This is a genomic window from Micromonospora sp. NPDC005710 (assembly GCF_040630995.1).
In the GTDB taxonomy this organism is placed as follows: Bacteria; Actinomycetota; Actinomycetes; order Mycobacteriales; family Micromonosporaceae; genus Micromonospora.
On sequence record NZ_JBEXYP010000036.1, the window covers coordinates 1 to 42143 of the forward strand.

At 70.6% G+C, this 42143-nt stretch carries 33 protein-coding genes and 2 pseudogenes; 15 read left to right on the forward strand and 20 right to left on the reverse strand.

Annotation, left to right across the window (positions count from 1 at the left end):
- Both ABZ406_RS29640 and ABZ406_RS29645 read right to left on the reverse strand, forming a co-directional pair.
- Positions 1–445: FAD-dependent oxidoreductase (locus ABZ406_RS29640; protein WP_357768636.1), on the reverse strand; the 445-nt coding region annotated here is incomplete at its 3' end.
- A gap of 37 nt (positions 446–482) precedes the next feature.
- Positions 483–1625, reverse strand: coding sequence for a polyprenyl synthetase family protein (locus ABZ406_RS29645; RefSeq protein ID WP_357768638.1), 1143 nt, complete (start codon positions 1623–1625; stop codon positions 483–485).
- 64 nt (positions 1626–1689) lie between these two features.
- On the opposite strand from ABZ406_RS29645, the gene ABZ406_RS29650 reads away from it, so the two are divergent.
- Both ABZ406_RS29650 and ABZ406_RS29655 read left to right on the forward strand, forming a co-directional pair.
- A complete protein-coding gene (locus tag ABZ406_RS29650; protein WP_357768640.1) occupies positions 1690–2613 on the forward strand; it encodes a phytoene/squalene synthase family protein in 924 nt (307 codons plus the stop codon).
- Positions 2610–3935, forward strand: coding sequence for a deoxyribodipyrimidine photo-lyase (locus tag ABZ406_RS29655; protein ID WP_357768642.1), 1326 nt, complete (start codon positions 2610–2612; stop codon positions 3933–3935). Before ABZ406_RS29650 ends, ABZ406_RS29655 begins: the two co-directional genes overlap by 4 nt.
- Here the strand turns inward: ABZ406_RS29655 and ABZ406_RS29660 are convergent, their stop codons facing one another.
- A complete protein-coding gene (locus ABZ406_RS29660; protein WP_357768644.1) occupies positions 3936–5012 on the reverse strand; it encodes a serine hydrolase domain-containing protein in 1077 nt (358 codons plus the stop codon).
- An 81-nt stretch (positions 5013–5093) separates the two neighbouring features.
- Here ABZ406_RS29660 and ABZ406_RS29665 point away from each other — a divergent pair, with 81 nt between their 5' ends.
- The 8 genes from ABZ406_RS29665 (at position 5094) to ABZ406_RS29700 (ending at position 20215) form a co-directional block, all read left to right on the forward strand.
- Positions 5094–6581: an FAD-dependent oxidoreductase gene (locus tag ABZ406_RS29665; RefSeq protein WP_357768646.1), complete on the forward strand. Its 1488-nt coding sequence runs from the start codon at positions 5094–5096 to the stop codon at positions 6579–6581.
- A 245-nt stretch (positions 6582–6826) separates the two neighbouring features.
- Entirely contained in the window at positions 6827–7831 is a 1005-nt protein-coding gene (locus ABZ406_RS29670; RefSeq protein WP_357768648.1) for a LacI family DNA-binding transcriptional regulator, read from the forward strand.
- Between the two features lie 388 nt (positions 7832–8219).
- Positions 8220–9599: a sugar ABC transporter substrate-binding protein gene (locus ABZ406_RS29675; protein ID WP_357768650.1), complete on the forward strand. Its 1380-nt coding sequence runs from the start codon at positions 8220–8222 to the stop codon at positions 9597–9599.
- A gap of 85 nt (positions 9600–9684) precedes the next feature.
- On the forward strand, positions 9685–10641 hold the full coding sequence (locus tag ABZ406_RS29680; protein WP_357768652.1) for a sugar ABC transporter permease: 957 nt from the start codon (positions 9685–9687) through the stop codon (positions 10639–10641).
- Between the two features lie 11 nt (positions 10642–10652).
- Positions 10653–11540, forward strand: coding sequence for a carbohydrate ABC transporter permease (locus ABZ406_RS29685; protein WP_357768653.1), 888 nt, complete (start codon positions 10653–10655; stop codon positions 11538–11540).
- Between the two features lie 101 nt (positions 11541–11641).
- Positions 11642–13300 carry a glycoside hydrolase family 13 protein gene (locus ABZ406_RS29690; RefSeq protein WP_357768655.1) on the forward strand — a complete coding sequence of 553 codons (1659 nt, stop codon included), beginning with the start codon at positions 11642–11644 and terminating at the stop codon, positions 13298–13300.
- Positions 13301–13444: 144 nt separating this feature from the next.
- The gene (locus tag ABZ406_RS29695) at positions 13445–16330 is read left to right on the forward strand and encodes a discoidin domain-containing protein (RefSeq protein ID WP_357768657.1); all 2886 of its coding nucleotides are present in this window, start codon (positions 13445–13447) and stop codon (positions 16328–16330) included.
- 189 nt (positions 16331–16519) lie between these two features.
- Positions 16520–20215: a discoidin domain-containing protein gene (locus ABZ406_RS29700; RefSeq protein WP_357768659.1), complete on the forward strand. Its 3696-nt coding sequence runs from the start codon at positions 16520–16522 to the stop codon at positions 20213–20215.
- A gap of 1 nt (position 20216) precedes the next feature.
- Here the strand turns inward: ABZ406_RS29700 and ABZ406_RS29705 are convergent, their stop codons facing one another.
- Complete coding sequence (locus ABZ406_RS29705) at positions 20217–21017, reverse strand: crotonase/enoyl-CoA hydratase family protein (RefSeq protein WP_357768661.1); 801 nt, start codon at positions 21015–21017, stop codon at positions 20217–20219.
- A 243-nt stretch (positions 21018–21260) separates the two neighbouring features.
- Here ABZ406_RS29705 and ABZ406_RS29710 point away from each other — a divergent pair, with 243 nt between their 5' ends.
- Entirely contained in the window at positions 21261–22115 is an 855-nt protein-coding gene (locus ABZ406_RS29710; RefSeq protein ID WP_357768663.1) for a Rieske 2Fe-2S domain-containing protein, read from the forward strand.
- A 1127-nt stretch (positions 22116–23242) separates the two neighbouring features.
- On the opposite strand, the pseudogene ABZ406_RS29715 reads toward ABZ406_RS29710, so the two are convergent.
- The 12 genes and pseudogenes from ABZ406_RS29715 to ABZ406_RS29770 all read right to left on the reverse strand — a co-directional run.
- Positions 23243–24277: pseudogene (locus tag ABZ406_RS29715) on the reverse strand (LysM domain-containing protein); the annotation flags it as partial.
- Between the two features lie 14 nt (positions 24278–24291).
- The gene (locus ABZ406_RS29720; RefSeq protein ID WP_357768665.1) at positions 24292–24741 is read right to left on the reverse strand and encodes a pilus assembly protein TadG-related protein; all 450 of its coding nucleotides are present in this window, start codon (positions 24739–24741) and stop codon (positions 24292–24294) included.
- Positions 24738–25205, reverse strand: coding sequence for a TadE/TadG family type IV pilus assembly protein (locus ABZ406_RS29725; protein WP_357768667.1), 468 nt, complete (start codon positions 25203–25205; stop codon positions 24738–24740). Before ABZ406_RS29725 ends, ABZ406_RS29720 begins: the two co-directional genes overlap by 4 nt.
- A complete protein-coding gene (locus tag ABZ406_RS29730; RefSeq protein WP_357768669.1) occupies positions 25202–25645 on the reverse strand; it encodes a TadE/TadG family type IV pilus assembly protein in 444 nt (147 codons plus the stop codon). The genes ABZ406_RS29725 and ABZ406_RS29730 overlap by 4 nt, the downstream gene beginning before the upstream one ends.
- Before the next feature lie 5 nt (positions 25646–25650).
- Positions 25651–25854 carry a hypothetical protein gene (locus ABZ406_RS29735; protein WP_357768671.1) on the reverse strand — a complete coding sequence of 68 codons (204 nt, stop codon included), beginning with the start codon at positions 25852–25854 and terminating at the stop codon, positions 25651–25653.
- Between the two features lie 24 nt (positions 25855–25878).
- Positions 25879–26745, reverse strand: coding sequence for a type II secretion system F family protein (locus ABZ406_RS29740; RefSeq protein WP_357768697.1), 867 nt, complete (start codon positions 26743–26745; stop codon positions 25879–25881).
- A gap of 52 nt (positions 26746–26797) precedes the next feature.
- Positions 26798–27700 carry a type II secretion system F family protein gene (locus ABZ406_RS29745; protein WP_357768673.1) on the reverse strand — a complete coding sequence of 301 codons (903 nt, stop codon included), beginning with the start codon at positions 27698–27700 and terminating at the stop codon, positions 26798–26800.
- A gap of 4 nt (positions 27701–27704) precedes the next feature.
- On the reverse strand, positions 27705–29240 hold the full coding sequence (locus ABZ406_RS29750) for a CpaF/VirB11 family protein (protein WP_357768675.1): 1536 nt from the start codon (positions 29238–29240) through the stop codon (positions 27705–27707).
- Positions 29230–30030: a ParA family protein gene (locus tag ABZ406_RS29755; protein ID WP_357768677.1), complete on the reverse strand. Its 801-nt coding sequence runs from the start codon at positions 30028–30030 to the stop codon at positions 29230–29232. Before ABZ406_RS29755 ends, ABZ406_RS29750 begins: the two co-directional genes overlap by 11 nt.
- 2 nt (positions 30031–30032) lie before the next feature.
- Complete coding sequence (locus ABZ406_RS29760; protein ID WP_357768679.1) at positions 30033–30692, reverse strand: SAF domain-containing protein; 660 nt, start codon at positions 30690–30692, stop codon at positions 30033–30035.
- Positions 30689–31555: a hypothetical protein gene (locus ABZ406_RS29765; protein WP_357768699.1), complete on the reverse strand. Its 867-nt coding sequence runs from the start codon at positions 31553–31555 to the stop codon at positions 30689–30691. The genes ABZ406_RS29760 and ABZ406_RS29765 overlap by 4 nt, the downstream gene beginning before the upstream one ends.
- A 53-nt stretch (positions 31556–31608) precedes the next feature.
- Complete coding sequence (locus ABZ406_RS29770; protein WP_357768681.1) at positions 31609–32175, reverse strand: hypothetical protein; 567 nt, start codon at positions 32173–32175, stop codon at positions 31609–31611.
- A 479-nt stretch (positions 32176–32654) separates the two neighbouring features.
- On the opposite strand from ABZ406_RS29770, the gene ABZ406_RS29775 reads away from it, so the two are divergent.
- Positions 32655–33524 (forward strand): A24 family peptidase, encoded by an 870-nt coding sequence (locus tag ABZ406_RS29775; RefSeq protein WP_357768683.1) that lies wholly within the window; start codon positions 32655–32657, stop codon positions 33522–33524.
- Positions 33525–33544: 20 nt separating this feature from the next.
- Here the strand turns inward: ABZ406_RS29775 and ABZ406_RS29780 are convergent, their stop codons facing one another.
- Entirely contained in the window at positions 33545–34174 is a 630-nt protein-coding gene (locus tag ABZ406_RS29780) for a phosphatase PAP2 family protein (RefSeq protein ID WP_357768685.1), read from the reverse strand.
- A gap of 169 nt (positions 34175–34343) precedes the next feature.
- Between ABZ406_RS29780 and ABZ406_RS29785 the strand changes: the two genes are divergently transcribed.
- Positions 34344–36743, forward strand: coding sequence for a glycosyl hydrolase family 65 protein (locus tag ABZ406_RS29785; RefSeq protein ID WP_357768687.1), 2400 nt, complete (start codon positions 34344–34346; stop codon positions 36741–36743).
- Positions 36744–36757: 14 nt separating this feature from the next.
- Here ABZ406_RS29785 and ABZ406_RS29790 read toward each other — a convergent pair whose 3' ends face one another.
- Complete coding sequence (locus ABZ406_RS29790; RefSeq protein ID WP_357768689.1) at positions 36758–37222, reverse strand: hypothetical protein; 465 nt, start codon at positions 37220–37222, stop codon at positions 36758–36760.
- 183 nt (positions 37223–37405) lie between these two features.
- Between ABZ406_RS29790 and ABZ406_RS29795 the strand changes: the two genes are divergently transcribed.
- Together ABZ406_RS29795 and ABZ406_RS29800 are read left to right on the forward strand one after the other, a co-directional pair.
- Entirely contained in the window at positions 37406–38566 is a 1161-nt protein-coding gene (locus ABZ406_RS29795) for a low temperature requirement protein A (RefSeq protein ID WP_357768691.1), read from the forward strand.
- 27 nt (positions 38567–38593) lie between these two features.
- Entirely contained in the window at positions 38594–39517 is a 924-nt protein-coding gene (locus ABZ406_RS29800) for a helix-turn-helix domain-containing GNAT family N-acetyltransferase (RefSeq protein ID WP_357768693.1), read from the forward strand.
- Here the strand turns inward: ABZ406_RS29800 and ABZ406_RS29805 are convergent.
- A complete protein-coding gene (locus tag ABZ406_RS29805) occupies positions 39492–41528 on the reverse strand; it encodes an ABC transporter permease subunit (RefSeq protein WP_357768695.1) in 2037 nt (678 codons plus the stop codon). The two genes, ABZ406_RS29800 and ABZ406_RS29805, sit on opposite strands and share 26 nt — an antisense overlap.
- Positions 41525–42143 (reverse strand): annotated as a pseudogene (locus tag ABZ406_RS29810) (ABC transporter substrate-binding protein); the annotation flags it as partial. The pseudogene ABZ406_RS29810 and the gene ABZ406_RS29805, both read right to left, overlap by 4 nt.

Consider the following 42143-nt stretch of genomic DNA (forward strand, 5'->3'; position numbering starts at 1 on the left):
CGATGAAGTCGGTGCGTTCGAGCCGCCACAGCTCCCGCGCGTACTCGACGAAGCGCAGGTAGCCGTCGCCCTCCCGAGGGCCGCAGACCCGGGAGATCTCGGCCGCCATCCGGGTGGTGTCGGTGAGCACGTCGAGGGTGGAGCCGTCCGGGTAGTACGCCCGGTAGGCCGGGTCGAGCGGGGTCAGGTCCAGCCAGTCGTGCAGCTCCTCGCCGACCGCCCCGAGCGCCTCGGCGATCAGGTCGGGCATGGTGAGCACCGTCGGGCCGGTGTCGAACTCGTAGCCGTCCACGCCGAGGCGTCCGGCCCGCCCGCCGGGCACTGGCTCGCGCTCCAGCACCGTCACCTGTCGACCGCTGCCGGCCAGGTGCAGCGCACAGGCGAGCCCGCCCAGCCCGGCACCGACGACCACCACCCGGTCCGTCCGTCCTGTCACCGTCCGCACGTGACCATCTCCTCGCTCAAGTCGCTCAAGTCGCTCATCAGGCCCGCCGGTTGGCAGCGGCGGTGGCCAGCCCGGTCAGCGCGGTCCGCGCCGTCTGGTCCACCGGTGCCGCGTCGAGTGCGGCCAGCGCGTCGCTGACCCGCTCGGCGATCATCTGCTCCACCCGGGTCACCGCGCCGGTCTCGGCGACCAGCCCGGCGAGCGTGTCGACAGGCCCGTCGGCGGCCCGCTCCAACGCGGCGAGCTGAGCCGGCGTGGCCAGCTCCCGGGCCAGCATGAGCAGGGCGGTGGGCTTGCCGGTGCGGAGGTCGTCCCCGGCCGGCTTGCCGGTGGCCGCCGGGTCGCCGTAGACGCCGAGCAGGTCGTCGCGGAGCTGGAACGCCTCGCCGACCGCCAGGCCGTACCGGGTGTACGCGGAGACCAGCGGGTCGTCGGCGGGCACTCCGGCCAGGCAGGCCCCGAACAGCAGTGGGCGCTGGACGGTGTAGCTGGCGGTCTTGTAGCGGGCCACCCGCAGCGCCCGGTCGACCGACCAGTTGGCCGGATCGTTCTCGCCGAGCACGTCGAGATACTGCCCGGCGACCGTTTCCACCCGCATCTGGTCGTAGCAGCGGCGCACCTCGAACAGCCGGGTCGAGGGCACCGTCGCGTGGGCCAGCAACTGGTCGGCCCAGACCATGCAGAGGTCGCCGATGAGGACGGCGACTGCCTCACCGAAGCGGCCGGGGTCGCCCCGGTGGCCGGCGGTGACGTGTTGTTCGGCGAGCGCGATGTGGGCGGTGGGCCGGCCGCGTCGGGTGGTGGACGCGTCCATCACGTCGTCGTGCACGAGAGCGAAGGTGTGCAGCAGCTCCAGCGCGGCAAGCGCGGGCAGAACCGGTGGCAGCGCCGCGGTGCCGCCGACCGCGCCGCGCCAACCCCAGTAGGCGAACGTGGACCGGATCCGCTTGCCGCCGGTCAGGACTGCTTCCCGAGCGGTGGCGGCGAAGCTGCCCATCGATGCGTCGATGTCGTTGAGGGCGTCGACCTCGGCGGTGAGGAAGGTGTCCAGGGTCTCGTCGACCGCCGTGACCAGATCGTGGGTGTACGCGGCCAGAACGGCGCGGACCGGGTCGTCCCCGTCTCCCGGCCCTGCCGGCGCCACACGGGTCACATTGCCCGCAACTGCGTCGTTGGCCATGCGATTGAGCGTACCCTAGGCTACGAGTTGCGTCGATTGGTGCGTCGATAATGGAGGAGGGCCGGTGGAAACTGATCTCACCGCTGCCTATGACCGGTGCCGTGAGCTGCACAAACGCCATGGCCGCACCTACTATCTCGCCACCCGCCTGCTCCCCGCTTGGAAACGACGACATGTGCACGCCCTCTACGGGTTCACGCGGTACGCGGACGAGATCGTCGACCGCACCGAGGACCTTCCGCCGGCCGAGCGGGCCGCCCTGCTCGACCGCTGGGCCAGCCAGTTCGTGGCCGGTCTGCACGGTGCGCCGGTCGACGACCCACTGTTACCGGCCGTGCTGCACACCATCGCCGTCTTCGATCTCGACCGGGACGACTTTGCGTCGTTTCTGAAGAGCATGGCGATGGACCTCACCGTCACCGCGTACCCGACCTACGACCACCTGCTCGACTACATGGAGGGCTCGGCGGCGGTCATCGGCACCATGATGCTGCCGATCCTGGGCAGCTCCGACCCGGTGACGGCCCGGGAGCCGGCCCGGCAGCTCGGCTTCGCCTTCCAGCTCACCAACTTCATCCGGGACGTCGCGGAAGACCTCGACCGGGGCCGCACCTACCTGCCGGACGAGGACCTGGCGAAGTTCGGTGTCACCCGCGAGGAGCTGGCCGAGGCCCGCGCCCGAGGTCGCGGCACGCCCCGGATCCGCGAGCTGATCGAGTACGAGGTGACCCGCGCCCAGGCGCACTACGCCGCCGCCGCACCGGGCATCACCATGCTGGCGCCCGCCTCGCAGGCCTGCATGCGCACCGCGTACGCGCTCTACGGAGGCATCCTCGACGAGGTGGCCGCGCAGGACTACGACGTCTTCGTCCGGCGGGCCCTGGTGCCGCAGCGTCGACGGATGGCGGTGGCCGCGCGGGCCCTGCTCAGCACGACGGGTACGCCGGTCGTCATCCCCGGGCCGACGATCCACCCGGAGAGCCGGTGACCGCGAGCACGGCGATCGTCCTCCTCACCCGCGACCTGCGGGTGCACGACCACCCGGCGCTGGCCACCACCTGCTCGGCCTTCGACCGGGTGGTGCCGCTGTACGTGCTCGACCCGGCGCTGGCCGACCTGTCGTCCAACCGCACCCGCTTCCTGCACCAGGCCCTGGCCGACCTGCGCGCCCAGCTCCGTGAGCGCGGTGGCGACCTGGTGGTCCGGCACGGCGACCCGGTGGCCGAGACGATCCGGCTGGCCGACGAGGTCGGTGCCACGGCCGTCGCGCTCTCGGCGGACGTCAGTCACTACGCCGTCCGCCGGGAGCGGCGACTACGCGCCGAGTGCGAGCGGCACCGGCTGCACCTGCGACTGTTCCCCGGGCTGACAGTCGTCGAGCCGGGCGCGTTGCGGCCCGGTGGCGGCGGTGACCACTACCGGGTGTTCAGCCCGTACCACAGGGCCTGGGCGGCGAACCGGTGGCGCGACGAGTTGGCCGCGCCGCGCCGGATCACGCTGCCCGACCGGGTCAGCGTGGGTCGCCTGCCGGCACTGCCGGCCGGCGACTCACCCGACGCGGCCGCCGGCGGTGAGCGGATCGCCCAGGCGCGGCTCACCGACTGGCTGCCAGACCTGAACCGGTACGGCGACCAGCACGACGACATGGCCGGGGACGACACCTCCCGGCTCAGCCCGTACCTGCGTTTCGGCTGCGTGTCGCCGCTGGCGGTGGCGAACCGCGCCGGGGACCGGTCCGGCCCGTTCGTCCGGCAGATCTGCTGGCGGGACTTTTATTACCAGGTCACCGCCGCCTTCCCGGACATCTCGACGGCGGCGTACCGGCGAGGTGCCACCGAGCAGTGGCGGTACGACGACGACGCGTTGGCGGCCTGGGCCGAGGGACGCACCGGCATGCCGATCGTCGACGCCGGGATGCGGCAACTGCGGGCGCAGGGCTGGATGCACAACCGGGCCCGGCTCATCACCGCCGGCTACCTGACCAAGCACCTCGGGCAGGACTGGCGGTCCGGGGTCGGGGTGTTCTTCCGCTGGCTGCTCGACGGGGACGTGGCGAACAACTCCGGCAACTGGCAGTGGGTCGCCGGCACCGGCAACGACACGAAGCCCTACCGGGGGTTCAACCCGGTCCGGCAGGCCGAGCGGTACGACCCGGACGGCGACTACGTGCGCCGGTGGGTGCCGGAGTTGGCAGCGGTGCAGGGCAAGGCCATCCACCAACCATGGCGGCTGCCCGACGCGCTCCGCCAGCCGCTCGACTACCCACCACCGCTCTCCGTGCCGGGCACCGACCCGGTCTGGCTGCGCTGATCAGAGCACCGAGTGCAACGCCTCGACCAGCTCGTCCACCCGGTCGTGCTCGGCGAGGTGCGCCGTCGCGTACGCGAACGTGTAACCACGCTCCGGGTCGGCCCAGGCGCTGCTGCCACCGAGGCCGCCCATGCCCCAACTGCCGTCCGGTTCCCTCTGCATGCCGAGCGTCCACCGCGCCCGACGCTCCAGCACCAGGTCCGGCCCGTCGTACTGGACCCTCGTCGCCTCCGCGACCAGGTCCCGGCTGACCAGTCGGACGCCGTCCAGGACGCCGCCGGCCAGCAGACCGCTGTAGAGCCGGGCCAGGCCGGACGCTGTGGCGTGCAGGTTCACAGCGGGCACCTCGGCGCCCCGCCAGAGCGGGCTGTTCACCACGGCCAGGTCCAGCCCGCCGGCCAGGTTGCCGATCGACAGCGCCCGCAGTGAACCCGGCTCGCCGAGCATCCGGGCCGGCCACTGCGGGTCGTCGTACCGCAGGTCCGCGCAGCGCCGCTGGTCCGCCCCGGTCAGCCCGAAGCCGAGGTCGAGTCGCCACGGTCCGGCGATCTCCTCGCCCAGGAACCGGCCCACCGACCGTCCGTCGACGCGGCGGACCAGCTCACCCACCAGATGCCCGTACGTCCAGGCGTGTTCCCCGGCGACCGAGCCCGGCGACCATTCCGGGTCGGCGGCGGCCAGGTCGCCGGTGAGCAGCGCCCAGTCGGCGACAGCGGTGGCCGGTCGGGGCACCGGAAACGCCGGCAGCCCGGCGGTGTGCGACAAGACCTGGCGCACCGTGGCGGGAGTGCGGAACTCCGGCCAGTACCGGGCCACGGGCGCGTCGAGATCGACAGCCCCGCGGTCCACCAGCAGCAACAGGCAGAGCGCTGCCACCGGCTTGCCGACCGAGTAGACGTTCACGAGGGTGTCCGGCAGCCACGGCTCACCACCCGGCCCGTGGCCGCCGCGGGAGCCGCCGACCAGGTCCAGCACCGGCTGCCCGTCGTACCAGACGGTCAGGCCGGCGCCGGTCTCCCGGCCGGAGGCGAGTAGGTCGTGGAAGCAGTCCCGGACCGGAGCGAAGCGTGCGAGCATCGGGCCACCGTAAGCGCCCGGGCCGGTGAGAGTGTCGGCTTTTTCCGCCGACCCCGGTGGTCGGGGAGGTGTCGCTGGGGGATGCTGGTCGGTGTGGCGGAGCCGGAGCTGGTGGATGTGGTCGTGGTCGGGCTCGGAGTCGGCGGCGAGGAGGTGGCCGAACGGCTCGCCGAGGCCGGGCTGAGCGTCGTCGGCGTCGAACGGGATCTCGTCGGCGGGGAGTGCCCGTACTGGGGCTGCATCCCGAGCAAGATGATGATCAGGGCGGCCAACGCGCTCGCCGAGGCCCGCCGGGTCGACGGGCTCGCCGGAACGGCCCAAGTCCAGCCGGACTGGGCGCCGGTGGCCAAGCGCATCCGCGAGGAAGCCACCGACACCTGGGACGACACTGTCGCGGCGGAACGGTTCATCGGCAAGGGCGGCCGGCTCGTGCGGGGCAGCGGCCGGCTCGACGGTCCGCGCCGCGTCCGCGTCGGGGACCAGGTCTTCGAGGCCCGGCACGGGGTGGTGCTGGGCACCGGCACCCGTCCGTCGGTGCCGCCGATCGACGGCCTCGCCGACACGCCGTACTGGACCAACCACCAGGCGATCGAGGCCGAGGAGCTGCCGGAGTCGCTGCTCGTCCTCGGCGGTGGCGCGATCGGCCTCGAGTTGGCGCAGGTCTTCGCCCGCTTCGGAACCCGGGTCACAGTCGTCGAGGCACTCGACCGGGTGCTGGCCATCGAGGAACCCGAGGCGTCCGAGGTCGCCGCCGCCGCGCTGCGCGCCGACGGCGTGGAAATCCACACCGGGGTACGCGCCGAACGGGTCGCGCACGACGGCACCAGGTTCACAGTGCACGGTGGCGGTGGCACGCAGTTCACCGCCGAACGGCTGCTCGTGGTGACCGGGCGCAAAGCCCACCTGGCCGAACTGGGTCTGGACAGCATCGGCCTGGACGCCAGCCAGCGCTACCTCCCGGTCGACGACCGTCTGCACGTCACCGACCACGTCTGGGCGGTCGGCGACCTGACCGGCGAGGGCGCCTTCACCCACATCGCCATGTACCAGGCGGGAATCGTCATCGCCGACATCCTGGCCCGCGCCCGACAGGCGAGAGCCGGGGCGGACGCCAGCGGCACCTCGAGCGTCGTCGGCGGAGCGATGGGCGCGTCCAGCTCACTGGCCACCAGCGGGTCGAGCGGATCGGCCGGCACCGTCCCGCGCGCCGACTACCGGGCACTGCCCCGGGTGACCTTCACCGACCCCGAGATCGGCGCGGTCGGGCTCACCGAACAGCAGGCCCGCGAGCGCGGCATCAACGTGCAGGTCGGTTTCACCAAGCTCGGCACCTCGACCCGAGGCTGGATCCACCGGGTCGGCGACGACGGATTCATCAAGGTCGTCGCGGACGCCGACCAGGGCGTCCTGATCGGCGCCACCTCGGTCGGCCCCGCCGGCGGCGAGGTGCTGTCCGCGCTCGTGGTGGCAGTGCACGCGGCGGTGCCGCTGAGTCAGCTCCGGCACATGATCTACGCGTACCCGACCTTCCACCGGGCCATCGAAACCGCCCTGGCCGACCTGTCCTGACCCAGCCCCACGCCGACTCGCGTCGCCCGCGTGCGGTGGCCGCGTGATCCACTCGCGTTCAAGGAAGTCGCAGCATCCGCCGCACTGGGACAGCGCGACTCCCTGAAACGCGAGTCGATCATGGCCGTCGAGGCCGGGCCGGTAGGGTCGGAATGTCGGCGGTGGGAAGAATGCGGCAGCCGGCCGGCAAATGTTGGGCAATTTGCTGTTCTTTTCTTGCATCAACGTGACGTACGATTGCGGCCGTGACCAAGCGGTTGACGGAAGTTGCCAAGAAGGCGGGCGTCAGCGAGGCCACCGTCAGCCGGGTGCTCAACGGCCGCGACGGGGTTTCCGAGGCGACTCGGACGGCCGTGCTGACGGCGCTCGACGTGCTCGGTTACGAGCGGCCGACCAAGTTGCGCGGCGAACGTGCCCGGCTGGTCGGGTTGGTGCTGCCGGAGTTGCAGAACCCGATCTTCCCGGCGCTTGCCGAGGTGGTCACCGGCTCGCTGGCTCAGCGCGGTTACACGCCGGCGCTCTGTGCCCGGACCATCGGCGGGGTCTCCGAGATGGACTACGTGGAGATGCTTCTCGACCACCAGGTCTCCGGGGTGATCTTTGCTGGTGGTTCGTACGCGCTCACCGACGCCCGACACGACCACTACCGTCGGCTGACCGACCGAGGGCTTCCGGTCGTGCTGGTGAACGCCGGCGTGGACGAGTTGGGTTTTCCCCGGGTCTCCACTGACGACGCGGTAGCTGTGGAGCAGGCGTACGGGCATCTTCGCTCGCTCGGGCACGAACGGATCGGGTTGGTGCTCGGCCCGGAGGGGCATGTGCCGTCCCGGCGCAAGCTCGACGCGATGATCCAGGTAGCCGGCTGGGACGAGGGCGACGTCGAGTGCGTCGAGCGCTCCAACTTCTCGATGGAGGGGGCGCGGGTCGCCGCCACGAAGTTGCTGGAGCGGGGCGTGACCGGCATCATCTGCGCCAGCGACGTGCTCGCGCTGGGCACGATCCGTGCGGCCCGGCGGCTGGGTCGTTCGGTGCCGGCCGACGTGTCGGTGGTGGGTTTCGACGACTCCGCTTTCATGACGTGCACCGATCCGCCGCTGACGACGGTGCGGCAGCCGATCGAGACGATGGGGCAGGCCGCTGTGGATCTGTTGGTCACCCAGATCGAGGGTGCCGGCGTCCTGCAGGACGAGCTGCTGTTCGAGCCGGAGTTGGTGGTGCGGGGTTCCACCGCACCCGCCCCCCGCCGCTAGGCACCACCGCACCCGGCCCCGCACCCGGCCGTCAGGCACCACCGCCTCCGCCCGGCGCCACCCCGAACGACGCCTCGGCCGTCGACCGCTCTCGCGGTCGGCGGCCGATTTTTCGTCGTTGCTCGCCACGGTCGGCATCGACCACACCGAATGACCCGCCATAGCGGCCTAATAGCCATCAAATCGGGCCACTTTCAGGGTGTTGCCAACATCTGTCGTAATCACGTCGTGTCCTTTCGGAACAGGGTCGATACCTTGCCGAAATGAGTCGGCCTAGTTACAGTGACTCCACTCACACCTGGCTCCGACGCAGCTACTGGGCGTCAGGTCGTATCACCGCAGATCAGCGAAGGTCATTGGAGTCACCCGTTCCCGAAGGGATGGACAGATGTCCGTACCGCAATACCGAAAGGCTGCGGCGGTCGCGCTCGTGGCCGGCCTGGGGCTCAGCCTCGTGGCTTGCTCGACCAAGAGCGACGACAAGGGCTCGACCGCAGGTGGCAAGGTCACCATCACTGTCGACTGCCAGCCGGTCGGCGCTCAGAAAGAGCTGTTGAAGAACTGGAACGACGACGTCGCCGAGTTCCAGAAGCAGAACCCGGACATCACCGTCAAGAGCGTCAGCGTCGGCGAGCAGTGCAACAACCCGCCGGACTTCACCGCCCGCCTCGCCGGCGGCACCGTGACCGACGTCTTCTACGGGTACATGACCGATCTCCAGCAGGTGCTCGACTCCGGTCAGGCGATGGACATCAGCCAGGTGGTCGGCAAGGACTCGATTCCGACCTGGGACAGCGTCGACCCGGCGCTGAAGGAGGTCTTCACCGACGGCGGCAAGCTCTACGCCGTTCCGGTGAAGAACTACTCGATGGGTCTGGTCTACAACAAGGTCCTGTTCCAGCAGGCCGGGCTGGACGTGAACAACCCGCCGAAGACGTGGGCCGAGGTCCGCGCCGCCGCCAAGAAGATCTCCGCGCTCGGCAACGGCATCGCCGGCTACTCGGAGTACAGCGCTGGCAACACCGGCGGCTGGCACTTCACCTCCCTGCTCTACTCGCAGGGTGGCCGGGTGCTGTCCGAGGACGGCAAGAAGGCCGACTTCAACAACGCCCAGGGCAAGCAGGTCCTGCAGAACCTCAAGGACATGCGGTACGGCGACAACAGCATGGGCGCCCGTCAGCTGCTGCAGTGGGGCGACCTGCTGACGAACGCCGGTGCGGGCAAGGTCGGCATGTTCATCGGTGCGCCGGACGCCACCCAGGCGATCGTCAGCCAGTTCCAGGGCAAGTTCCAGGACTGGGCGATGGCGCCGCTGCCCGGCCAGGATGGCGCGGCGAAGGGGACGCTCGGTGGTGGCGAGGGCTACTTCTTCAAGAAGGACCTCACTCCCGAGCAGGTCAAGGCCGGTATGAAGTGGATCGCGTACCAGAAGCTCACCCCGGGCAAGGGTCAGTTCGACTACGTCCGGGCCAAGCCGCAGAACTACCCGGTGGGTCTGCCCCAGCCGCTGCTCTTCGCCAACGGCAGCGAAGCGCAGAAGCAGGAGCTGGAGCTGCGCAAGGCGAACGCGAACGTCGACACCACGAACTTCGCGCTCTTCGAGGCGACCCCGGTGGCGATCAAGGGTGAGCCGCGCAACGCACAGGCCATCTACGCGGTGCTCGACGCCGCGATGTCGGGTGTGCTGACCAACCCGAACTCGAACATCGACGCACTGCTCAAGACCGCCGAGGAGAAGGTCAACCAGCTCCTCGCCGCTCAGAGCTGACCGACGTGTGGGGGTCGGGACGCCGACCCGACCCCCACGCCACTCGCACCGCATCTTGACGTCACCGACTCAACCAGGAGTTGCCTTGGCGATCACCACCGTCCCGGAGACCTCCAGGAAACCGGGCCGCCCGCCGTCGCCGTACTCGGCGCGGCCACAGCGCACCAGCCTCGGCCGCAAGGTACGGGACAACCTCACCGGTCACTCGTTCCTGATCGGTGCGGTGCTCTGCTTCGTCGTCTTCTCCTGGTACCCGATGGTCCGCGGCATCATCATGAGCTTCCAGCGGACCCGGCGCGGCGAGACCACCTGGGTGGGGTGGGACAACTACTCCCGCATCATCGCCGACCCGAGTTTCTGGACGGCCTGGCAGAACACCTTCTACTTCACGGTCCTCGCGTTGGCCCTCGGTTACGTGGTGCCGTTCTTCGTGGCGATCCTGCTCAACGAGTTCCGGCACGCCAAGGGGTACCTGCGGATCCTGGTCTACCTGCCGGTGATGCTGCCGCCGGCCTCGGCGCTGTTCCTCTTCAAGTTCTACGCGTACGACCCCAGCGAGGCGGGGCTCTTCAACGCGGTCCTCAAGGCGCTGCACCTGCCCACGTCGCAGTGGATGCAGTCGCCGGAGATGACGATGCCGGCCATGGTGGTGGCGTCGACCTGGATGAACATGGGCGGCGCGGTGTTGATCTACCTGGCGTCGTTGCAGAACATCCCGGGCGAGCTGTACGAGGCGGCCGAGTTGGACGGTGCCGGGATCTGGCGGCGGATCGTGCACGTCACGATCCCGCAGACCCGCTTGATCCTCGCGCTCCTGGCGATGTTGCAGATCGTCGCCACGATGCAGCTCTTCATCGAGCCACTGATCCTCGCCAACGGCGCGGGCGCGGAGGACTCCGCGACCTCCGTGGCGTACCTCATCTATCAGCACGGGTTCTTCCAGAACGACCTCAACGGCGCCGCCGCGCTGGGCGTGATCATGCTCGTGGTGCTTGCCGGCTTCTCCGCCGTGTACGTGCGGCTGACTGCGAAACAGGACTAGGACGGCGAGGAATGGCACAGGATTCCGGAACCCGGACCCTCATCTCCCAATCCCAGCTCAGCCGGGGGCGCGGCCGGGTCATCTACTGGACGTTGCTGGTCGTCGTGGTGGCGGGGTTCACGCTCGTCTTCCTCGGACCGCTCTACTGGATGGTCACCGGCGCACTCAAGTCCGGCCAGGAGATCGCGCAGACCCCACCGTCGCTGTTCCCGAAGGACCCGCAGCCGCAGAACTACATCGACGCGTGGAACAACCTGGCCCTCGCCAAGCTGCTCTTCAACACGTTCTACTACGCGATCGGCGCGGTGGTCTTCCAGCTCGTCTTCGACAGTGCGGCGGCGTACTCGTTGTCCAAGCTTCGGCCGATCTTCGGTAACGCGATCCTCGGCCTGATGCTGGGGACGCTGATGATCCCGGCGATGGTCCTCATCGTTCCGCAGTACGTGACGGTGCTCGACCTGCCGATCCTGCACATCAACCTGCTCGACTCGCCGTTCGCCATCTGGCTCCCGATGGTCGCCAACGCGTTCAACATCTTCCTGTTGAAGCGGTTCTTCGACTCGATCCCCGAGGAGCTGATGGCGGCGGCCCTGATGGACGGGGCGTCCTCGCTGCGGACGCTCTGGTCGATCATCCTGCCGCTGTCGCGTCCCATCCTCGGTGTCGTCTCGATCTTCGCCGTGACGGCGGTGTGGAAGGACTTCCTCTGGCCGAAGCTGGTCATGCCCTCGCCGGAGACCCGGACGGTGAGCGTCGGCATCTACACCTTCGCCGGCGGCACACCGATGAACGTGGTGATCGCCGCGTCGGTGATCGCCGCGATTCCGACTGTCATCATCTTCCTGATCTTCCAGCGGAACATCATGTCCGGGCTGACCACGGGCAGCATCAAGGGATAGCCCCCACCGCGTTCCTCCGCGCGGCGAACAACGACCGTTCGCCCGACACACATCCAGGTCCGGCGAACCCGCCGACGTACTGACGCAGAAAGCAGGTGCTCGTGTCCACAGCTGACAGAAGTCCGTGGTGGCGGGGAGCCGTGATCTACCAGGTGTATCCACGGAGCTTCGCCGACGGCAACGGCGACGGCATCGGTGACATCGCCGGCATCCGGTCCCGGCTCAACCACCTGTCCGCGCTCGGCGTCGACGCGATCTGGTTCAGCCCCTGGTATCCCTCCCCGATGGCGGACGCCGGCTACGACGTCTCCGACTACCGCGACATCGACCCGGTCTTCGGCTCCCTGGCCGAGGTGGAGGCGCTGATCGCGGAGGGCCACGCGCTGGGCATCCGGACCATCGTCGACGTGGTGCCGAACCACTGCTCGGACGCGCACCCCTGGTTCCAGGCGGCGCTCGCCGGCGGGCCCGACGCGCCGGAGCGGGACCTGTTCTGGTTCCGGCCGGGCCGCGGTCCGAACGGTGACGAGCGGCCCACCGACTGGATCGGCGAGTTCGGCGGCGAGACGTGGACCCGCACCACCAACCCGGATGGCACCCCCGGTGACTGGTACCTGCACCTCTTCGCACCCCAGCAGCCGGACCTCAACTGGGACCACCCCCGGGTGCGGGAGGAGTTCGAGGACATCCTGCGGTTCTGGTTCGACCGGGGCGTGGACGGCATCCGGATCGACTCGGCCGGGCTCCTCGTCAAGGACGGGACGCTGCCCGAGGTCCGCGAGGACCAGCCGCACCCGTTCCACGACCTCGACGGGGTGCACGACATCTACCGGGGGTGGCGTCGGGTCGCCGACGAGTACACCGACCGGGCGCTGATCGGTGAGGTGTGGTTGCCGGACCGGCAGCGGTTCGCCAACTACCTGCGCCCGGACGAGCTGCACGCCGCCTTCAACTTCGACTTCCTCGGCTGCGCCTGGGACGCCGCGGCGCTGCGGGAGAGCATCGACGGGACGCTCAGCGCGCACGCGCCGGTGAACGCGCCGGCCACCTGGGTGCTCTCGAACCACGACGTCACCAGGCACGTCACCCGCTACGGTCGCGCGGACACCAGGTTCAGCTTCGCCGCCAAGCGGGAGGGCACGCCCACCGACTTGGAGCTGGGCACCCGCCGGGCCCGCGCCGCCGCGCTGCTGTCGCTGTCGCTGCCCGGCGCGGCCTACGTCTACCAGGGCGAGGAGCTGGGCCTCTACGAGGTCGAGGACATCCCGTACGCGATGCGGCAGGACCCGATGTGGGAGCGGTCCGGCCGGATCGACCCGGGTCGGGACGGCTGCCGCGTACCGCTGCCGTGGGGTGGGGACGAGCCGCCGTTCGAGTTCAGCCCCGCCGGTGCCGCGGCGCCGTGGCTGCCGCAGCCGGCCGACTGGAAGGACCGGACGGCCGACGCGCAGACCGGCGACTCGGCCTCGATGCTGGAGCTGTACCGGGCGGCGATCCAGACCCGGAAGGCCGAACCGGCGCTCGGTGACGGGGAGTTGACCTGGCTGCCCGCCCCGGACGGGGTGCTCGCGTTCAGCCGCGGCGGTGGCTTCAGCTGCCTGGTCAACCTTTCCGCCGAACCGGTGCCGATGCCAGCTCAGGGGGAGCTGCTGCTGGCCAGCGGGCCGCTCGACGACGGGTTGCTGCCGTCCGACACCGCGGTCTGGTTGCGTACCGACGAATCACCGACGGGCCGCTCGGGGGCGGACGGCCCGGTCTGACCTGACTCTGCCCGACCGTGGTGCCGGCGGCCCGTCCCGGCCGCCGGCACCACGACACCAGGAAAGGAGCAACGAGGGGGGACGCGCGACACCGCACCAACCACGGGGGATCTGGCCTGCCTGACGAAAGGGAGAGCGCAGCTCATGGCCAACCACACCACCGGCACCCCGCACCACCATCGACACCCGACCCGGGCAGGGTTGGCCGCCATCGCCGCCACCCTGCTCGCCGCCACATCGGTGACCGCGCTCGCGGTCACCGGCACCGCGATCCCGGCCTCGGCGGCGGGGTTGTCCCCCTTCGACATTCCCAACCGGGGCGCCACGGTTCCGTTCGTCGAGCAGGAGGCGGAGAAGTCCGCCCACAACGGCTCGAAGATCGGCCCGGACCGGCGCTACGGCACGTTGCCGTCCGAGGCGTCCGGCCGGGAGGCGGTCACCCTGGACGCCGTCGGCGAGTACGTCGAGTTCACCCTCACCGCCCCGGCCAACGCGGTGACCTTCCGCTACAGCCTGCCGGACAACTCGGCCGGCACCGGCCGGGACGCCGCGATCGACCTGCGGGCGAACGGCAACCTGCTGAAGTCTGTGCCGGTGACGTCGAAGTACGGCTGGTACTACGGCGGATACCCGTTCAACAACAACCCGGGTGACACCAACCCGCACCACTTCTACGACGAGACGCGGGCGCTGTTCGGCAGCACCCAGCCGGCCGGCACGAAGATCCGGTTGCAGGTCTCCTCGACCGCCCAGTCACCCTCGTTCACCATCGACCTGGCCGACTTCGAGGTGGTGTCGCCGATCGCCAAGCCGAGCGGCGTGCTCGACGTGGTCACCGACTTCGGCGCCGACCCGACCGGCGCGACCGACTCGACAGCGAAGTTCCAGGCGGCGGTGGACGCGGGCAAGGCCCAGGGCCGAGCGGTCTGGATTCCGGCCGGGAACTTCACCCTCTGGGACCACGTGGTGGTCGACGGGGTGACACTGCGCGGCGCCGGGCCCTGGTACTCGGTGCTCGGCGGCCGGCACCCCACCGAACGGAACCGGTCCGTCGGCATCTACGGCAAGTACGTCCCCGGTGGGGGTTACACCGGGCCGGTCCGGTCGCACGAGGCCAACGGGCCGAGCCGCAACGTCACCTTGCGGGACTTCGCCATCATCGGCGACATCCGGGAGCGGGTCGACGACGACCAGGTCAACGCGCTCGGTGGGGCGATGACCGACTCGGTGGTCGACAACCTCTGGTTGGAGAACACGAAGGTCGGGGCGTGGATGGACGGCCCGATGGACAACTTCACCATCCGCAACAGCCGGATCCTGGACCAGACCGCGGACGGGGTGAACTTCCACACCGGCGTGACCAACTCGACGGTGACGAACACGTTCGTCCGCAACACCGGCGACGACGCGTTGGCGATGTGGGCGCAGAGCGTCCCGAACGTCAACAACTCGTTCACCCACAACACCATCGGGGTGACCCTGCTGGCCAACCACCTGGTCAGCTACGGCGGTCGGGACATCAAGATCACCGACAACGTGACTGCCGACTCGCTCACCAACGGCGGCGGCATCCACGTCGCGAACCGCTACCCCGGCGTGCAGGGCGCCACCGGGGTCCAGGGCACCTGGACGATCGCCCGGAACACGTTGATCCGTAACGGCAACTCGGACTACAACTGGAACTTCGGCGTCGGCGCGATCTGGTTCTCCGCCCTCAACGAGGCGTTCCAGAACCCCACCATCAACATCACCGACACCGACATCCTGGACAGCTCGTACGCGGCGCTGCACTGGATCGAGGGCCAGACCAACGGGATCAACCTCAACAACGTCCGCATCGACGGCGCCGGCACGTACGCGCTCCAGGTGCAGGCGAACAGCCAGGTGTCCTTCACCAACGTGCGGGCCACCAACATCGCGCAGAGCAACCCGATGCACAACTGCGTCGGTGCCGGCTTCCAGATCACCCAGGGCTCCGGCAACTCCGGCTGGTACACACCCACCCCGTACTGCGGCCCGTGGCCGACCCCCCAGTGGGGTGGTGGACCCACCTCGCCGCCGCCCACCACGACCCCGCCGCCGACCACGACCCCGCCGCCGACCACGACCCCGACCACCCCGCCCCCGACCAACGGCAACCTGGCGCTGGGCCGGTCGACGACCACCACCAGCACCAACCAGAGCTACACCGGGGCGAACGTCGTGGACGGCAACGCCGCCACCTACTGGGAAAGCACCAACAACGCGTTCCCGCAGTCGGTCACCATCGACCTGGGCGCGTCCCGGTCGGTCGACCGGGTGGTGCTCAAGCTGCCCAGCGGTTGGGAGCAACGCACCCAGACGCTGTCGGTGCTCGGCTCCACCGACGGCTCGTCGTACACCACACTGGCGTCGTCGGCCGGTCGGGTCTTCGCCCCCGGCTCGGGCAACACCGTGTCGATCGGGCTGCCGTCCGGCGACCGCCGCTACGTCCGGGTCACCGTCACCGGTAACTCCGGCTGGCCGGCCGCGCAACTCTCCGAGGTCGAGGTGTACGGCGGCAGCCAGACCACCCCGCCGCCGACCACGACCCCGCCGACCACCCCGCCCCCGACGACAACGCCGCCGCCCAGCGGCAACCTGGCGGCCGGACGGTCGATCACCGAGACCAGCCACTCCGACGTGTACGCCGCCACCAACGCGGTGGACGGCAACGCGAACACCTACTGGGAGAGCGCCAACAACGCGTTCCCGCAGTCGGTGACGGTGGACCTCGGGGCCGACCGGTCGGTGTCCCGGGTCGTGCTGAAGCTTCCACCGTCGTCGGCCTGGCAGACGCGTACCCAGACGGTCGCGGTGCTCGGCTCCACGAACGGCTCGACGTTCAGCACGCTGAAGGGGGCCGCCGGCTACAGCTTCAACCCGGCCAGCGGCAACACGGTCACCGTGACCTTCACGGCGACCACCCAGCGGTACCTGCGGTTGACGGTCACCGGTAACAGCGGCTGGCCAGCCGGCCAGCTCAGCGAATTCGAGGTCTACTCCAGCTAGGTCCGGTGCCCCCGCCCGGACCGGGCGGGGGGCACCCGGTCCGGGCGGTTCGGCGCAACGCGGCGTCGGGCGTCCCACCCGTCCCCAACCCGCACCGTCCCCCACCTGTCGCGGCACGACGGGCGTACCCCTGCACCCGTCACCGGGCAACGCACCCACACCCACCCCCGAAAGAGGTGTAGCGACCCCATGTCCAGGACTGGCACCAGACGAGGCACGCCGCCATCCGGCGCGCCCATCACCGTCCCCCGCACCGCCCGCACGGGCCGCCGTCGGATCATCGCCGGCGCGCTCGCCGGGATGCTCCTCGCCACCGCCCCGGTCGTCACCCCCATGGCGAGCGCGGCACCGGCGGCCGACCCGTCCGCGGCAGCCGCCCGGGTGGCGCTGCTCGCCGGGCTCTCCGCCACGATGAGCGCCAGCAGCTACAACCAGAACTACGTGGCGGGCAACGCCAACGACGGCAACGCGTCGACCTACTGGGAGAGCAACAACAACGCGTTCCCGCAGTGGATCCAGGCGGACCTGGGCGCCACTGTCAGCGTGGACCGGGTGGTGCTGAAGCTGCCGCCCGCGTCGGACTGGTCGACCCGTACCCAGACGTTGTCGGTGCTGGGCTCCACGAACGGTTCGTCCTTCACCACCCTGAAGGCGTCCGCCGGCTACACCTTCAACCCGTCGAGCGGCAACACCGCGACGGTCAGCTTCACGGCCGCCAGCACCCGCTACGTACGGGTCCAGGTCACCGGCAACACCGGCTGGCCGGCAGCGCAGTTCTCTGAGGTCGAGGTGTACGGCGCCAGCGGCAGCACCGACACCCAGGCCCCCAGCGTCCCCGGGAGCCTGGCGTACACCCAGCCGGCCAGCGGGCAGATCCGGCTCACCTGGTCGGCGTCGAGCGACAACGTCGGCGTCACCGGCTACGACGTCTACGCCAACGGCGCGCTGCGCGGCAGCGTCAGCGGCTCGACGCTCACGTACACCGACAGCCAGGCGGACAGCGCCACCGTGTCGTACTACGTGCGGGCCAAGGACGCGGCCGGCAACCAGTCGGCGAACAGCAACACGGTGACCCGCACCGGCACCAGCACCCCGCCCACCGGGAACAACCTGGCGATCGGTAAGCCGATCACCGCGTCCGGGTACGTGCACACGTTCGTGGCCACCAACGCCAACGACAACAACGTGGCCACCTACTGGGAGGGCAACGGCAACCCGAGCACGCTCACCGTCCAGCTCGGCGCGAACGCCAGCCTCAGCCAGGTCGTGCTGAAGCTCAACCCGGACTCGGCGTGGGGTTCGCGTACCCAGAACATCACCGTTCTCGGCCGCGACCAGGGTTCGTCGAGCTTCACCACACTGGTCGGCGCGGCGAACTACACCTTCAACCCGGGCAGCGGCAACACGGTGACCATCCCGGTCTCCGGCGCGGCGGCCGACGTACGGCTCTCGATCGCCTCGAACACCGGCGCTCCGGCCGGGCAGGTGGCCGAGTTCCAGGTCTTCGGCACCCCGGCGCCGAACCCGGACCTGACCGTCACCGGCATGTCGTTCAGCCCGTCCGCCCCGATCGAGACCAGCACCATCACGCTCTCCGCGACAGTGCGGAACGCGGGCTCGGCGGCCTCCGGCGCGACGAACGTCAACTTCTACCTGGGCTCCACCCGGGTGGGCACCGCATCTGTCGGCGCTCTCGCGGCCGGCGCCTCGACCACCGTCAGCGCCAGCATCGGCACCCGGGACTCGGGCAGCTACCCGCTCAGTGCCAAGGTCGACGAGTCGAACACCGTCGTCGAGCAGGACGACACCAACAACAGCTACACGAGCCCCAGCCCGCTCGTCGTCGCCGCGGTCGCCAGTTCCGACCTGGTCGCCTCGACGGTCGCCTGGTCGCCGGGCAACCCGTCGGCGGGCAACACTGTCACCTTCTCGGTGTCCATCCGCAACGCCGGCAACCAGGCGTCCGCGTCCGGTGCGCACGGCATCACCCTGACCGTGCTCAACGAGTCCGGCACCGTGGTCCGTACCCTGACCGGCTCGTACTCCGGCGTGATCAACGCCGGCGCGACGGTCGGCCCGATCAGCCTGGGCACCTGGACCGCCGCCAACGGCAAGTACACCGTCCGGGTCGTGCTCGCCGTCGACGGCAACGAGTTGCCGGTGAAGCAGGCGAACAACACCAGTGACCGGCCGCTCTTCGTGGGGCGTGGCGCCAACATGCCGTACGACATGTACGAGGCCGAGGACGGCGTGATCGGCGGCGGCGCGGCAGTCGTCGGGCCGAACCGGGAGATCGGCGACGTGGCCGGTGAGGCGTCCGGTCGGCGCGCGGTGACCCTCAACTCGACCGGCAGCTACGTCGAGTTCACCACCCGGGCCAGCACCAACACGCTCGTCACCCGCTTCTCCATCCCGGACGCGGCGGGCGGCGGCGGGATCAACTCGACGATCAACGTCTACGTCAACGGCACGTTCCACAAGGCCATCGACCTGACGTCCCGGTACGCCTGGCTGTACGGCAGCGAGGCCAGCCCGGGCAACTCGCCGAGCGCGGGCGGCCCGCGGCACATCTACGACGAAGCGAACGTCATGCTCAACTCCACCGTCCCGGCCGGCAGCAAGATCCGCCTGCAGAAGGACCCGGCCAACACCACCACGTACGCCATCGACTTCATCAACACGGAGCAGGTGGCGCCCATCGCCAACCCGGACGCCTCCCGCTACACCACGCCCAACGGCTTCACCCACCAGGACGTGCAGGACGCCCTGGACCGGGTGCGGATGGACACCACCGGCAACCTGATCGGTGTGTACCTGCCGGCCGGTAACTACTCCACCTCGTCGAAGTTCCAGGTGTACGGCAAGGCGGTCCAGGTGACCGGCGCCGGCCCCTGGTACACCCGGTTCAACGCGCCGTCCGGCCAGGACAACACCGACATCGGCTTCCGGGCCGAGAACTCGGCGGCCAACTCGTCGTTCAAGAACTTCGCGTACTTCGGCAACTACACCTCGCGGATCGACGGTCCGGGCAAGGTGTTCGACTTCTCCAACGTGTCGAACATCGTGATCGACAACATCTGGAACGAGCACATGGTGTGCCTCTACTGGGGTGCGAACACCGACTACATGACGATCAAGAACTCCCGGATCCGGAACATGTTCGCCGACGGCATCAACATGACCAACGGGAGCACCAACAACCTGGTCAGCAACAACGACGCCCGGGCCACCGGCGACGACAGCTTCGCGCTGTTCTCGGCCATCGACGCGGGCGGCGCCGACATGAAGGACAACATCTACGAGAACCTGACCTCGACCCTGACCTGGCGGGCCGCCGGCGTCGCCGTGTACGGCGGCTACGGCAACACGTTCCGCAACATCTACATCGCGGACACGCTCGTCTACTCCGGCATCACGATCAGCTCGCTCGACTTCGGGTACCCGATGAACGGCTTCGGCGCCAACCCGCCGACGAAGTTCGAGAACATCTCGATCGTGCGGGCCGGTGGGCACTTCTGGGGCGGGCAGACCTTCCCAGCCATCTGGGTCTTCTCCGCCTCGAAGGTGTTCCAGGGCATCCGGGTCAGCGACGTCGACATCATCGACCCGACCTACAGCGGCATCATGTTCCAGACCAACTACGTCGGCGGGCAGCCGCAGAACCCGATCACCGACACCGTCTTCACGAACGTGTCGATCAGCGGTGCCCGCAAGAGCGGGGACGCCTACGACGCGAAGTCCGGCTTCGGCATCTGGGCGAACCCCATGCCGGAGTCCGGGCAGGGACCGGCCGTCGGGTCGGTCACCTTCAACAACCTCCGCCTGAGCAACAACGCGGTGGACATCCAGAACCCCACGTCGACCTTCACCATCATCCGCAACTGAGCTAGCCGGTAGCCGACGCCGTCGGGGGGTGCATCCCTCCCGGCGGCGTCGCGCCGTGTCGGCCCTCGCCCGCGGCGAACCGGGCCGCGCCGGCCGCCGCGTCGGTGGCCAGCGAATTCATCCCGTACGCCAACTCGGTCGCCATCGCCTCCGGCTCTCCTCGCCCCGCGCCGGCCAGCAGCGCCGCCCGGTCGTTGCGCAGGCAGGTCTGCGGATGCCGGGCGATCGCCGCCGCCAACTCCTCGGCCGCCGCCCGAGCCTGCCCCGGTGGCACCACCCGATTGACCAACCCCATCGTGTACGCCTCGTCGGCCGGCACTGGGCGGCCGGTGAGGATCAGGTCCATCGCCCGACTTTCCCCGATCAACCGGGGCAGCCGGACGGTGCCGCCGTCGATCAAGGGCACTCCCCAGCGGCGGCAGAACACCCCGAGTGTCGCGTCCGACTCGGCGACCCGCAGGTCACACCAGAGCGCCAGCTCAAGCCCGCCCGCCACCGCGTACCCGGCGATCGCCGCGATCACCGGTTTGCTGAGCGTCATCCGGGTCGGACCCATCGGGCCGTCTCCCTCCGGCTCGACCCGGTTGCCGCTCGGCGTACCGATCGCCTTGAGGTCGGCGCCGGCGCAGAACGTGCCTCCGGCACCCCAGAGCACTGCCACCGCAGCATCCGGGTCGGCCTCGAAGGCCCGAAACGCGTCGGCCAGCGCCCGCGCCGTCGGACCGTCGACGGCGTTCCGAACGTCCGCCCGATCCAGCACCACAGTGGTGACCGCCCCGACCCGCTCCACCCACACACCCATCCCCCCAGCATCCCCCCAGCATCCCCGCCCCACCCCACCCCACCCCGCCCCGCCCTCGCTCACCCCCCGGTCCCCGTCGATCTTGCACTTTCTGTTGTCGGTTCGCGGATTATGTCCGGATCGTCGCCGCAGGAAGTGCAAGATCGACGACCGGAGGGGCGCGGGGCGGGGGGAGAGAGGGCGGGTGGTTGATTTGTTCTCGGCGACCGGTTTGCGACGGCGATCGCCGGGAAGTCGGTACACGTGCGAGCACTTTTGACGAAAGTTGAGCAGGACTCCCGGCTGGACCGCGCGGGTGACCGGCTGCAGAAGGTCGTCCTCGGGACGTTGCGTCCGCGCCGGTTGCGTGACCTGCTGCATGGGGTGACCCTCGGGCATCCGCTGCACCCGGCGATGGTGCAGGTGCCGGTCGGCGCGTGGATCAGCGCCGCGGTGCTGGACCTCATGCCCGGGCAGCGCCGCCCGGCCACCGTACTGGTCGGTCTGGGCACCGTCAGCGCGCTCCCGGCGGCGATCGCCGGTCTGAACGACTGGGCGGCACTGTCCCGGGACCAGCGCCGGGTCGGCCTGGTGCACGCCGCCGCCAACACCGTCGGCGTGACTCTCTACGCCGGTTCGTTGGCCGCTCGGCTGTCCGGTCGGTACGGCGTGGGACGTGCCCTCGGCTTCCTCGGGCTCTCCACGGTGAGCCTCGGGGCGTACATCGGGGGTCACCTCGCGTACAAGCAGGGGGCGCAGGTCAACCAGAGCGTCTCCGAGCTGCACCGGATGACCGATGGCTGGCACTCGCTCGCCGACATGGCGACGTTGCCGCAACGCACCCTGATCACCCGTGAGGTGGACGACGACATTTCGGTGATCCTCTACCGGCACGGTGACGAGGTGACGGTGATGTTGGAGCGCTGCCCGCACCAGAGCGGGCCGCTCGGCGAGGGCGAGGTGCAGGAGATCGACGGCCACGCCTGTGTGGTCTGCCCATGGCACGGCAGCGCGTTCCGGCTCAACGGTGGCGAGGTCGTGCAGGGGCCGTCCGGCAACGACCAGCAGGTCCTACCCACCCGGGTGCAGAACGGTGTGCTCCAGACCCGCCTGCCCTAACCCGCGCCGACCGGCCCCACGCTGACCCGCCCCGCGCTGACCGGCCCCGCGCTGACCGGCCCCGCGCTGACCGGCCCCGCGCTGACCGGCCCCGCGCTGACCGGCCCCACGCTGACCGGCCGCGCGTCCTGCCCGTTCGACCAGGACCTGGCCCGGGTGCATCTGGCGTCGGGAGGATACTCGCGCCGATGCTCCGAGCCTCGAAGCAGTTGCGCCTTCGACGCTGATGCCGGTGAGTCATATTTATGACCCACAGTCATCTCGCTCTCCGAAAAATTACTCCCGCCAGGCTCCCGCTGGCCGGCGTGCCCCGACCGGCGCGCGCACCATCGGTGCGAAGTGGAGGAACCGGTCCGGGCTGCGCTGATCAGCCGAACCGCCGGCCCGGCCTGCGGATGGCCAACCGACATCGACCCGACCGCAGTTGGGAGAGCGGGCCCGGGGTCGCCGGTCCGGTGGCGGTGTTCAGCCGGGTCGCCGGCCTGGCACCCGGCACACCCCGGCCCGAGTCTTGCGGAGCCTCCAGAGGGCGGCGGAGACACCAGGCGGAGACGCGGGGTCGTTCGGGCCGCTCAGGGGCGTCGGTGTCGGCCGACCGGCGGACCGTCCGGTACGGAGTCCAGGCCGTGTCCGCCGTCGAACAGCCCACCCTCGCCGCCAGCAGCAGCCCAGCCGTCATCCGCACTCCAGCCCTCGGCATTGGCGCTCGTCATCCCGCCGCCGCGGGACGTCGGGCCGCCGGAGAGAGCCATCCCGCTACCCGGGAACGCCGTACTACCGGGGAAAGCCATCCCGCTGCCGGCGGGTGCGGCCCCACTGCCAACAGGTGCAATCCCGCTACCGGTGGGTGCCGCGCTGCCCGCAGGCGCCATCCCGCTTCCCATGGGCGTCATTCCGCCACCGCGGTGTCCAAAGTCGTTCCCGTTTGGCGCCGCGGTGCTGGTCGGCGCCGCGGGAGCTTCGATGGCTGCCGCCGCCCGGCTGGCAGCCCACGCGGCCCCGCTCCCGGCCGCCCCACCACTGGCCCGCAGGCCCGCGCCACTGCTCCGGCCCGCACCTCCAGCGCTTCGGCCTGCTCCGCCCCGGGATGTGCGGGAGGAAGCGGCCAGCCGGGGAGCCGCGCCGGCGGTGGCTGGACGGCGGCGCAGCCCCAGGACTGCGCCGATCTGGGCGCCGACGATGCTCGCGACAGCCAGTACGGCGGAGACCGCCAGCGGGCGGTTCACCCGATCGGCGGCGCTGGCTCGGGCTGCGCCGACCGTCATCGCTGGTGGTTGGCCCGCTGACTCCGTACCGCTGGATGGTGCCGGGGTGGCGCGCGGCGGTGCGGCCCGCTCGGGCGCCGGTCGGGGCGCGGGCGGCTTCGGCGCCGCCGGACGGTCGACGAGCCGGCCGGTGGCGTGCTGCCGGGTCCCCTGGTCGGTGGCCTCCGTGGGCAGTCGGAGTAGTTGGCCGGGGCGGATCCGGTCCGGGTCGTCGAGCTTGTTCAGCTTGGCGAGTTGTCGGTAGTCGCCGAACTCGTCCAGGTACCGCTCGGCCACCTCTCCGAGGTAGTCACCTCGCGCCACCCGGTACACGGGTGCGGCCTCGTCCTTCGCCGCCGAACCGGCGGGGGCGGCGCGCCCGGTCCCGGCCATGCCGAACGGCCCGCCCTGCGCCACCGGCGCGGCGGTGTCCGGTGTGGTCATCGCGCGGGTCGGCGCGGCCACTGTGGTGACGGCCGTCGCGCTCGGACTCGCGTACACCGGAGTGCCGTAGACCGCCGCGGCGCTGGCGGCGGCCGGGCTGGCGATCAGGATCAGCGCGACCGAGCCGACCAGCGCGGCGGCTGCCTTCTGCTGGCGACCCATCCCGGGCAGCTTCGGCGCCGGCCGGCGCAGGGTCTGCGCGCCCAACTCGACGAGGACGGAGAAGGCGAACGTGGCCCAGCCGAACCAACCGGCCACCGCCAGCGCCCGCAGGAAGAGTTGACCGTCGTCCCGGCTGGTCAGCGCGGTGCCCACCTCGGCGATTGTGGGCAGGTGGTCGGGTAGCGGGTTGCCGGCGAAGGCGAGCAGCGCGATCGGCGCGCCAACCAGCAGCACCAGGAGCACGGCGAGCGCGCCGATGCCGGTGAGGATCCGTCCGGTCCGCCGTACGACGGACCCACCCGATACGGGCATGGCTGCCTACCTTCCTACGGTGTTGCGGTGATGGCACGCGCTGTCGCCTCGCCGGTGACGGTGACCGCCTTGTCCTGAACGAACGGTCCGATCATCGAGCGCTGGTAGGTGATGGAGACGGTCACCCGGATCAGGAGTTCCCCGTCGACCTCCGGGAAGTCGACGGTGTGGCCGGAGGTCTTCACCGCCGCCAGGTAGTGGGCGACCGCCTTGCGTGCCTCCGGCTCGTCGATCCGCTTCGGCCCGCCCTCGATGGCGGTGGCCCGGTCGATGGCCTGGCCGCCGGCCCGGGCTGCCTCGGCGGCCAGGTTCTGGGCGCGTTGCAGCGTGCGGAGCTGCCCGGCGCCGTCGAAGGAGAGACCGATGATGGCCAGTACGCCGACCATCGTCACTGCGAGGAAGATGCTCACCCGGCCGTGCTCACCCGCCGGTGAGAACCTGACGGTCGACGTGGTGGCGGTCATTGCCGGCCCCGGTAACGGTCGAGTGGGGAGGTGAACTCCACTGTGATGAGCCGTTCACTCTTCATTCCGGGCAGGATGTCGAGCGTGATGTCCTTGTAGGACACCCGGCAGCTGATCGTCACGGTCACCGTGGCGTCCGTACCGACCGAGCTGCGGAAGGCGTCGGCGAAATCAGCGTCGTGGCTGCCCACCGTTGCGCTGAACGTGGGGTGCAGGGCGTTGGCGCAGACCAGGCCGTGCCAGTCCAACTGCTTCTGGGCGGCCTCCACCGCCTTCTTCTCAGCGGTGTCGGCATCCCGGGAGATCGAGGCGGCCCGCGCCGCGTCGTGCGCGGCCGCGTCCAGCGCCTCCGCGGCGATCGCGGTACGCCCCACCACACCGGCCAGCACCATCAACGCGATGAACGCGGGCGCGAGCACCGCCACCTCGATGGAGACCGAGCCACGCTCGGCGGTACGGGTCACGGCGGGGTCACCCTCTCCACAGTTCCGTGCGCGGTCTGCTGAATCGCGAAGTCCACGCCCGGCACCACGGACAGGGACCGGCCGCTCACCGTGCAGGTCACCTCGGTCGCGGTGGTCTCGCAGGTCGGGCCGCCCTTGTCCCAGCCCACCAGCCAACCGCCGGCGGCCTTCAGGAAACCGGAGGCGCTGGCCACTCCGGCACCCTTGCCCGCCTGGTACGTCCGCTGCGCGTTGACGCCACTCTGCGCGGCGTGCAACGCGGTGGAGCGGGCCAGGAAGACGGCTGCGACCTGGATCGAGGCGAAGAGCAGCACCAGGATCAGCGGCATCATCACGGCCAGTTCCACCGGGTTGGCACCCCGCTCGCGGTCGCCGGCCGCGAGGCGGCGCCGAGCGGCGTTCACCGCTCGGCTCCACCTCGGGTACGCGGCTCGGCGCATCCCGGCTACTTCGGGACCGTGTAATTCGGGATGCCGTTCATCCAGCCCCTGGCCTTGGTCAGGGCCAGGGCGGTGACGGCCATCGCGACGGCGACCAGGCCGGCGATGATCACCGTGGTGGGCACCGGGCTGTCGCCGCGCTCACCGTCGCGGCGTAGCTCGGCCAGGCGCGTCGTCACCACGACGTGCAGGTAGCTGAGGATGGACATGGCGTGCTCCTTCAGGGATGGGGGTCAGACACGGGCGATGAACGGATAGAGGACGAACCCGAGCAGCACGAAGACGAGCAGCGCGCCCGGGATGTCGAGCTTGCTGGTGATCCCCTCGGCGCGGGTGAGGTTGTCGGTACGGATCTGGTCGCGCAGCGAGTCGGCCCGGCTGCGCAGGGTCTCGTGCACCTGCGCGCCCTCGCTGCCGGAGGAGCGCATGATCGCGCCGACGTCGCCCAGCTCGGGAATCCCGATCTTGTCCGCGAGGTCGCGCAGCTCGTCCCAGGGCGCGTGCATCTGCATCTGGGCGATCCGCAGCGACTCCTGGAGCCTGTCGAACACCCACCCGTCGCAGACCGCAGCCGCCCGCTCCAGCGACTGCACCGGCCCGTGCGCCGCCGAGAGCTGCAATGCCACCAGGTCGAGGTAGGCGCAGACCGCCTGGCGGAACTCGTCGCGGGCGGCGGCGGCCTTGGTCAACACGGCGCGGTGCGCCAACAGGCCGGCGAGCAACGCCAGGCCGAGACTGACGAGCACTGGCACGACAAGCGGGAACGAGATGCCGAACGCCCACAGGACGACCCCGAGCAATGTCGGAGTGGCCAACCCGATGAGCGCGGACACCAGGACCGACAGGGCGTACTGCTCGGAAGTCTGACCGATCAGGGCGAGTTGCAGCTGCGGTGGCCGCAACCAGCGCGACATCCCGGTCAGCCAGTCGAGTCGCCGGGTTGCGGGCGTGGCCACCCGGCCGTTGCCCGGCGGCTGGTGAAGTCGGCGCAGCGCCGGCCCGAGCGCCGGTGTCGCCGGCACCAACTCCCGCACCACCAGGAACACACCCAGGCCGACCATTGCGCCACCGCAGACCGCGAAGGCCAACTGCCAGTTCATGATCACGGGAGCCGCCCTTCGTTGGCGACTGCCGGGCTTCGCCGCGCTGTGCTCACGCGATCACCTCGGCTGGGTCGGGCGCCGGCAGGAACCGGGCCGGCCGTTGCGGCTGACTCATCGACCGCACCCAGGCCAGCAGGCCGATGAAGGCGGCGCCGAGAGCCGCCATGATCACCTGGCCGACGGGTGTGCCGTACGGCTTGATGTACTCGGTGTTGATCAGCCCGTACGCCAGGGTCGCCAGGGTCATGCCGGTGAGAAAGCGGACCGCGAAGCGGGGCTGGGTGCGCTTGGCCTCGACCTCCCGGCGGGTGGCCACCTCGGAGGACGCCGCGCCCGCGATGGAACCGAGAACGTCACCGAGGCGTTCACCCCGGTCCGACAGGTGCAGGATCAGCGCCGCGACCACCTGGTCGCAGACCGGGTCGGCGATCTCGTCGGCGAACGCCAGCAACGCGGAGCGGGCCATCCAGCCGGCCTGCAGACGGGCGGCGAGCAGCCGTACCTCGTCCTCGATGCCGGGCGGGACGCTGCCGATCGTGCCGATGATCGACTGTTGGAGCCCCTGCCCGGTGCCGGAGACGTCCTTGAGCCGGCGGGTCCACTCGCCGACCGCCTCGATCCGGGCGATCGCCCGCTGTTCGGCCTTGCCCACCCCGAACAGCCACGGGGTGCCGGGCACCGCCACCGCCACCAGCAGACCTACCACCGGCAGCCCGGTCAGCAGAAACGCCAACGCACCAGCGGCCAGCGCGACGATCAGCAGGGCCTGGTAGCTGCGCTGCTCGGTGGGCGTGCTGCCCGGACCGCGCCACAGCCGGCCCAGCCCCGGCCCACTGCCGGGGCGTGGCCCGGGCGGCCGGCGGGTGCCGATCAACGCGACAACGGCCAGCAGGATCCCCGCCACACAGGCGGCGCCGGAAACAACCGCGATCAACTCCAGGCTGCCGAGCATCAGGTCACCGCCGGGCCAGTCGGGTCTGCCGTGGCCGCCGCCAGGCACCGGCACCGGCCTCGACCCACCTGGTCAGCAGCCGCGCGTCGTACCCGACCCGCAGCAACTGGTCGCGGACCCGCTCGGGCAGGTGCCGGGGGACAGCGCGACCGTCCGGGCCGGGCCCGAAGACCGTGGTGGTGGTGATCCGACCGGCTTCGCCGGCCCCGATCACCTCCTCCACCTGGGAGACGAACCGGTGCTTCCGCCCGCCGATCGCGGTCTCGTCCTCGACGGTGACGTAGACGATCAGGTCGAGCGCGTTGCCGGCCATCCGGCGAGCCTGGTCGACTGTCATCTCGCGGCCGTGTGCCAGGGCCAGCTCGACGATCCGTTCACCCACCCCGGCGGCGGTACGGGCGTGGATGGTGCACATCGACCCCCGGCTGGTGGTCATCGCCTGGAGCATGGGCACGATCTCCCGGGACCGCACCTCACCCACGATGATCCGCAGGACGCCCATCCGCAGCGACAGCGGGATCAGGTCGGCGATCGTCACCTCACCGGCCGGGCGGCCGTCGAAGCCGCGTTCGCCGTGGCCCTCCCGGGCCTCGAAGCTCATCACCGCGCGATGCCGCTCCCGGCGCTGGGCCGGGAGCAGTTCCCGACTCTCCTCCAGCAGCACGTACGGCTCGTCGGGTGGGATCTCGCTCATCAGCGCCCGGATGACGGTGGTCTTTCCGGCGCCGGCCAGCCCGGCGACCATGATGTTGAGACCGGCGCGCATCGCCGCGCGGAGGAAGTCGCGCAGCAGCGGGTCGATCATCTCGTCGAGGTCACCTCGGGCGCCCGCGAGGTCGTCGAGGCTGACGTCGAGGGTGTTGTGCTTGCGGATGACCGCGTACGGGCGATGGCTGACCAGGAACACCGCGGCCAGCCGGCTGCCGTCGGGGAGTTGCAGGTCGAGGGTGGGCTTCACTGTGGAGAGGGAACGCTCGGTGGCGCCCGCCCGGCGGGCCGCCGCCTGGAGGATCTCCACCAGTTCGGCGTCACTGTCGGCGATCGGCTCGGCCCAGTCGACCCCACCGCCGTGCCGGGTGATGCGTACCTGGTCACAGCCGAGGATGTGCACCTCCTCGATGGTGTCGTCGACGAGGAGGGTCTGTAGCCGGCCGAGCCCGACCAGTTCGGCGGTGACCTGGTCGAGCAGCAGACGTTCGTCGCCGGCGGCCATTGGAGTGCCGGCCCGGCGCACCGAGTCCGCGTAGGAGGCGACGACGGTGACGGCGAGTCGGGCCCGCTCGGTGTCCTCCTCGTCGACTGTGAACTCCCGGCCGCGCTGCCAGAGGGTGAGGCGTTCGGTGAGTTCCCGGCGCAGCTCCCGGACCACCTGGAAGTCCATCCGGGGTCGGGGCGGTGACTGCGGCGGCGGGGTGGCCGCGGGCTGCGGCTGCGGCCCGGGCTGCTGGTGCCGGCCGTTCGATGCGGCCAGGGGTGCCGCGGTGGAGGTCACGCCCGGTGGCTGTTGGCGGGGGTCGGCGGAGACCGGCTCAAACCGCATCCGGCACCCCCTGCTGCACTGGCCACGCCAACCGGGCCCGCCGCCGCTCCAGGAGGGCCCCGACCGGAACCTCCAGCGCGGCCGCCGCGCGCATCAGCGGCCGTCCGGCCCGGACGGTCCCACCCAGGGCGAGCACCCCGGCGGTACGCGGATCGTGCGGGAGCCGTGCGATGACTGGCAGTTTCAGGGCGCGACTGATCTCGGCCCGCCCGTGCCCGTCACCGACGAGCAGCAGCCGCAGGGTGCCCGGAGGCACCCGGTGTTCGGCGAAGTCCCTTTCGACAGCGGTGACCACCGCGCGGGTGCCGGAGAGATCCGGTAGGTGCGCCCGGGTCACCAGCAGCACCACCGAGGCGGCCCGCAGCACCGGCCACGGCGGCCCGGTCACGTGCAGCCGGCCACAGTCGACGAGGACGTCGTAGCCGGGGGTGCCACGGTCGAGGGCGTCGAAGTAGTCGGCGAAACGCTGCCAGAGCGGGGTGACGCTGCCACCCTGGGTCGGGTCGACGAGGCCGGGCAGCAGCAGGCGTTCCCGGCGGGGTGCGTCCAGGTCGACAAGTTGCGACCAGAACGCGGTCTCCAGGTTGCCGTCGCGCAACTCCCCGACGGCCAGCTCTCCGATGCCACGCGGGCCGTCCAGTTGGCCGCCGAGGTATCCGGCGAGGATCGAGCCGCCGGCCGGGTCGCACTCGGCGACCACCAGCCGCCGGTGCCAGGCCAGCGCGCAGGCGAGCGCCGAGGTGGTGACGCCGGGCGAACCCTTCGCGGACACCAGCGCGATGATCGCCATGCTCAGGCCGCCTCGGTCAGCACGACGGCGAGTCGTTCCTCTGCGGCGAGCGCCACCACGGCGGGTACGTCGCGGGTGAGCAGCGCAAGGTAGAGCACCTTGTCGTCGTTGGCCGGGCTGACCATGTCGATGACGACGGCCGCGAACCGGGTGCTGGCGGCGGGTGCGTCCGTGTCGGCATCGCTGTCCGGGGTGCTGACCAGCAGGACCTTGTCGCCGGGGTGCAGGTCGCGGGCCGGCACCTGGGCGGTCTTCAGGCCGAGCGCGATCTGCTGCTGGCCGGGCCCGAGTAACGGATCATCGGTGACCTGACCCAGGGTGAGAAGCGTGCCCGGAAGCAGCGCGACAGCCGCCCGTTTTCCGACCACCTCGTCGATCCGGGTGGCGGGCACCGGGCGCAGCCCCTGGCCGCCGGCGACCTGCACGGTGACCAGGTCGGCGGCGCTGATCTCACGGCCCACCTCGACCGGTCGGGCCACCGCCAGGTAGCTGCCGGTGGCCCGCACGGAGGTGACAGCGAACGCCGCGCCCAGCCCACCCAGGGCGATCAGGAGGACGGCGAGCCCGAGGAGCCCGGGACGGACCCGGCGCTGTCGGACCACTGTGGGCGGGTTGACGGGCGCGTCGACCGCGGGGGTCCCGTTTCGCGTCGCGAGGCTCATCTGGTGACCACCTGGAGTTCGTTGATCTGGATCGGAACGATGCCGCTGTTTCGGGTCACCAGAATTTCTCCGCTCTCGCCACCGCCTCGCCAGGTCACCGTCCAGTACGTGGTGGCGGTGACGTCGTACGTGCCGGCCTTCTGGTAGCCGTTGTCGTAGCCGCAGTCCGGTGAGGTCCTGCCCGCCCGGTCGCCCTTCGGGTCGTACCTGGTGCCTTCGTCAGGGCAGGTGACCTTGTCGCCGTTGCCCATGTCCCAGACGATCCGGGTGACCTCGGCGGTGATCTCGACGGTCAGGCCACGGTCGGTTGCCTTGGCGCCGATCGGGCCGAAGTATTTGGTGTTCTTCTCGGACCACATCCACACCGGCAGGCCGACCAGACCGGGGCCGACGCGCTTGCGAGGCGCGACGCCCAGCGGGGCTGGCAGCAGCTTGATGGACGCGAGAGCGCGACGGGCCAGCTCCTCCGGGTTGGGGGGCGCCCCGAAGCCGGCCGGCGGTTCGTCCAGCAGCACCTCGCTCTGGCTGCCGAGGTCGCCGCCGTTGCACGTCCTCACGTACCACTGCTGGCCGTCGGGGGCTTCGGGCTGCGGCTGTTCCAACTTGTAGTAGCAGCCGTCACCACTGTTGAACCAGCCCAGGAACTCGTCGTAGCAGGGGACGACGCGCCCGGCCCACCGGCAGGTGCCGCCACCGCCACCACCACCGCCGTCATCGTCATCGTCGTCACCGCCGCCGCCGGGATCGCCCGGGTTGCCGGGTTCGTCGTCCCAGACGCTGCAGTCGGGCTGGGCCGGCGGGCAGCCTGCCCCCGGGTCGGCGCGCTGGGCGGCGGCCGGCACTGTCGCGCCGACCACCAGCAGCAGCGCGAGGCCGACCCCGGCGAGCGCTCGTCGGGCACCCCTTCCGTGGTGGCTCAGCACGGCTGGTCCCGGTGGGTCGCACCCGAGTTGATCAGCCAGCGGCCGTCGGGATAGCGGGTCGCGGTGGCGGTGGAGAGGTGTCTCCCGCCACCACTGCCCGGGACCGGGCGCTTGTTCTTGGCGTAGACCAGCCGGTAGGCGGTCGTGTCGAGGCAGTCCTGGATCTCCACGGTGGCCGGCTTCGCGTCCAGGCTGACGGCGATCACGGTCGGGTCGGACTTCAACGTCCCGGTACGCATGGCGCCGTGCTCCTTAGCGTCGCGAATGGACAATTGGACCCGAGTGAGAAGCGGATCACCGAGAAACCGGGACAGTTCCGGCGCGCGAGGATCACTGCGCAGGCCCGCCGTGCGGGAGGCCGCGAGATACCCGGAGTACGCGTCAAGTGCCGCTTTTTCGGCGGCGCGACGGTCGACATCGGAGGTGATCCGGCGGTCGTCGTCACGGGCTGCCGTCGGTCGTTCGACCGCTTCCCGTCCGCTGGCGCAGGCGGTGACCGGCATCGCCGCCACGGCTGCCAGCAGGCAGATCGCCGCTCTTCTGAGCTGCCGTCCGCGCACCGTCGAGCCTCCTCGTGGTCGCCCGGGGCGGTGACGGGTCCACCGACGCCGGGCATGCGGAAGCGCGCCCGGATCAGCACATCCGGAGCCGTTCATTGCGCTTCTGCATTCACCGTTACGGATCTTTTACTAATGTGGGGTCCTGTGTCGCCGATGGTGAAGGTGAGGCTTGCATCGCACTCAAGGGGCGAGCATAGGCTGACGCTCGCCGATGCAACAGAGGCAATTCAAGTGAACACTGTGCGTGATGAGAGGTGGTGGTAGAGGGTGTCCACACCTCGACCGGAGCAATGGTGGAGCGAACTGTCGTTATTGATGGGATGGCGGGGTGCCTGGTCAGGCCAGGCGGCTGTGGGAAGCGCCCCCGGAGGCTCGAATGGGCAGGTCGCTTTCTGCACCATCCGCCACACCAGAGCGAGTGCCCGGTCACGATCCGTGTTCAGCGTCGCGGAGGAGTGCTTCACCGCAATGGAGGTGACATGGCGCTGACCGGCCCCCCAGCGGCCGTCCCCGGCCGGGAAGACCCGCCCGATCGGAGGCCGGCACCCCCGCCGTCCGGCGGCACGCGGGAACCCGCCCCTCCGCCACTAGAACGACACGCGGGGCCCGGCTCGGCGGGGACGCACAACCGGCTCTCGACGCTGTTGGCGGTCCTCGCGATCAGCCCGCTGATCCGGTTGGCCGCGCTGCGCTACGCCGTACCCTCGGGCCTGCCCAGCCGCGGCGGCTGCGACGCCTGCGGCGCGCCGATCGGCCTGACCCGACCCTGGCCGGCGTTGGGCCCGGCGGCCCGGTGCGGTCGCTGCCGGGCCCGGGTTGGCCCACCGCCGGGCATCGTCGAACTGGTCGTGCTCGCGGCGGCGGTGCTGCTGGTGGTCGCCGGTCCGTCCGGCGGGGCGTTGCCGGCGCTGATCTGGTGGCTCGGCTGGACGATCCCGGCGATCCTCGTCGACCTGGCCGTGCACCGGCTTCCGGACCGGCTCACCCTGCCCGCGGCAGCCGGAACCTGGCTGCTGCTCGGTGTGGCCGCGCTCGACGCCGACCCGGGGCACTGGCTGCGCGCCGTTCTCGGCGGCACCGGGCTGGCGCTCTTCTTCGCCAGCACCGCGCTGCTGCTCGGCCGGCGTGGCTTCGGGCTCGGCGACGCGAAGCTGGCACTCAGCGTCGGCGCGCTGCTCGGCTGGTACGGCTGGCCGGTGCTGGTGTTCGGGCTGGTGCTCACCTTCGGGCTCTCCGCGCTGGTGAGTCTGGGCCTGCTGGCCACCCGCCGTGCCAACTGGAGCACCCACCTGCCGTTCGGCCCGTTCCTCCTGCTCGGCACGACGACCGCCCTCCTCCTGGCGACCTGACCCGCCCGCCCCCGCGAGCGTCAGGGGCGGGAACGGCTGGCCAGTTTGGGGGCCGGGCTGTCGGTGCGGTTGGCCCGGCGGCGGAGCACCTCACTGGTCGGGCGGGCCAACAATGGATAGACCACCACCACGACCAGGGCACCGAACAGCACGCCCGCGATCACGTCGTGCGGGTAGTGCACGCCCACGAAGACCCGGGAGAAGGCGCCGAGCGCGGCCAGCGGCAGTGCGATCAGGCCGAGTCGGCGGGAGAGCAGCAACGTGGTGACCGCCAGCGCACCGGCGATGGTGGCGTGGTTGCTGGGGAACGACCAGTCGCCCGGAGGTGGGCAGGCACCGGCGATGATCTGCTGGGTGATGGTTCGGCAGGGGCGATCCTCGTCGACCACGGTCTTGAGGAACTCGCTGCCGGCGTACGCCAGGATGGCCGGCACGGGCGCGATCAGGGCGAGCGCCCGGTCGTGCGGTCCGCCGGACCGGCGGCTCAGCGCGGCCATCAGCAGCAGCGCGCCGAGGAGCAGGATCACCCCCTCGGTGGCGTGTCCGACGAACCACTGCACCGGCTCTGGGCTGCCGGCGGCGGCGTCGACGACGTCGCTGTACCACTCGGCGCTGATCTCCGGAACGTCAACGCTGCCGTTGTCGACCATGCATCACCTCACTCCACGTTCATACCGCGTTCACCTCGAGGCCACCCTAGGAACGGGGAAGCGGGCACCGCTCCTGTCGAAGGTCGGGCGGCCCGCACGACGTTCGTCCAGGGTTCGCACAGCCGGCCCTGGTTGGCTGTGGGAGACATCGCCATCGACAGGAGGCCTCGTGCAGACCGGTTCGGCCACCGATCAACAGCACTCCACCGACGCGACGGCGGAGGATGAGACCTGGCGGATCCGGCGTACGGAGGCTGACCTGGACCGGCTCGGCGAGACCGAGTCGATCTTCGCGTTGGGTAACGGGTGGATCGGGTGGCGCGGCGTTCTCGACGAGGGTGCCCCGTGTGGGATGCCGGGCAGCTACGTCAATGGTTTCCACGAGCGGCGCGAGCTGAGCTACCCCGAGGAGGGGTACGCGTTTTCGCCGGCCAGCGACACTGTCATCAGCGCACCGAACGCCGCACTGATCAGGCTCTGGGTCGACGACGAGCCGCTGGATCTGCGGACCGGGACGCTCCGTACCCACGAACGGGTGCTCGACCTGCGGTCCGGCGTGTTGCGCCGGGAGACCGAGTGGTTGTCACCGGCCGGGCGGGGCGTCCGTATCCGCAGCACCCGGTTGGTGTCCCTGCCGCGTCGCCCGGTGGCCGCCGTCCGGTACGAGGTCGAGCCGTTGGACGCCGCCGTCGAGCTGCGGGTCTGCTCGGATCTGCTGGCCAACGAGAAGGTGCCGGAGCGTTCCGACGATCCTCGGGCCGCCTCGGTGCCCACCGACCCTCTGACCGCCGAGACGTACCGGGCGACCGGCCTGGACGGTGTGCTCGTGCACCGCACCGAGCGCAGCGGCCAGCGCGTCGCGGTCGCGGTCAGCCACCTGGTGGAAGGGCCGGGCACGGCGAGCACCACTGGTGACTCCACCCCCGACCGGGTACGGCTGACAGTGACGGGTCGCCTGCACCCGGGGGAGCGGTTACGGCTGACGAAGTTCGCCGCCTACGAGTGGGCGGCGATCGACGCGACGCCCGCCGACGAGCTTGCCGCGCTGGTCAGCGCCGAGGCGGACGCAGCCCGCGCGGACGGCTTCGACGCGCTGCTCGCCGACCAGCGTGCCGCCCTGGACGCGGCCTGGCAGGTCGCCGACGTGCAGCTCGACGGTGATCGGGAGCTGCAGCAGGCCGTTCGGTTCGCGATGTTCCACCTGATCCAGGCCGGCCGTCCGGACGCCGACCGGACCATCTCGGCCAAGGGGCTGACCGGAAACGGCTACGACGGGCACGTCCTCTGGGACACCGAGAGTTACGTCCTGCCGGTCCTCACCTACCTGGCTCCGGCGGTGGCCCGCTCGGCGTTGCGCTGGCGGCACGCCCACCTTCCCGAGGCGCGGGAACGGGCCGCCGAGCTGCGGTTGACCGGCGCGACCTTCCCGTGGCGCACCATCGGTGGTCGGGAAAGTTCCGGTTACTGGCCGGCGGGCACCGCCGCGCTGCACGTCAACGCCGACATCGCCGACGCGGTACTTCGTTATGTGGCGGCCACCGACGACCGGCGGTTCCTGGCCGAGGTGGGGCTGGAGCTGCTCGTGGAGACCGCCCGGCTCTGGCACGGCTTCGGCCACTGGTCGGGTGTCGGCGAGTTCCACCTGCACGGGGTGACCGGCCCGGACGAGTACGCCGCGCTCGTCGACGACAACGTCTTCACGAACCTGATGGCCAAGCGCAATCTGCGCGGCGCGGCGGACGCCGCCGAGGGGCATCCCGAGCTTGCCGACCGGCTCGGCGTGGACCGTGACGAGGTGGCCGGCTGGCGGGCCGCCGCCGACGCGATGGCCGTCCCGTACGACAGCGAGCGCGGGGTGCACCAGCAGGCCGCCGGGTTCACCGCCCAACCGGAGTGGAACTTCGCGAACACCGGCGACGACGACTACCCGCTGCTGCTGCACTTCCCGTACCTGGAGCTGTACCGCAAGCAGGTGGTCAAGCAGGCCGACCTGGTGCTGGCCATGCAGCTCTGCCCCGGCGAGTTCACCGCCGACGAGAAGGCCCGCAACCTGGCCTACTACGAGGCCCGCACGGTTCGCGACTCGTCGCTGTCGGCGGCCCCGCAGGCAGTGCTGGCCGCCGAGGTCGGGCACCTGGATCTGGCGTACGACCTGTTCGCCGAGTCGGTCCTCCAGGACCTGGCCGATCTGGGCGACAAGACCGCCGACGGGTTGCACCTGGCGTCGCTTGCCGGCGCGTGGCTGGCGTTGGTGCAGGGCTTCGGTGGGCTGCGCGACGACCGGCGGGTGTTGTCCTTCGACCCCCGACTGCCGCGACGGGTCGACCGACTGGCGTTCAGCCTCCGCTGGCGCGGCCACCGGCTGCGGGTCACGTTGACGCCGGCCGAGGCCCGTTACGAGCTGCCCGACGCCGCCGGAGATGCCGAGGTCGAGCTGTGGCACCACGGCGACTCGCTGCGGGTCACCGGCGCCGAGCCGGTCACCCGGCCGATGCCGCCGGTGCCCGATCCCGGCCCGGAACCGGAGTCCCCGCCGGGCCGCCGCCCCTCCCGCCGGTCGGCCGCCTGAGCGCCTGCACCGGTTCAGGTCGGGACGGGACCACCGGCCATCCGCTCGCGCACGGCCTCCAGCGCCTCAAAGGCGTACGCCCAGTTGTGGCACTTGAAACTGCGCAGGCCGTCGATCGCCGTGTGACAGTCGGAGCAGCGCACACCGGCGATGGCATCGGGGATCTCGGTGTTGACGTACTTGCGCTCACCGAGGATGACCGTGGCGATCATGGCCTTGTCGTGCAGGCCGGACAGCGCCGACGCGACGATGTCGTACCAGGTGACCCGCCGGCCGCACTTCGGGCAGTCTGGTTCGTCGCCGCTGACCCAGAGGGGGGCGCCGATGCTGCGCGCCGGCATCCCGAGGAGTTTCTCCAGCCGCCGGACGTCCGACTCGGGGGTGGTCCAGCGTTGTCGGCCGGGCAGTGATGCGGGCGAGTCGTACACCGCGCGGAACAGGTCGTGGTCGACCTGCACTGTCTCGCGCTGAGCGGTCATCAGCGTCCCTCCTCGTTGAGTCGGTGCCCCCACCGTGGCCAGCGGTGACAGTGGGCGCAGCCGGATCAACGACACGAGGGGCCGGCAGGTCGTCGGCCCCGACGCCGACTCCGCTTTCGCCCCCGGTGGCCGGCATTCGGTGGTACGACGGACGCAGGGCGTGCGTCGGCGGGAGGAGCGCCGATGGCGAGCAGACCCGAACGGTTGCTGCGGGGTGACGACTCGTCGCTGAGCGCCTCGTTCCTGGAGCTGTTCTTCGACCTGGCGTTCGTGCTCGCCCTCAGCCAGTTGGCCGCCCACCTGCTGGACGATCTCAGCCTGGCCGGCGCGCTGCGTACCGCAGTGCTGTTGGCGGGGGTCTGGTGGATCTGGGTGACCACCACCTGGTTCGCCGACTGGTACGACCCGGATAGCCCGGCGGTGCGGTGGCTGCTCGTCGGCGCTGCGCTGGGCAGCCTGCTGGCCGGGGTGGCGATCCCGCAGGCGTTGGACGGGCGGGGCCTGCTCTTCGCCGGCGCGTACGTCTCGGTGCACATCGCCCGGGGTGTGTTTGGCGCTCTCGCGCTGCGCGGTCACCCGCGGCAGCGCCGGTCGGTGCGCATCCTCTGCTGGTTCAGCGTCTCCGCCGTACCGTGGTTGGCCGGTGGGTTTCTGCCGCAGTGGCGGGTGCCGCTCTGGCTGCTCGCCCTCGCCATCGACCTCACCGGCCCGCGACTTCGCTGGCCCACTCCGGGGATGGGTCGGGCCGGGCGGAAGGAGTTGCACCTTTCCGGCGAACACTTCGCCGAGCGGTACCAGCAGATAATGATCATCGCGCTCGGCGAACTCGTCCTGGTCGCCGGCCTCTCGTACGCGGGCACCGATCTGCACCTTCCGCAGACTGTCGCGTTCCTGTTGGTCTTCGCCACCGCCGTACTGATCGGTCTGCTCTATGTCACGCCCGCCGGTCAGCACCTTGGCCCAGCCATCGAACGCGCCGATTCGGCGCGTCTCGGCACCATCAGCGGTTATCTGCACCTGGTGATGATCGCCGGGCTGGTGGTCACCTCCGTCGGCGCCGAGCTGAGCATCACCCACCCCCTGCGGACCGGGGACACGACAGCGGTAGTGGTCATTCTGAGCGGGCCGTCGCTGTTCCTCGCCGGGCGGATCCTCTTCTCGGCGGCGATCCACGGGCGACTCTCCTGGCCGCGGGTCGCCGCCCTCTTCGTGCTTGCCGGTGCGGCGGGCGTCCTGCGGATGCCGCTGCTGGTGGTGAGCGCGGTCGCCACCGGGGTGGCGCTCGTCGTGGTCGTCCTGGACCACGCCGGGATCGGCTCCTACCGGCACCGGGCTGGCGCGTAGCCGATATACCTGACTAAAGTCAGGTATATGGAACCGGCTCTCATCGCCGCCGTACGGCGGTTCAACCGGACGGTCACCCAACGGGTGGGTGCCCTCGACGACGAGTACATGGCCCAGGGGCGCCCCCTTGGGCAGGCGCGACTGCTCCGGGAGATCGGCCCCGCCGGCGCCGAGGTGGCCGCGCTCCGAGCCCGGCTCGGCCTGGACTCCGGACACCTCAGTCGACTCCTGCGCACCCTCGAGAACGACGGCCTCGTCACCGTCGGACCCGTCGACCGCACCGGCGGCGACGGCCGGGTACGCGTCGCCACGCTCACCGACGCCGGCCAGACCCAGTGGGCGGACCTCGACCAGCGGTCGGACGAACTCGCCGCCTCGATCCTCGAACCGCTCACCGCAACCCGCCGCGAACGACTCGTCACCGCCATGGCCGAGGTCGAACGGCTGCTCATGGGCTCGATGGTCGTCATCGAACAGTGCCCGCCGAGCGACAGGCGAGCCCGCGCGTGCCTGCGGGCCTACGTCCGCGACATCGCACGACGATTCGACGGCGGATTCGACCCCGCACTGAGCAAACCGCTCCCCGACGAAGCGCTCGTCCCGCCCAACGGGGTGCTCCTGCTCGCCACCCTCAACAGCGAACCGATCGGCTGCGGCGCTGTCAAACTGCACCCCGGCGCGCCCGCCGAGGTCAAGCGCGTCTGGGTGGCCGACACCGTCCGTGGGCTCGGTGTCGGGCGGCGGCTGCTGGGCGAGTTGGAACGGCACGCCGCCGAGAGTGGCGCGACAGCGGTCCGGCTGGACACCAACCGCGACCTCACCGAGGCGATAGCCCTCTACCGGGCGACCGGTTACCGGGAGATCGAGGCGTACAACACCGAGCACTACGCCCACCACTGGTTCGAGAAGCAGCTCAGTCGTTTGGTCAGCCCTTCACCGCCCCCGCGGTGAGTCCCTCGGTCAGGAAGCGCTGCCCGAGGGCATACATGATCACCACGGGGATGCTGACGAGCAGTGACGCCGCGGCGAGTTGTCCCTGCGGAACGACGTCCCCGGCGATCATCGACTGCATCCCCACCGGAAGCGTCTTGTACTCGTCCTTGGTGATGAACACGAAAGCGAAGAGGAACTCGTTCCAGGCGTTGGTCAGGGTGAAGAGCGCTACCGCCAGCAGCCCTGGCTTCGCGAGGGGCAGCACCACCCGGCCGAACGCCTGGATGCGGCTGCAACCGTCGACGAGCGCGGCCTCCTCCAACTCGATGGGGATCGACGAGAAGTACCCGACGAGCAGCCAGGTGGCGAACGGCAGTGTGAAGGTCGGGTACGTCACCACCAGGGACCACAACGAGTCGGTGAGCCGGGCACCGATGAGCATCTGGTACAGCGGGATGAACAGCAGCGCGCCCGGCATCACATAGGTGAGCAGCACCGTGACGGTGAAGCCCTGCGCACCCCGGAACCGCAGCCGGGCCAGCGCGTAACCCGCCAGGGCGGCGCAGACCAGTGCCACCGCCGTGGACGCCGCCGACACCAGCAGGGTGTTGAGGTACCAGCGGCCGAACGGTTGGTTGTCGAAGAGGGCGCCGAACTGCTCGAGGGTCCACGGCGTCGGCCACAGGTCGTCGGTCCGCATGACGACCTGACCCTCGGACTTGAAGGCCGTGACGGCGATCCAGTAGAGCGGGCCCAGCACGAAGAAGAGCAAACCGGCCAGCGCGACCCAGGACCCCACGCCCGACACGGCTGACGACGACCTCCGGCCTCCCCGGGACTGGAGGGTCGAGACCACCCGGCCGACCGCAGCCGCGATCAGCAGGATCACCCCGAGGACCACAGCCGCCTTCCAGAAGATCTGCGGCGACGCCCAGGCCAGCAGGCCGGTGACAAGTGCGGCGACGACCCACGGCAGTGCCCGTCGCGCCGTCCCGGCCCATCGTCGCGTGCCGACCCAGCGCGCTGACCGTCGTCGTCGGGGCAGTTTGATCGTGCTGTCCTGGCGCAACAACCGGACCAGGACGAACACCAGCCCGCCGATGATCGGCAGCATGACGAGCGTGACTGCCGCACCCGCGCCGTACTGGAGTTGCAGGATCGCCTTCGAGTAGGCGACGAGCACGTACGGCGCTGTCACGTCACCCGGGCCGCCCTGCGTCAGCAACCACACGAGGTCGAAGTTGTTGAACGTCCAGATCGACGACAGGGTCACCGTCACGGTGATCACGTGGCGCAGTCCGGGCAGTGTCACGTTGGCGAACCGCTGCCACGACGAGGCGCCGTCGATCGTCGCCGCCTCGTAGAGGTCGGCCGGGATGGCCTTCAACCCGGCCAGGAAACAGACGGTGAAGAACGGCACCCCCTTCCAGACGTTCACGAGGATCACCGACGGCATGGCCAACGACGGGTCGGACAGCCAGCCCGCTGGCCAACTGTCCACCAGGTGGGCGCTGGCCAGCAGCGGGCCGATCCCGGTGGCGGTGAGCAGTGTGTTGACGCTGCCGAAGATCGGGTCCAGCAGCGCGCGCCAACTGAAAGCGGTCACCACCGTCGGGACCACCCACGGCACCAGCAGCAACCCGGCCAGCACGGCCCGCCCGCGGCGGCGATGGTGCAGCAGCAGAGCTGCCGCCAACCCCAGAACGACCTTGAAGATCTCGGCGTACGCGGTGAAGACGAACGAGTTCACCACGCCGGTGTGGAACTGGTCGTCGCCGACGAGCGCGAGGTAGTTGTCCAAGCCGACGAACACGGAGTCCTGCCCGTGCCGTTCGGTGGTGCTGGTGATGATCGAGCGGGCGATCGGCACGAGGACGAGCCCGCCGACAAGCACTGCCATCGGCGCCAGGAACAGCGCCGCCAGCCGCCAGTCACGCCCGAGCCGCCGCTGGACCGGAGTGAGGGAGCCGGGCCCCGGCGGCGGGGACTTTCTCGCCGCCGGGACCCGCGCGGGGCGCACCGACCTCACTGCCGCAGCCCCTGCTGGTTGAAGATCTGCACCATCTTCGCGTGGGCGGCCGTCACGGCCTGCGCCGGCGCCGTGCCCTGGACGACCTGCTGCATCATGTCCGTCAGGACGTAGGCCGACCCCACCGCCTGCTGGCCCGCGCTTGCCTTCTGCGGGAAGGCCAGGCCGTTCTTCGTGTTCAGCGGCAGCTTCAGCTCGGTGATCCTGCGCAGCATGGGGAACGCGGGGTCGCCGCTCGTGAAGAACGGGTCGGCGTCCCAGACCTTCTCCCAGGCGGGCATCACCAGGCCCGGTGCCTCCTTCGCCACCCCGAGCAGCGCGGGGGCGCTGACCAGGTACTGCGCCAGGAGCTTGGCCAGCGCCGGGTTCTTGGCACCCTTGAAGATGACGAAACCCTGCGACTGGCCGAGCAGCAGCGGGTTGTCGGTCGCCGGCCCGATGCAGTCCGAGAACACGTGGGTGTTCGCGTGCACCGGGTTCTTCTTGGTCCTGGAGTCCGCGTACACGCTGAACTGGTTGCGGGTGTAGCCGAGGATCCCGGCGAGCCAGTTCTCGTTGTTGCTGGTGTCGGTCCAGCTCGCGATCCCCGGCGGCAACATCGACTTGTATTTGGGG

Coding starts and splice junctions, on each gene's coding strand:
- ABZ406_RS29645 (WP_357768638.1), bottom strand. CDS start 1,625: ATGGCCAACGACGCAGTTGCGGGCAATGTGACCCGTGTGGCGCCGGCA.
- ABZ406_RS29760 (WP_357768679.1), bottom strand. CDS start 30,692: ATGAGCCTCGCGACGCGAAACGGGACCCCCGCGGTCGACGCGCCCGTC.
- ABZ406_RS29780 (WP_357768685.1), bottom strand. CDS start 34,174: ATGGTCGACAACGGCAGCGTTGACGTTCCGGAGATCAGCGCCGAGTGG.
- ABZ406_RS29750 (WP_357768675.1), bottom strand. CDS start 29,240: ATGCGGTTTGAGCCGGTCTCCGCCGACCCCCGCCAACAGCCACCGGGC.
- ABZ406_RS29665 (WP_357768646.1), top strand. CDS start 5,094: ATGCTGGTCGGTGTGGCGGAGCCGGAGCTGGTGGATGTGGTCGTGGTC.
- ABZ406_RS29675 (WP_357768650.1), top strand. CDS start 8,220: ATGTCCGTACCGCAATACCGAAAGGCTGCGGCGGTCGCGCTCGTGGCC.
- ABZ406_RS29755 (WP_357768677.1), bottom strand. CDS start 30,030: ATGGCGATCATCGCGCTGGTGTCCGCGAAGGGTTCGCCCGGCGTCACC.
- ABZ406_RS29700 (WP_357768659.1), top strand. CDS start 16,520: ATGTCCAGGACTGGCACCAGACGAGGCACGCCGCCATCCGGCGCGCCC.
- ABZ406_RS29790 (WP_357768689.1), bottom strand. CDS start 37,222: ATGACCGCTCAGCGCGAGACAGTGCAGGTCGACCACGACCTGTTCCGC.
- ABZ406_RS29730 (WP_357768669.1), bottom strand. CDS start 25,645: ATGCGCCGAGCCGCGTACCCGAGGTGGAGCCGAGCGGTGAACGCCGCT.
- ABZ406_RS29735 (WP_357768671.1), bottom strand. CDS start 25,854: ATGTCCATCCTCAGCTACCTGCACGTCGTGGTGACGACGCGCCTGGCC.
- ABZ406_RS29745 (WP_357768673.1), bottom strand. CDS start 27,700: ATGCTCGGCAGCCTGGAGTTGATCGCGGTTGTTTCCGGCGCCGCCTGT.
- ABZ406_RS29705 (WP_357768661.1), bottom strand. CDS start 21,017: ATGGGTGTGTGGGTGGAGCGGGTCGGGGCGGTCACCACTGTGGTGCTG.
- ABZ406_RS29660 (WP_357768644.1), bottom strand. CDS start 5,012: ATGCTCGCACGCTTCGCTCCGGTCCGGGACTGCTTCCACGACCTACTC.
- ABZ406_RS29740 (WP_357768697.1), bottom strand. CDS start 26,745: ATGAACTGGCAGTTGGCCTTCGCGGTCTGCGGTGGCGCAATGGTCGGC.
- ABZ406_RS29800 (WP_357768693.1), top strand. CDS start 38,594: ATGGAACCGGCTCTCATCGCCGCCGTACGGCGGTTCAACCGGACGGTC.
- ABZ406_RS29720 (WP_357768665.1), bottom strand. CDS start 24,741: ATGACCGCCACCACGTCGACCGTCAGGTTCTCACCGGCGGGTGAGCAC.
- ABZ406_RS29695 (WP_357768657.1), top strand. CDS start 13,445: ATGGCCAACCACACCACCGGCACCCCGCACCACCATCGACACCCGACC.
- ABZ406_RS29795 (WP_357768691.1), top strand. CDS start 37,406: ATGGCGAGCAGACCCGAACGGTTGCTGCGGGGTGACGACTCGTCGCTG.
- ABZ406_RS29775 (WP_357768683.1), top strand. CDS start 32,655: ATGGCGCTGACCGGCCCCCCAGCGGCCGTCCCCGGCCGGGAAGACCCG.
- ABZ406_RS29685 (WP_357768653.1), top strand. CDS start 10,653: ATGGCACAGGATTCCGGAACCCGGACCCTCATCTCCCAATCCCAGCTC.